Source organism: Stenotrophomonas sp. RG-453 (assembly GCF_033843685.1).
Classification (GTDB): domain Bacteria; phylum Pseudomonadota; class Gammaproteobacteria; order Xanthomonadales; family Xanthomonadaceae; genus Stenotrophomonas; species Stenotrophomonas bentonitica_A.
In genome coordinates this window covers 1-56,927 of sequence record NZ_JAMYED010000003.1, presented here as the reverse complement: position 1 = coordinate 56,927, position 56,927 = coordinate 1, and the positions used below count along the sequence as shown (strand labels likewise).

Sequence of the window (56,927 nt, the reverse complement as noted above, 5' to 3'; positions counted from 1 at the left end):
TCCATGTGCAGCGCCAGCGGCTCACCGGTGCGCTCGCCGTGGCCAGGCAGTACGTTGAACACGCCATCGGGCACACCGGCCTCGGCCACCAGTGCGGCCAGGCGGATCGCGCTCAACGGCGAGCGTTCGGAGGGTTTGAGGACCACGGAATTGCCTGCCGCCAGCGCCGGGGCAATCTTCCACGACGCCATCAGCAGCGGGAAATTCCACGGCACGATCACCGCGACAACGCCGACCGGCTCGCGGGTGATCAGGCCCAACGTGTCGAGCGCTGTAGGGGCGACTTCGCCGTATACCTTGTCCACCGCCTCGGCGGTCCAGCGCAGGCACCGCACGACGCCGGCCAGATCGCCTTCGCGTGCGTCGCCGACCGGCTTGCCCATGTCCAGGGTTTCCAGCAACGCGAGCGCATCGGCGTGCTGCTCGACCAGATCGGCCAGCCGCAGCAGCACCTGCTTGCGGTGCGAGGGTGCCGCCCGCGACCAGTCGCCCGCATCGAAACTGCGACGCGCCGCGGCGACCGCACGGTCAACGTCTGTCGTATCGGCGTCGGCTACCTGCACCAGCACGCGGCCATCGATCGGGCTGATGCAGTCATAGCGCGCGCCACTGGCGGCGTCCACGTAGCGCCCATCGATGAAGGCCTGGCCCTGGAAGGTCAGTGCATCGGCCTGGCGCTGCCAGTCCTCACGGGTGCGTGCGGCGGTCATCGGCGTCGTCCTCGTTCAGTGAGTCGGGTAACGCGCTTATACCCGCGGCCATCACGGAGTGACGTGATGCGGGTGCGATAAAGTCGTGACCGTCGCGACCCTGCGGAGTGCCCCATGCCTCGTCCCGAGTTGTCGTTGTCCACCCTGGCCGGACAAGCGCCAGCAGAGCTGGACGCCTACTGGATGCCATTCACCGCCAACCGCCAGTTCAAGGCTGCGCCGCGCCTGCTGGTACGCGCTGAGGGCATGTACTACCACGACGTCGACGACCGCCCGATCCTGGATGGCGCGGCCGGCCTGTGGTGCTGCAACGCGGGGCATGCGCGGCCGCGGATCGTCCAGGCGATCCAGCAGCAGGCCGCCACGCTGGATTTCGCGCCACCGTTCCAGATGGGCTCGCCGTTGCCGTTCGTGCTGGCGCAGCGGCTGGCCGCACTGGCACCGGCCAGCTTGAACCATGTGTTCTTCACCAACTCCGGCTCCGAGGCGGTGGATACCGCGATGAAGATCGCGCTGGCCTACCATCGCCTGCGCGGCGAGGGTCACCGCACCCGCTTCATCGGGCGGGAGAAGGCGTATCACGGCGTCGGCTTCGGCGGCCTGTCTATCGGTGGCCTGCCCAACAACCGCAAGACGTTCGGGCCGTTGTTGCCCGGTAGCGATTTCCTGCGCCATACGCTCGATCTGGAGCGCAATGCCTTCAGCCCTGGCCTGCCCCGCCACGGGGCCGAACTGGCCGAGGATCTGGAGCGCCTGATCGCGCTGCACGATGCCTCCACCATCGCCGCGGTGTTCGTCGAGCCGATCGCCGGTTCGGCCGGGGTGATCCTGCCCGCGCCGGGCTATCTGCAGCGCCTGCGCGAGATCTGCGACCAGCACGGCATTCTGCTGGTGTTCGACGAGGTGATCACCGGTTTCGGCCGGGTCGGCCACGCCTTCGCCGCCCAGCGCTTCGGGGTCACCCCGGACCTGCTCACCCTGGCCAAGGGCCTGACCAACGGCGCGGTGCCGATGGGCGCGGTGCTGGCCAGCGATGCGATCCACGGCGCCTTCATGCAGGGCCCGACGGCCGCCATCGAATTTTTCCACGGCTATACCTATTCCGGTCACCAGCTGGCGTGTGCGGCTGCGCTGGCCGCATTGGATACCTACGCCGAGGAGCATCTGTTCGAGCGCGCCCTGGAACTGGGTGATTACTGGCAGGAGCGACTGCACAGCCTGCGCGGACTGCCGCATGTGGTGGACATCCGCAACTTCGGGCTGATCGGCGCAGTCGAGCTGATGCCGCGCAAGGACGCCCCCGGCGCGCGCGGCTATGAGGTATTCGAGCGCTCCTTCCGCGATGGTCAGTTGCTGGTGCGCTGCACCGGCGATGTGATCGCGCTGTCGCCCCCGCTGATCCTGGAGCGCAGCCACATCGACCGCATCGTGGATGTGCTGGGCGAGATGATCCGCGCCACCGGCTGAGCCTGAATCCGTCGGCGACGACGCCGGCCGCCGCGATCCTTACAATGGTCGGTCACGTTTCGCTCGCGTACCGGATTGCATGGACATTGTCGTCAAAGAAGAACTCAAGGCCTATATCGACCCGCTGACCCCGGACGAGCACGACGCCCTGGAGCGCAGCATCCTCGCCGAAGGCTGCCGCGACGCGCTGGTGCTGTGGGGCGAGGTGCTGGTGGATGGCCACAACCGCTACGGCATCTGCCAGAAGCACGGCCTGCCGTTCCAGACGATCCAGAACACGCGATTCCAGTCGATGGACGACGTCCATCTGTGGATGATCGAGCAGCACCTGGGCCGCCGCAGCGTCTCCGATTTCCAGCGTGGCGTGCTGGCGCTGCGCAAGCGCGACATCCTGGCCGAGCGCCATCGCGCCGATCAGGCCCAGCTGCAGAAGGAAAGCGATGGCGAGATCAGCGGGCCGACCGAGGCCGCTGACGAAGACAGCCCGCCGTGGGCCGCCGCACCGAAGGTCAGCCGCGCGGACATGGCCCGCGAAGCGCGCCTGAGCAGCAGCCAGGTGACGATGATCGAGCGCATCCACAAGCAGGCCGCGCCGGAACTGGTGGAAGCGGTCAAGACCGGGGTGATCTCGATCAGCGCCGCGGCCGCCGTGGCCGACCTGCCGGAAGACGAACAGCGTGCCGCAGCCGCTGCCGGCAAGGACGAGCTCAAGCAGGCCGCCAAGCGTGTGCGCGAGTCCAAGCGCAAGCCGCGCAAGCCGGCCCAGGAGGTGCTGCACAGCGCCGATGGCGACGCCGAAGCCGACCCCAGCCGCGCCGCCGAGATCGCCGATGCGCTCAACGCACTGGGCGAAGGCCCGGCCGAGCTGCGCCAGCGCATCATCGCGCTGACCCTGGAGAACGACACCCTGCGCCTGCAGCTGGCCGCGCTGCGCAAGCAGGTGGCGGACCTCTGAGGGTAGTGCCGGCCGCTGGCCGGCAACGCGATTGACCTTCGGGTGGGGAGCCTGGTTGCCGGCCAGCGGCCGGCACTACCGGTTGCTCATGCCGGGGTCGTTAGACTGCCGGGATGACGCCCCTCTCCCCTCCCGACCCCCGCCGTGCCCAGCTGCGACGGCTCAAACTGATCGCCCTGGCCATGCTGGTGGTGATGCTGGCCGGCTTCGCGGTCAGCCATTGGCACGGCGAACGCGGCATCTGGGCCTGGGTCTCGGCCTTCTGCGAAGCGGCTGCCGTCGGCGCGCTGGCCGACTGGTTCGCGGTGGTCGCGCTGTTCCGGCGTCCGCTGGGCCTGCCGATCCCGCATACCGCGATCATCCCGCGCAGCAAGGACCGCATCGCCGACAGCCTGGCGCTGTTCGTCCGCGACCAGTTCCTGGAACCCCAGGCGCTGCTGGCGAGGCTGCAGGTGTTCGATCCGGCCAGCCGCCTGGGCAGCTGGCTGGCCGAGCCGGCGCGGGCGCGCATGCTGGCCGACATGGCCCGCGGCTGGGCCCTGCAGGCGCTGGATTTCCTTGATGAAGCGGCGGTCCGGCGCAGCATCCAGGGCTTTGTGATCCAGCAGCTGCGGCAATGGAACGCAGCCGCCACGGCGGGTGAACTGCTAAGCCTGCTCACGGCCGACAACCGCCACCAGCGCGTGCTGGATGAAGGCCTGACCCGCATCAGCGAATGGCTGGGCAACGAGAAGGTCAAGGACCGCGCCTCCACCCTGATCGAGGGCTACATCCAGCGCGAGTGGCCCAAGCTGGCCAGTACGGTCAACTGGGTCAAGCCGATCGACGAGATCGGTGACACCCTCGCCGAGCGCCTGGCGCACGCGGTGCTGGAAGAACTGCAGCAGATCCTGGCCCAGCCCGAACATCCGCTGCGGCGCGATTACGAAACCTGGCTGAGCGACTACATCCAGCGGCTGCGCGAGGACCCGGCCCTGGCCGAGAAGGTCGAGCAGCTCAAACAGCAGGTGATCGACCACCCGGCCGTGCAGGAGTACGTGCAGGGCCTGTGGGCGCGGATCCACGCCAGCCTGCGTGCCGACCTGGCCAGCGAGGACTCCGCGCTGGCCGGCCATCTGCGCCGCAGCCTGGCCTCGGTGGGTGAGGCGCTGCAGGCCGACCCGTCGCTGCGCGAAGCACTCAACCAGCACCTGATGGACGGTGCCGAACGCCTGACCACGCGCCTGCGCAGCGGCGTGACCGAGCACATCGCGCAGACCGTCAAAGGGTGGGACGAACGCCACCTGGTCGAGCAGCTGGAATTGAGCGTGGGCCGCGACCTGCAGTTCATCCGTTTCAATGGCACCCTGGTGGGCGGCCTGATCGGCGTGATCCTGCACGCGCTGACCGTCTGGTTCCACTGGTAACACCGGAAGCATGCGCGCCCGGCGACGCTGGCAGGATCGCTGCCAGCGTCGTGGGATGGCTCAGCCAGCGACCGCCCGTACCGCCGCCACCAACGCGTCCATCTGCGCCGGCGTGCTGAAGATGCCCGGCGTCACCCGCAGGCAGGCGCCGGAGGCGAGCCCTTCGCGTGGCACCACGAACACCCCCGACTGCTTCACCATCCGCTGCGAGGTGGCGGTGTTTTCGCGCATCGTGGTCTGCCCGCGCAACCGGAACGAGGTGATCGCACTGGACAGGCGCGGGTCGTCCGACCCCAGCAACTGGATGCGCGCATCGCCGCGCAATGCGTCCATCCACTGAGCGCGCAGGCGCAGCAGGCGCGCACGCTTGTTGGCGACACCGATGCGCTCGTGCAGGTCCAGTGCGACCGGCAGCGCCATGTACGCCGCGAAATTGACCGTGCCGGTGTGCACGCGGGTGCGGATGTCGTCGTGATCCTGCTCGCCCATGTACGGATCCAGATCGCGGACACGCCCGCGGCGGACATACACCGCCCCGACGCCGACCGGCGCACCGATCCACTTGTGCAGGTTGATGCCGATGAAATCCACCCCCAGCGCGCGCAGCGGCGTATCCACCTGGCCGATGCCATGCGCCGCGTCGAGCACCACCTCCACGCCGGCCGCCCTGGCCAGCGCGGCGATCTCGGCCACTGGCAGCAGCATGCCGTTGCGGTGGTTGACGTGGGTCAGCAACAGCAGGCGCACGCGCGGGTTGGCGGCCAGCGCGCGGCGGTAGGTCTCCACGATGCTGTCGTGGTCGAACGGCTCGGGCAGCGTGATCGCCACCGGCTGCACGCCGCGCCGCGCCTGCAGCCATTGCATCGCGCTGATCATGCTGTCGTAGTCGGTATCGGCATACATCACCGCATCGCCTGGCGACAGCCCGCGGTAGCTGCCGATCAGTACCTGCATCGCCTCGGTGGCGCCACGGGTGAGCACGATCTCGTCGGTCTCCACGCCCAGCACCTGTGCCAGGCGTACGCGGGCCTGTTCGAACAGCGGTGGAAACGCCAGCCGCCCGAACCAGGCGTTGCCGGCATTCACCGTGGCGGTAGCCTGCTGGTACGCCTGCAGTACCGGGCGCGCCATTGCGCCCCAGTAGCCGTTGTCCAGCATCACGACCTCGTCGGTGAGGTCATACAGTGCGCGGACCTGGTCCCACCAGCCTTCATCACCGGCCAGCTCGGCCGGCGTGCGTGTGCCCACCGCCGGCAGCGCCATCGGCTCAGTGCCCATGGCGGTCGCACCGTTCAGCGCCGTGGCGAGTGGCAGGGCCAGCGCGCCACGCAGCAGATGTCGTCGTTGCCGGTCCATCAGTAGCGGATCCGGTATTCGGCGTAGAGGTTGCGGCCGTCAGTGTCATACGGCGCGTTCCGCGAGTAGATCAGGCCACGGCTGGCCTGGAAGCTGGCCTCGTCCGGGTAGCGGTTGAAGAGGTTGTCCGCGCCGATCCGCAGCGTCTGCTGCTCGGTGACGTTCCAGCTCACCGCCAGATCGACGAAGCTCATCGCCCCGAAGCGCTGGAAGATGTCGCCGGTGGCATTGCCCGAAGAGTCTGTCCATGCCCCGTAGTATCGCAGCTTGCCGAGCACGCTGAAGCGGCCCCACGCATAGGTACTGCTGAGCGTGGCCTTCTGCCGCGGCAGGCGCTCTTCGAAGATGCGGCGCTGGCTTTCGTTGGTGGCCACGCCGGTGGCACCACTGTCCACCTGGGTCTGGTTGTAGTTGTAGCCCAGCGTGGTGCTCAGGCGGCCCGCGCCGAGTGCGGTGGTGTGGCTGGCCACCACGTCGACACCGCGCGTGGTGGTATCGAAATCGTTGGTGTAGAAGCTCACCGAGGTGTACGCCAGCGGGTTGGGTACCCCGGCCGGCACCGCGAACGAGGCCGACTGGCTGAAGCGATCGGTGACCTTGATGTCGTACAGGTCCACCGAGCCGGAGAAGCCCAGCTCATTCTTCCAGGTCAGACCGAGCGAGGCGGTACGTGATTGCTCCGGCTTGAGCGGTTTGGCCCCCAGCTGGATCGCCAGCGGATCGCTGGGCGACAGGCGGCCGGTGGTGAACACCTGCAAGGTCACGGTGTCCAGGCCCTGCTGGGTGCTCTCGGTGTAGAGCTGGCCAGGGGTGGGCGCACGGAAGCCGGTGGAGACCGAGCCGCGCAGCGCCAGGTCCGGGGTGAACTCGAAGCGGCTGGAGAGCTTGCCGTCCACGCTCTCACCGAACGCGGAGAAGTGTTCGTAGCGGGTCGCCGCGCCCACGGTCCAGCGGGCGGTCAACGGCGCTTCGACATCGATGTAGGCCGCGCGGCTGCGCTGGCTCCAGCGCCCGGCATTGGCCGCGCTGAACCCCGGCGCACCGTTGGCGCCCCCGGCCAGGCCGGTCACCGCGCCCGGGCCGATCGCATACGACGCCGGATCACCGGCATCCACGCCGTAGGTTTCCTCGCGCGTCTCCGCACCGAAGGCGATGTTGATCGGCGCCGCCAGCGCGCTGACCGGCAGCGAGTAGACGATATCCGCGTTGAGGTTCTTCTCTTCCTGCGAGAGCCGGCCGAGGTAGAACGCGGTGGGGCTGTCCGGGCCGAGCGAGGCATTGATCGAGTTGCCCAGCGTGTAGTCGATGCGGTTGCGCCCGTAGGAGCCGCTCACATCCCAGCGCCAGCGCTCGCCCCAGTAACCGCGCAGACCGAGCACGCCCTGCAGATCGTCCTGCTCGTTGCCGTACTTCGGGCTGAAGCCGGTCGGATACAGGCTGCGTGCGTCCCAGCCAGGGAATACGCGGCTGCGGTTGTAGACCGAGGCGGTGCCGTCGGGATTGCGCCAGTTGAAGTCGCTGACACCTTCGCCATGGCCGTACAAACCGAAGCCGTACAGGTCGACGCTGTCGTTCAAGGCCAGGTTGAGGTTGAAGCCGAAGTGGCGGTTTTCCAGGTCCGGCTGTCCCCAGCGCTGCACCGGGTCGGGCACCACCAGATCGGGGTGGGCGTTCTGGAAGGCGATCGCATCGGCGCGTTGGCGGCTGCGCGAGGTGGCATCGGATTTGTCCCAGTCGGCGAACAGCGACAGGCTGCCCTTGTCGCCCAGCGCGAAGCCGTGGCGGCCCCCGATCTTGCGGCCCAGGCCATCGCCCTCGCTGTACTCGGAGAGCCCCAGCGACAGTTCGCCGCCGACCCGGTCATCCAGGATGATGTTGATGACACCGGCGATCGCGTCCGAGCCGTACTGCGCGGACGCGCCGTCGCGCAGCACTTCAATGCGCTGGATCGCATGCACCGGAATCTGGGCCAGGTCCGGACCCTGCGCGCCACGTGCGCCCAGCAGCGCCGAGCGGTGGAAGCGGCGACCATTGACCAGCACCAGGGTCTGGTCCGGCGAGAGGCCGCGCAGCGTGGCCGGCCGCACGAACACCAGGCCATCATTCATCGGCATGCGCTGGACCACGAACGACGGCACCAGCTGGGCCAGCACATCGTTGAGGTCGGAGGATTCGATCGCCTGGATTTCTTCCTGCGAGAACACGTCCACCGGGGCCAGCGTGTCGAACTGCGTGCGGTTGCTGCCGCGCGTGCCGGTGACGATCATCGTGTCCAGGGTGGCGGGGGCCGCGGCATTCCCTGCCGGGGCGGCCTCGGCACGCGCATCGGCGGCCAGGGCGAAGGTAAGGACGGACGACACCGCTACAGCAAGCACACAACGATTCACTGACGACTCCGCGTACGAACAGGTGGGGGGTTCGCCGTGACGGCTTGTCACGACATCCTCACAGTGTGTTGACGCGATATTGCCCGGCAGTGACACGCAGACGACCGTCGTTGCCGCCCCCGCACATACGCCCGCGCACGGCGTTTTCCTGGTTTCGACACCGCCATGACGCTTGTCTAACGAAATGATAATGACTATCATTCACTGATCGGCTGTACGCCTAGCCAACCGGCGCCCGGATGCCTCACGCCTTCCCTGCGCAACGCCCCGTGTACACCTCCTGATCCGCTGCCTCGCCTGCCCTGCTGCCCCCGGCAGCGTCACTGCGCGTGCGGCCGTTTTCCCACATTGGAAGTGTTGCCATGACCCGTTCGTCCGCGTCACCGTTGTCCCGGCCATCGTTGTTGACCCTCGCGCTTGTTGCTGCCCTCGCCGGGCCGGCGCTGCCCGCCTTTGCCGAGGCCGGGCCGAATGAGGCAACCACGCTGGACACGGTCAAGGTGACCGCCGATGGCGAGATCCCGAATTCCTACACGGTCAAGCAGGCCAGCACCGCCACCAAGTTGAACCTGTCGCTGCGCCACACCCCCCAGTCGGTCACCGTGCTGACCCGCCAGCGTCTGGACGACATGGGCCTGTACGCCCTGTCCGATGTGATGGGCCAGGTCACCGGCGTGCATGTGTCGGTCACCGATTCGGAGCGCATCAACTACATCTCGCGTGGCTACAGCATCACCAATTTCCAGATCGACGGGATGCTCAACACGTTTGGTGGCTCGCTCAAGACCAACACCGACAGCGCGATCTACGAGCGCATCGAAGTGGTCCGCGGTGCCACCGGCCTGACCACCGGCGCCGGTGATCCGTCGGGCACGATCAACATGGTCCGCAAGCGACCGACCCAGGAGATGGCGATGAGCGCCAGGCTGACCCTGGGCCGCTGGGGCAACCAGCGTCTGGAAGCGGACATCGGCGGCCCGATCGCGCTGGATGGCCGCGTGCGTGCGCGCTTCGTCGCCGCCAAGCAGCAGAGCGATTCCTTCCGCGATGTGTACCGTCTGGACAAGGACGTGTTCTACGGCATCGTGCAGGCCGACCTGACCGACAGCACCCTGTTCGAAGTCGGCTATGACTACCAGTCGCCGGAAACCAAGGGCGTGACCTGGGGCGTGGTGCCGTACTGGGGCCCGGACGGCAAGCCGGCCAACCTGCCCCGCTCGACCAACCTCTCGGCACGCTGGAGCAGCTGGCCGATCGTGGAGAAGACCACCTTCGTGCGCCTGGAGCAGCAGCTCGGCAACGGCTGGTCGCTGAAGGCCAGCGCGACCCGCGCCAAGCGCAACACCGATGGCGACGTCTGGTATGGCGCCCAGGGGTATCCGGCACCGGACGGCACCGGGGTGCGCGCCTATCTCTCGCATTTCGCCGAGCGCAGCGAAATGAACGTGTTCGACCTCAACGCCAGCGGCCCGTTCCAGCTGTTCGGCCGTGAGCACGAGCTGGTGGCTGGCGTCGGCCAATCCGTGCGCAAGGGCGAATCGCCTGCCTCGGCGTTCACGCAGCCGCCGGGCTATGACGTCGTGCCGGACTGGCGCCACTGGACCGGGGATGTCGCCCCGTTGCCGCTCACCCGGCATGACTGGCTGGCCTCGGAGAACGAGCTGACGCAGAAGGCCGCCTACGTGGCCGCCCGCCTGCAGCTGGCCGATCCGTTGCTGGCCGTGCTCGGCGCCCGCTACGGCAGCTGGGAAACCCGCAGTTGGCGCTACACCCACGATGCTGCCGGCAACCGTACCGGCACCACCCGCGGCGGCTACAAGCCGGACGATTCGCTGACCCCGTACTTCGGCCTGGTCTACGATTTCAGCAGGCAGTTCAGCGCCTACGCCAGCTACACCGACATCTTCCAGCCGCAGGACTACCGCGACAAGAACAACGACTACCTGGAGCCGGTGGTCGGCGACATGTGGGAGGCTGGCCTGAAGGGTGAATTCTTCGGTGGACGCCTGAACACCTCCGCCGCGGTGTTCAAGGGCGAGAAGGACAATGTCGCCGAGCTCGATGACTCGGTGCCGGCCGCCTCGCTGCCCGATGGCAGCAGCGCCTACCGTTCCACCGGCAAGGGCAACAAGGTCAAGGGCTGGGAACTGGAAGCCCAGGGCAGCCTGACCGCGAACTGGAACCTCTCGGCCGGTTTCGCGCACACCACCATCCGCAACCAGGCCGGCGTGGCGCAGAACACCACCAACCCGGTGGACACCTTCCGCCTCAACACCAGCTGGCGCCCGAGCGGTGAGTGGAACCGCCTGTCGCTGGGCGGTGGCGTGACCTGGCAGAGCCGGATCTACCGGACCAGCACCAAGCCGCGCGCGGATTACGCGACCAGCGGCCGTACCGAATCGGCGTTGATCACCCAGGACGCGTTCTACCTGGTGAATGTGTTCGCCGGCTACCGCTTCAACGACAACTTCTCCGCGCAGCTCAACGTCAACAACCTGCTCGACAAGAAGTACTTCAGCAACGTCGGTTTCTACAACGGCGTGTACTGGGGCGAACCGCGCAACGTGATGTTGAACCTGCGCTGGAAGCTCTGACACCAGCTCCAAGGGACCACTGCGACGCGCAGTGAACACGGCCACGGATGGCCACTATCCTTCATCACCGGCTGCGGCCGGTGATGCCCGTTTCCCCGATCGATCAGCAGGTTTCCGTGGACAGCACGCCGCACGCCAGCGCCAGGTTCAACCGTCTTGGTTCCTTCTTCACCCGCCCCTGGCTGGGTGTGTTGTCACGTTCGCTCGCCGCGATCTTCGGCGGCTACGCGCTGGCCGCGACCTGCTCGATGTTCTTCGCGGTCGCCCTGCCGATCGCGCGCGGGCAGGCCGTGCTGACCGGCATGATGGTGGCGATCGTGCTGTGCGCCTGCGCGGCGCTGTGGGCGTTCGCTACCCGCACCGCCCTGCGCGCCTGGGTCGGCATCCTGATGCCCACCGTGCTGTTCTGGGTGGGCACCCGCCTGCTGCAGGGGGCCGCATGAAGAACGGATTCCGCCAGTCGATGGCGTGGCTGCACACCTGGACCGGCCTGCTGGTCGGCTGGCTGCTGCTGCTGATTTTCATGGCCGGCACGGCCAGCTACTACCGTGAGGAAATCAGCCGCTGGATGCGCCCGGAGCTGCCGCGCAGCAGCGTCACCGCCGATGTGGCCGCCGAGCGTGCGCTGACCTTCCTGCAGCACAAGGCGCCACAGGCCGAGAGCTGGAACGTCACCCTGCCCGACCCGCGCAACCCGGCGATGCGCATGTTCTGGCGCAACCCCGAATCAATGGTCAAGCCGCCGGTGGAAGGCGAGCGTCGCCGGCGCGGCGGTGGCCGTTTCGGCGATGCCACCGTGGATCCGAACACCGGCGAGGAAATAGCCGCACGCGAAACCCGCGGTGGCGACTTCTTCTACCGCCTGCATTTCGACCTGCACTACATCCCGGTGTACTGGGCGCGTTACCTGGTCGGTTTCTGCGCGATGTTCATGCTGGTGGCGATCATCACCGGCGTGATCACGCATAAGAAGATCTTCAAGGACTTCTTCACCTTCCGACCGGAGAAGGGCCTGCGTTCGTGGCTGGATTTCCATAACGTCAGCGCAGTGATGGCGCTGCCGTACCACGCGATGATCACCTACACCGGCATCGTCACCCTGATGTTCATGTACCTGCCGTGGGGCGTGAGCGTGGCCTACCCCAAGGATGAGGAGGCGTTCTTCAGCGAGGCTTTCGCGCGCCTGGCCGAGATCGAGACCCCCGCCGAAGGACGCGCCACGCCGCTGCCGATCCAGCAGCTGCTGGACAGCGCCCGCGCCGAATGGAAGGGGGCCGATGTCGCCGGCTTCACCCTGTACCACCCGGGCGCAGCGAATGCGATCGTGGATATCACCCAGCGCGATGGAAAGCGCCTGTCGGTGGATACCCCGTCGCTGCGCTTCAACGCCATCACCGGGCAACTGCTCGAGGCCAGCCCGGCCTCCGGTGGTGCGACCCAGACCCGCGGCGTGATGTACGGGCTGCACCTGGCGCGCTTCGCCGATTGGGGCCTGCGTGCCCTGTTCTTCCTCTCGGGCCTGATCGGCTGCCTGATGGTCGCCAGCGGCGTGGTGCTGTGGGCGGTCAAGGAACGTCCCAAGCACGCCAAGTCCGGCAAGACCGGCTTCGGCCTGCGCCTGGTCGACGCGCTGAACATCGGCGCAGTGGCCGGCCTGCCGATTGCCTTCGCCACCTACTTCCTGGCCAACCGCCTGCTGCCGGTGCAGATGGCCGAGCGCTCCGCGGCCGAGGTCAATGCGTTCTTCTACGCCTGGGCCGCCGCATTGCTGGCCGGTTTCATCTGGCCCAAGCGGATGATGTGGACCTGGCAGCTGTATCTGGGCGGCGCGCTGTTCGCCCTGATCCCGGTGGTCAACGCATTGACCACGCACGCGCATCTGGGCGTGACCCTGCGTACCGGTGACTGGGTGCTGGCCGGCTTCGATCTGACCATGCTCGCCTTCGGCGCGATGCTGGCCTACTGCGGCCATCGCATGCAGCGTTGGCAGCCACCGTTGAGCGCCGCCGAGAAGAAGCGTCGCCAGCAGGCCGCTGCTGCGGGGGCCACGGCATGATGCTGCTCGCGATCACGCTGAGCTTTTCGGCGTTCACGGCGCTGTCGCTGGCCATGGACAAACACCAGCTGGATCTGCACGGCAAAGCCGGCGCCAGCGCATCGCGCATGCGGGTGTGGCGCTGGGTGGGCTGGACGTTGCTGACCGTCGCCTTCGCATTGTGCGTGCTGGATCACGGCTGGGCGATCGGCCCGGTGCTGTGGCTGGGCGCGCTGACGATCAGCGGGTTGCTGATCGCGTTCGGGCTGTACCCGTATCGCACGCGCTGGATCGCGCCATTGGCATGGGCGTTGCCGGTGGTGGGGCTGGCGGTGGCGCTGGTCGGGCGTTGAGGGAGCAGCCACGCATGGCGTGGCTCCACCTTCAGATCGATCCTTGCGGCGCACCCGCCGCACCCTCGCGGGCGTCGCCGCATCGCGATCGCCGGTCAGGGCACCAGTGAAAACATGTGCGCGTCGGCGGGACGGCCGTCGATGACCAGCCGGTTGCGTGCCACGCCCTCGCGAAGCGCGCCGGCCTTCTCCGCCACCCGTTCGCTGGCGAGGTTGCCCACCGCCACCACGATCTCCACCCGTTGCAGGCCCAGCGGCCCGAACGCCTGGGCAGCCAGTGCCCGGACAACGCGGGGCGCCACGCCCTGGCCACGGCACGACTGCCGTACCCAGTAGCCCAGGTTGCAGAACCGGGGATCGTGCTGGATCTTGTTCAGTCCCGCGCCGCCGACAAACGCCGCCGTGTCCTGCTCGAATATCCCGTACTCGCAGGCCGAGCCTGCCGCCCAGCCGTCGCGGCAGGCCTGGAACCACTGCAGCGCCTGCGCGACGCTGTAGTCGGCCGAGCTCCACGGCATCCAGCGCTGCATGCCCTCGGCCGATTCACGCACCGCCGCCACAAACGGGGCGGCGTCGGCATCCTGGAACGGACGCAGCAGCAGTCCGTCGGCGGTGAGCGGGCTGTCGTCCATGCCAGCCGCCATCGCTCAGGCGCCGTAGCGGCGCAGTTCCCACGCGCGGTGGATGCGCGGGTTGCGTTCGAAGTCCGCCCCGATGGTCTCGGGCGAAATCTCTTTGCACTCCGCGAATTCCTTGATCGCTTCGTCGTCCAGCTTGAAGCGGCGGAAGTTGTTGGAGAAGTACAGCACGCCTTCCGGGCTCAGGCGGGCCACGGCCGCGCGCAGCAGGCGCACGTGTTCGCGCTGGATGTCGAAGTCATCGGCGCGGGCCGAGTTGGAGAAAGTCGGCGGATCGCAGAAGATCACGTCGAAGCGGTGGCGCTCGGCCTCCAGCCACGCCAGTGCATCGGCCTGGATCAGCTGGTGCTGGCTGCCGCCCTTGCCGTTCAAGGCCAGGTTGTCGGCACACCACTGCAGGTAGGTGCCGGACAGATCCACGCTGGTGGTCGATGCCGCACCCGCCACCGCCGCCTGCACGCTGGCGACACCGGTGTAGCAGAACAGGTTGAGGAAGCGCTTGCCCTGGGCTTCCTGCGCCATGTGCCAGCGCAGCGGGCGGTGGTCCAGGAACAGGCCGGTGTCCAGGTAATCGAACAGGTTCACGCGCAGCAGCGCGTCGTTCTCGCGTACCAGCACGAATTCGCCGCGCTGCTCGAAGCGGCCGTACTTGCTGCCGCCCTTGCCCCGCTCGCGCGACTTCAGTGCGACCTGCTCGGCCGGCACCTGGAACACCTCGCGGGCAGCCGACAGCAGCTCGTTGCGGCGGCGACGCACATCGACATCGGGAATGGTCGCCGGGGCCGCGTATTCCTGCACATGCAGGAAGGTACGGCGGGCACCACCGTCTTCTTCGTAGACATCGATGGCGGCGGCGTATTCGGGCAAATCGGCATCGTAGACGCGGTAGCAGGTGATGCTCTCGCGCGCCCGCCACGTCTTGAATTTCTTGATGTTCTTGCGCAGGCGGTTGGCCACCATCTGCGCACCTTCGCTGAGCTCGCGCGGTTGGCCGGTGTTCTCGCGTTGCGGCACGGCGATCGGGTCGCAGACGATCAGCGCGCACTCGATGGCGCCGTTGAACAGCTGGTACTTCTTGTTGGCGCGCAGGCCGGTGGCAAATGCCAGGTCCGCACTGCCGCACAGCAGGCTGGCACGCCACTGCGGCACCGCGCGCTTGAGCGCGTCGCCGAGGCGGCGATACAGCAGCGCATCGGCGGCCAGGCGCTCGTCATAGGGCGGGTTGCAGACCACGCAGCCGGTTTCCTGCGGCGGCACCTGCACATCGGCCACGTCGCGAACGCCGAACCAGATCGCGTGCGAGACACCGGCGGTCTCGGCATTTTCCTTGGCCGCGCGGATCGCATGCGGGTCGATATCGCTGCCGTGGATGACCTGCTTGAGCGCACCGCGGCCCGCTTCCTCGCGCGCACGCGCTTCGGCCATCAGGGTGTTCCAGCTCTCACGGTCGAAGCCCAGCCAGCGGCTCGGCGGGATGCTGCCGTGTCGCTGCAGGCCCGGGGCGACGTCGGCGGCCATCAGCGCGCCTTCGATCAGCAGCGTGCCGCTGCCGCACATCGGGTCGAGCAGGCCACCGCCTTCGCTGTGGATCTTCGGCCAGTTGGCGCGCAGCAGCACGGCGGCGGCCAGGTTTTCCTTCAGCGGCGCCTCGTTCTGCGCCATGCGCCAACCGCGCCGATGCATCGGGCCACCGCCCAGATCGATCGAGATCGTGGCGCGGCCCTTGCGCAGCGAGAGGTTGATGCGCACATCCGGGAATTCGACGTTCACCGACGGACGTTCCAGACCCTGCGCGCGCAGGCTGTCGACCACGCCATCCTTGACCCGCTGCGCGGCGAAGCGCGCGTGGGTGATCTCGGTGCCGGACACATGGGCATCCACCGACAGGGTCAGCTCGGGGCTGATGTGCTGCTCCCACGCCATCGCCGACACGCCTTGGTAGAGCGAGCCCTCGTCCGGGCACTCGAACTCGGCCAGCGGCCACAGCACCCGGCTGGCCAGGCGCGACCACAGCACCACGCGCTGTGCCTGCGCCAGCTCGCCCTCGGCGTTGACGCCGGAAATGGTGGCGGTGGCCTTGTCCAGGCCGAGCGCCAACAGTTCGTCGGCGAGCAGATACTCCAGGCCCTTGGCGCAGGAAACAAAGAATTTCACGGAATCGGTATCGCAGGTCAGCGGAGAGGGGGTGCCCACGGGCACGGCAAGCAGCCGGGCACGGGGTCCCGGGGGGCCATTGTACGTGAGGCGGGCTGGATCGCCCGGCTTACAGCGAGGCCAGCAATTCCTCGAAGGCCCGGGTCGACGCCTCCACGTGGTTGGCCAGGCGGTGCCCGTCGTCCACCATCAGCAGGCGCGCGGAGCGGGCCTGGGCCCAGGCGATGACCTCGGCGGGCGGGATCAGTTCGTCGTGCCAGGCATGCACCACGCTGGTCGGCACCCGCGCCGCATCCAGCGCCGGCATCGGCCCCATGCGGGTCGGCGGCACCATCAGGAACAGCCCGCGGACCGGCACCTGCAGCGAGGCGATGGCCGAGATGTATGAGCCCAGGCTGGAACCGGCCAGCACCACCGGGCCCTGCGCGGCACGGGCGGTGGCCAGGGTGACCAGACGCTGCAGGCGGGCACGCACATCGCCGAGGCTGCTGACCTCGCGCTGGGCGTCCAGGTCGGTGTAGTCCGGGCGCTCGTGGGTCCAGCCCAGGCGGTCGGCCACCTCGGCCAGGGCGGTCACCTTGATGGCGTCCGGGCCGCTTTCAAAGCCATGGGAGAGAATGCTGTGGCCGCGGCTCATGCACACACCGGGCGGGAATCGATAGGAGCGTTCATGCCCGAATGCTAGCATCGCCGCATGCCCGACCGCGCCCCGCCCGCCATCGATGCACAGCCCCTGTCCTACCAGGACAGGCTGCTGCCCCGCACCCACGACGACATCGATCTGGTCGTCATCCACTGCACCGAACTGCCGGACCTGGCGATGGCGCGCGAGTACGGCGAGCGCGTGCTGTATGAGAGCGGCACGGGCAACAGCGGGCACTACTACATCGACCGCGACGGGCGCATTGTCCAGTACGTGTCATTGGACCGCATCGCGCATCAGGTCACGGGTTTCAATCCGCGCTCGATCGGCATCGAACTGGTCAACACCGGGCGTTACCCGCACTGGTGGGATTCCCGCCACCAGGCGATGGACGAGCCCTACCCGGATGCGCAGATCGCGGCGCTGATCGATCTGCTGCAGCACCTGTGCGGCACGCTGCCGGCGCTGGCGCATATCGCCGGCCACGAGTGGCTCGATACACGTGAAGAAGTGGCCAGCGACGATCCGGAGCGGCGCGTGCCGCGCAAGCGCGACCCGGGCCCGCTGTTCCCGTGGCCGCGCGTGCTCGCGGCGGTGCCGTTGCAGGAACTGCGTGGGTGAGCGGGTGTGCCGATGATCAGCCGGTGGCCACCGGGCGCGACGGATCGCTGACCCAGCCGCTCCACGAATCGGCATAGATCCGCGCGCCTTCCAGGCCGGCCGCTTCCATTGCCAGCAGCAGATGGCAGGCGGTCACGCCGGAGCCGCACATCAGGACCACCTCCTCCGGTGCATGCGTGCCGAGCAGCGGCTGCAGCGCCGCGCGCAGATCGTCCGCAGGGCGCAACCGCCCGTCATGCACATTCAACGCGAACGGACGATTCACCGCGCCTGGCACATGGCCGGCGACCGGGTCCAACGGCTCCACTTCGCCCCGGAAACGCTCGCCGGCCCGCGCATCGATCAGCCAGCCCGGAGCATGCTTGAGACGCGCCTGCACCTGCTCGACCGAGGCGATCTGGCTGCGGTCGAAGTGACCGGGGTAAGGCGGCAGCGCGGTCACTTGCGGCAGCTCGCTAGTAACCGGCAGACCGGCCGCCTGCCAGGCCGCGAAGCCGCCATCGAGGACGCGAACGTGCGCATGCCCGATCAACCGCAACAGCCACCACAGGCGCGCGGCGGCCATGCTGCCATCGCCGGCGTCATAGACCACCACCCGGGTATCGGGCCCGATGCCCCACTCGCCCAGGCGTGCGGCGAACGCCTCGCTGTCCGGCAGTGGGTGACGGCCATGGCCGGTGCGGCCCAGATCGGACAGATCCCGGTTGAGATCGGCGTACAGGGCGCCGGGCAGATGGCCCTGTGCGTACAGCTGCGCACCGGACTGCGGGTCGGCCAACGAGAAACGGGCATCCACCACGCGCAGCGGCGCTGCGGCACTGGCCGTCGCGCGTGCATCCATCAGGCGCGTGGCGCCCTCCTCCAGGGCCGGTGCGAGGGCGGTGACATCGATCAGCGGCGTGGTCATGCGGTCTGCTCCAGGCGGCGACGCAGGTTGTAGAGAATGGCGGCGGTCGCGCCCCAGATCCGTTGCCCCGGCCAGCCATACTCGAGCACGTGGCGGATGCGCCCGCGGTGATCGATCTCGACGTGGTGCAGGTTGGCCGGATCCATCAGGTACGCGAGCGGAACTTCGAAGACTTCGGCGACCTCGCCCGGTTCGGGCACGGCCACGAATGCGGGATCGATCACGGCCACGACCGGCATGACCCGATAACCGGTAATCGTCACGAACGGATCCAGGTATCCCAGTACCTGCACCTGATCCTGCTTGAGGGCGATTTCCTCATCGCTCTCGCGGATCGCGGCGGCCACCGCATCGCGGTCGTCCGGTTCCATGCGCCCCCCCGGGAAACCGACCTGGCCACCGTGATGACGCAACGTATCGGTACGCCGGGTCAGCAGCACCTGGGCACCGCCTTCGCGCGGAATGATGCCGGCCAGCACGGCCGCTTCAACCGGCGGGCCGGGTGGAAGAAGATCGACCAGCTCGCTGCGGTTCCAGCCATCGCCGGGCGGCGGCCGGTCCAGCGGATGCAGCGCGCGCATCAGGCGTTCGTGTTCGGCCAGCGAACCTTGCAGCGATTGCCGCAGTTGTTCGCGCAGGGGCAGCGTGTGCTGCATGACGTGTTGCTGTTCGGGTCGGCTCATGGTTCGCCAGCGGGTGATTTCATCCACGGTGCGCAGGCAGCCCGTGCAGACACCGGCGCGATCCAGCGCGCAGATTCCGATGCAGGGAGTGGGCACGGCATGCGGGGAGTGTTCCATCGATTGCACCGGTCAACAGTAGCGCGAATGCACGGAAACGAAAAACGCGCCGGTGTTGCCACCGGCGCGTTCTTGATGTTGCAGAAATTACTTGACGCTGACGAGCTTGATTTCGAACTGCACCGCAACGTTCGGCGGGAACGGCGTGCGCGGATCGGCACCATAGGCCTGTTCCGGCGGCAGCGTCACTTCCCACTTCGACCCGGCCGGCATCTGCAGCAGGGCTTCACGCATGGCCTTCATTTCGACTTCGCTGACCTTGATGCCCGGGATCTGCTGGGCCGGACGCGCTTCGGCCGGACGGGTGCCGAACGGGTACGGACCGGCCACTTCCAGCTGCACGGTGCTGGCCTGGGTCGGCTTGGCGCCCTTGCCGGCTTCGATCACGCGGTACTGCACGCCGCTCGGAAGCGACTGCACGCCGGCCTTGGCCTTGTTGGTGGCCAGGAACTGGGTGCTCTTGGTCTTGTTCTCGGCGGCAGCCTTGTCGTACTCGGCCTTGGCGGCCTGCGCACGACCCTGCTCACGCTTCTGGAAGGCTTCGACGGCGGGCTTCAACTGCTCGGCCGTGATCGACGGCTGCTTCTTGGCGTAGGCATCCTGCAGGCCCTTCACCACCGAGTTGATGTCCAGCTGCTCGCCGCGTGCGGTGAGTTCAGCCAGGTTGTTGCCGTAGTCGTAACCGAAGTAATAGCTCAGCTTGCCCTTTTCGGACGAGGTGTCCTGGGCGAAGGCATTGCCCGTCAGGGCCAGGGCCGCGACGGCGACCGCGATAGAACGCAACTTCATCAAACTTTTCTCCAGGGGTGGTAACTCAGGACGCGTTGGGCCGCCCTGAGGCGACGGGTTAGGATAGCCGCCGCAACGTTGAACCGCCACTAACGACGCAGGCTCTGACCTGACTTCGTTTCAAGAGTTCAACATCACTTTTTTTTAACGTTTTCAGGAGTCCTGCCGTGGCCGACGCCCTTATCGCGATTATGGACGATGGTGCCGTACGCACTGTGACGGTCAACCGCCCGGACAAACTCAACGCCCTCAACCGGGCGACGCTGGAAGCCCTGGATACGGCCTTCGCCGAGGCCGCTGCCGACCCTGCGGTGCGGGTGGTGGTGCTGACCGGCGCCGGTCCCAAAGCGTTCGTCGCCGGTGCCGACATCGCCGAAATGAACGGCCTGAGCGCGGTTCAGGGTCGTGATTTCTCCCTGCTCGGCCAAGGGCTGATGCGCCGCATCGAGCGCATGCCCAAGCCGGTGATCGGCAAGATCAACGGATTTGCGCTGGGCGGCGGCCTGGAACTGGCCATGGCCTGCCACCTGCGGGTGGCGGCGGAGACCGCCAAGGTCGGCCAGCCGGAGGTCAACCTGGGCCTGATTCCCGGTTTCGGCGGCAGCCAGCGGCTGCTGCGCCTGTGCGGCCGCGCTGCCGCGCTGGAGCTGTGCCTGCTGGGCACCCCGATCACTGCGGCCCGTGCCGCGCAACTGGGCATCGTCAACGAGGTCGTCCCCGCCGCGGAGCTCGATGCGCGGGTCCAGACCATCGCGTCGCAGTTGGCCTCGGCCGCGCCGCTGGCACTGCGCGGCATCCTGGATGCGATCCACATCGGCGGTGAGTGCCCGCTGGGCGAGGGCCTGGAGTACGAGAGCGCGCAATTCGGCCTGATGTTCGCCACCGAGGACATGCGCGAAGGGACCAACGCATTCCTGGCGCGCCGCCCACCGGTATTCCAGAACCGCTGAGCCATGTCGCCTCCCCCTACCGTTTCGCCGGCGCAGTTGCTGGCGCTCGTGCTCGATGATCACTGGGACGCCGCGCTGGACGCCGGGCTGATGGACTACGTTCCGCACCCGGGCGACGCACAGCTGCTGCCCGGTCATCCCGACCTGCCGCAGCGCCTGCAGCAGGCGCAGCAGCAGCTGCAACGGGCCTGGGCCGCACGCGAACGCTACCGTCAGCGCCAGCAGCGGCTCGCGCGCCGTGCCGCCGAACGCGATGCGCGCCGTGCACCGCCCCCCACACCCGAGATCCAGAAGCCCGCCCTGCCCTCTGCCGCCGCCGCGATCCTCGCGCGCGCCAAGGCCAAGGCCGCTGGCCGCACGTCCTGATGGCAACGATGAAGAAAACCGCCGCACGCACCGCACGCATGCCCAAGGCCGACGTGATCGAAATGTTCACGCGCCTGCGCGAACTCAACCCGCACCCAAAGACCGAACTGGAGTACAGCACCCCGTTCGAACTGCTGGTGGCGGTGACGCTGTCCGCGCAGGCCACCGACGTGGGCGTCAACAAAGCCACGCGCAAGCTGTTTCCGGTCGCCAACACGCCGCAGGCGATCCTGGCGCTCGGTGAGGACGGTCTGAAGAAGTACATCGCCACGATCGGCCTGTACAACGCGAAAGCCAAGAACGTGATCGCCGCCTGCGCGATGCTGGTCAGCCAGCACGGCGGCGAGGTGCCGCGTGATCGTGCCGCACTCGAAGCGCTGCCCGGTGTCGGTCGCAAGACCGCCAACGTGGTGCTCAACACCGCGTTCGGTCAGCCGGTGATGGCGGTGGACACCCACATCTTCCGCGTGTCCAACCGCACCGGCCTGGCGCCGGGCAAGGATGTGCGCGCGGTGGAGGATCTGCTGGTCAAGGTGATCCCCGCCGAGTTCCTGCTCGATGCGCACCACTGGCTGATCCTGCACGGCCGCTATGTGTGCAAGGCACGCAAGCCGGACTGCCCGCAATGCGTGATCCGCGACCTGTGCCGATTCAAGGAGAAAACCGCCGCCTGAACGGGGCACGCGACTGCCATATGGGCGCAACCCGGCGGTCATCTGCGCCGGGCATCAATAGCAGCCCCTGACGCCGCTTGGGATGCGGGCGATGACGGTTTGTCTGAAACTGTCACATTTACGCAATCTTCACTAATTAGCCTGCGCAGCATCTTCCCACCTGCCTGCAAGGCTCCTTCCATGAAACTGCATCGCCAACTTCTTACTGCGGCCGTGGCGGCTGCGCTGTTCGTTCCGGCCGCTCACGCTGAAGTGGCCATCGATGTGATCGGCGGTTCGGAAATCACGTTCGAGGGCCTGGTCCAGGCCGACGGCAACTGGTTCGACAACGATGTGACCGACCTCAACGGCGGTGATGCCGGCAACGGCAAGAACAGCGAATTCGAGCTGCGCCGCGCCGAGCTGGTGCTCAAGGGCAAGGGCCCGGGCAACGTGGAATGGGTGGTGGGCTACGACGCCAAGGCCGACAAGTTCCTGGACACCAACCTGAAGTACAAGCTGGCCGGCAACGCCAACCACTTCGTGCAGTTCGGCCAGTTCAAGCAGCCCAACAGCCTGGAAGAACTCTCCAGCACCAAGAACAACGACTTCATCTCCAAGGCCGCGGTCACCAACACCTACGCCGTGGCCCGCCGCCTCGGTGGCGCCTACAGCATCGGTGACAACAACTGGTCCGTCACCGCCAGCGCCTTCGGCCGCGAGCTGACCCGCAACCTGGCACACGGCAGCGGCTACGGCGCGCGTGGTACCTGGGCCCCGATCAATGACAAGGGCCAGGTCCTGCACTTCGGCCTGAGCTATGTGGACTACGACACCGACGCCGACACCCTGCGCGTGCGCGCCCGTCCGAACGCCGACCTGGCCACCGCGCGCCTGGTCGACAGCGGCAACCTGGTCGATACCGACCGCGTCAGCACGATCGGTGCCGAAGCGATGTACATCGGTGGCCCGTTCAAGGCCCAGGCCGAGTACTACACCAGCAAGGCCAAGCGTTACTCGCACGACAACTACAGCAGCGACGGCTACTACGTCAGCGGCCTGTGGAACATCAGCGGCGAGACCTGGGGCTACAAGGGCGGTACCCCGACCACCGGCCTGCCGGACGAACCGGGCCGCGGCATGTGGCAGCTGGGTGCGCGTTACGACCACATGGATCTCAACGACGGTAACCTGAACGCGAATCCGGTGGCCGGTCGCCCGCCGATCGTCGATGGCGTGCTGGGCGGCAAGATGGACATCTGGACCGTGGGCGTGAACTACTACTGGCGCTCCAACACCAAATTCGCGCTGAACTACGTGATGGTGGACAGCAAGAAGTACAGCTCGACCGCGCGCACGTTCGTCAACGACGACCCGAACATCCTCGAAGCGCGCCTGCAGTTCTTCTGGTAAGCCCTGCAACACGCGTGACACACAAAGGCGCAGCTTCGGCTGCGCCTTTTTCGTGCCCGCGCGCCGGTATGCGCGCGTATGCTGTGCGCCCTTTGCCCCATGGATGGAACCCGATGCGTATCGCCCTCCCGCTGTTGCTGGCCGCCGCGTGCAGTGCCGCCGCCCTGCCCGCCCAGGCGCAGGACTGCCATGACGCCCAGGCGGCCGCTGAGGAGGCCTACGTGGTGCGGGCGGACAATGCGCTGCCCGATCGCCTCGGCTATACCCGCGACACCGCCGCCAGCGTCTGCCGCCGATGGCCGGCACGCCCCGAGCTGACCTTGGTGGCCACGCCGGTCTGGCGCGACGGTGGCGACAACGACGCCCGCGATGGCGACGTGGAGGTGTTGGTAATCGATTCCGACACCCTCGCCACGCGCGCTTGGACGGTGCTGTCCGGCGCACTCGACAGCGATGCGATCTTCTACGACGGCATGCACCTGGATACTGCGCGCTACCAGCTTGCGCCGGACACCCTCGCCTTCGGCCTGCGCGTGCAGCGCCGCAATGGCTCCGGGCCCAATCCGTTCAGCGAAGAACAATTGCATCTGCTGGCGGTGCAGGCAGACACGCTGCGCACGCTCGGCCCACCGATGGTGTTGGGTCGTTTCCAGGCCGAGTGGGACACCCGCTGCGCCGGCGACTCCACCGACGTAACGCGCACCGTGGCCGTTGGGCCCAAAGGCAAACACGGCTTGGCCGATCTCATCCTGCGCGAGCGGCGGGTCACCACGCACAGCTGGATGGACGGGGACACCTGCCGCGACCAGGACACGCCAGTGGAGGGCGAGCGCCGCGTGCTGCGCTTCGACGGCCGCCGCTACGCGGTCCCGGAGGCGCTGCAGCCGCTGTGACACCCCGCCCGGAAGGCGTGTCACGAGGTGGTCATATGACAGTCGCTGCGCTGTCATCGAACCGTTATGGAATGAGCACCGGGCGGGACACCCCGCACCTTCATCCATCCCAGGAGCCACCCCGTGATCCACGCCTTCAAGTCGCGCGCCGCTGTTGCCGTCCTCGCCGCGTCATCCGTGTTTGCCGCCAACGCCGCCGATGTGACCGGCGCGGGCGCCTCGTTCATCTACCCGGTCATGTCCAAGTGGTCGGCCGACTACAGCACTGCCACCGGCAAGAAGGTCAACTACCAGTCCATCGGTTCCGGTGGTGGTATCGCCCAGATCAAGGCCGCGACCGTTGATTTCGGCTCCTCCGATGCCCCGCTGAAGCCGGAAGAACTGGCTGCCGCCGGCCTGGCCCAGTTCCCGTCGGTCATCGGCGGCGTGGTCCCGGTGATCAACGTGGCCGGCATCGCCCCGGGCGCGCTGAAGCTCGATGGCCCGACCCTGGGCAACATCTTCCTGGGCAAGATCAAGACCTGGAACGACCCGGCGATCGCCGCGCTGAACCCGGGCGTGAAGCTGCCCGACGGCAAGATCACCGTCGTGCACCGCTCGGACGGTTCGGGCACCACCTTCAACTTCGTCAACTACCTTTCCAAGGTCAACCCGGAGTGGAAGACCAAGGTCGGTGAAGGCACCTCCGTCCAGTGGCCGGTCGGCATCGGTGGCAAGGGCAACGAAGGCGTTGCCGCCTACGTGAAGCAGATCAAGGGCGGCATCGGCTACGTCGAACTGTCCTACGCGCTGCAGAACAAGATGTCCTACGCTGCGATGAAGAACGCCTCGGGCAAGATCGTGCTGCCGAGCGACACCTCCTTCGCCGCCGCTGCTGCCAGCGCCGACTGGGCCAGCGCGAAGGACTTCTACCTGGTCATGACCAACGCCCCGGGCGCCGATGCGTGGCCGATCACCGCCACCAACTTCATCCTGGTCCGCAAGCAGCCCAAGAACGTCGCCAACGCCAAGGCCACCCAGGAATTCTTCCGCTGGATCTACAAGAGCGGCGATGCGCAGGCCAAGCAGCTCGACTACGTCCCGCTGCCGGACACCCTGGTCAAGCAGATCGAGACCTACTGGTCGCAGAACCTGAAGTATTGAGGAAGTCACCACCCACGGTGGTGACCTACCGGTAGGTGCCGACCGTTGGTCGGTACGCGTCGCCCCCGACGCAACCCACCGGACAGAGCAATGGCGCCGGAGGGACCTCTCTCCCCCTTCCGGCGCCATCGGGCGCGGACCGCAAGGTTCCGCGCCTTTTTGTTGCCTGCCGCAAAATGCCCGACCCTTGTGCCGCAAGGCTTTGCGTGCGCTCGGTCACGGCGTCATCAAGCTGTAACAAAAACATCATTTCATAGTCGCGTCGCCGGAAAGACCGGCCCTTATCCCGCTATGGAGTGACGCATGAAACTGCACACGGCCAGCATCGCCGCCCTTTCCCTGGCCATCGCGCTGGGTCTTTCCGCCTGCAAGCCGGGCGCTGAAGGCCAAGCCGCCGCGCCGGCCACCGATGCGCCCGCTGCCGCTCCGGCCGCTGGCGATCGCCTGACCGCCGAGATTTCCGGCGCCGGTGCCTCCTTCATTTTCCCGCTGGTGTCCAAGTGGTCGGCCGACTACAACACCGCCACCGGCGCCAAGATCAACTACCAGTCGATCGGTTCCGGTGGCGGCATCGCCCAGATCAAGGCCGGCACCGTTGATTTTGGTTCCTCCGACAAGCCGCTGAGCAGCGAAGAGCTGGCCCAGGCCGGCCTCGGCCAGTTCCCGTCGGCGATCGGTGGCGTGGTGCCGGTGGTCAACATCGACGGCCTGGAAGCCGGCAAGCTGCGCCTGAGCGGCGCCCTGCTGGCCGATATCTTCCTGGGCAAGGTCAAGACCTGGAACGACCCGGCCATCGTCGCCGCCAACCCGGGCGTCAAACTGCCCGACGGCAAGATCACCCTGGTCCACCGTTCGGACGGCTCGGGCACCACCTTCAACTTCTCCAACTACCTCTCCAAGGTCAGCCCGGACTGGAAGAGCAAGGTCGGCGAAGGCACCTCGGTGCAGTGGCCGGACGGCGTGGGTGGCAAGGGCAACGAAGGCGTGGCGTCGTACGTGAAGCAGATCAAGGGCTCGATCGGCTACGTCGAACTGGCCTACGCGCTGCAGAACGGCATGCCGTACGCCTCGATGCAGAACGCCGCCGGCAACTGGGTGCAGCCGAGCGCGGAAACCTTCGCCGCGGCAGCCGCCAGCGCCGACTGGGCCAGTGCCAAGGACTTCAACCTGGTCATCACCAATGCCCCGGGCGACCAGGCATGGCCGATCACCGCCACCAACTTCATGCTGATGCACAAGCAGCCCAAGGAGGCCCAGCGCAGCAAGGACACCCTGGCGTTCTTCAAGTGGGCCTTCGAGAAGGGCCAGACCCAGGCCAACGAACTGCACTACGTGCCGCTGCCGGCCGAGCTGGTCACCCAGATCGAAGCCTACTGGACCAGCGAGTTCAAGTAAGCCAGACAGCGGGCCTGTGCACAGCGCAGGCCCGCTTTCCTCGCCGCACCACCCTGCCGAACCACCACTCGGGCCCCCGCCTCAGCCATGAATGCCATCGCCCAGCCTGTTCCCGCACCGTCCCTCCGCGACCTGCGTGATGCCCGCAACGACACACTGTTCCGCTGGGTACTGATCGCCACCGTCATCCTGGTGCTGGTCGCCCTGGCCTGCGCCGCGCTCTCCATGCTATGGGGCGGCCGCCATGCCCTGCAGGAGCAGGGCCTGAGCTTCTTCTACTCGTCCGAATGGAATCCGGTCGAGAACAAATTCGGTGCGCTCGCACCGATCTACGGCACCCTCGTCACCGCCCTGATCGCGATGGTCATCGCCGTCCCGGTGAGCTTTGGTATCGCCTTCTTCCTGACCGAGGTCGCCCCGCGCTGGCTGCGTGGCCCGGTTGGTACCGCCATCGAACTGCTGGCCGGTATCCCCTCGATCATCTACGGCATGTGGGGCCTGTTCGTGCTGGTGCCGGTGATGACCGAGTACGTCACCCCGTTCCTCAACGACCACCTGGGCACGATGCCGATCATCGGCCCGCTGTTCCAGGGCCCACCGCTGGGCATCGGCGTGCTCACCGCCGGCTTCGTGCTGGCGATCATGGTGATCCCCTTCATCTCCTCGGTGATGCGCGAAGTGTTCCTCACCGTGCCGACCCGCCTGAAGGAATCGGCCTACGCGCTGGGCTCCACCAAGTGGGAAGTGAGCTGGGACATCGTGCTGCCCTACACCCGCTCGGCGGTGATCGGCGGCATCTTCCTGGGCCTGGGCCGCGCGCTCGGTGAAACCATGGCGGTGGCCTTCGTGATCGGCAACAGCGTGCGCCTGTCGCCGTCGCTGCTGGAACCGGGCACCACGATTGCCGCGCTGATCGCCAACGATTTCGGCGAAGCCACTGAAACCTACCGCTCGGCGCTGCTGCTGCTCGGCTTCGTGCTGTTCATCGTGACCTTCGTGGTGCTGGCGATCGCCCGCCTGATGCTGATGCGCCTGGCCCGCAAGGAGGGCAACTGATGTCCACCGCCAACGCCCAACCGCTGTACCTGCGCCGCCGCATCGTCAACGTGGTCGCGCTGCTGATGTCCTGCCTGACCGCGCTGTTCGGCCTGTTCTTCCTCGGCTGGATCCTGTGGACGCTGGCCTCCAAGGGCCTGGCCGGGATCAACCTGGACCTGTTCACCAAGATGACACCGCCGCCGATGCAGGAAGGCGGCCTGGCCAATGCATTCTTCGGCAGTGCCGTGATGTGCGGCCTGGCGATCGCGATCGGCACCCCGCTGGGCGTGCTCGCCGGCACCTGGCTGGCCGAGTACGGCAACTTCCGCAAGGCCGGCACGGTGGTCCGTTTCGTCAACGACATCCTGCTCTCGGCGCCGTCGATCGTTCTGGGCCTGTTCGTCTATACCCTGTATGTGATGCAGACCGGTGGCCAGTTCTCGGCCTTCGCCGGTGCGCTCTCGCTGGCCTTCATCGTGCTGCCGGTGGTGGTGCGTACCACTGATGAAATGCTGCGCCTGGTGCCCTCGCAGATGCGCGAAGCAGCGCTGTCGCTGGGTATCCCGCAGTGGAAGGTGACCGTGCAGGTGCTGTACCGCAGCGCCGCCGCCGGCATCGTGACCGGCATCCTGCTGGCGCTGGCCCGCATCTCCGGTGAAACCGCGCCGCTGCTGTTCACCGCCTTCGGCAACCAGTACTGGAACAGCAACGTGTTCCAGCCGATGGCCTCGGTGCCGGTGGTGATGAACCAGTTCGCCGGCAGCCCGTATGAATCCTGGCAGGTGCTGGCCTGGGCCGGCGCGCTGGTGCTGACCGTGTTCGTGCTGCTGGTCAGCCTTTCCGCGCGCGGCATCCTGCTGCGCAACCGTATCTCCCATGACTGACCTTTCCACGGACATCGCCATGAACGATCTCTCCAATGCCGTGCCGATGCAGCGCATCGTGGTCCCGGCCTCGCATGAAAACCTGCAGACCCCGGCGCCGATCAAGCTGGCCGCGCGCGGTCTGGATTTCTACTACGACAAGTTCCATGCGCTGAAGGGCATCGACCTGGAGATTCCGGAAAAGCGCGTCACCGCGCTGATCGGTCCCTCCGGTTGCGGCAAGTCCACCCTGCTGCGCATCTTCAACCGCATCTACGCGCTGTACCCCAAGCTGGAAGCGCGTGGTGAAGTGCTGCTGGATGGCGAGAACATCCTCTCGCCGAAGTACCCGATGAACCGCCTGCGCAGCAAGGTCGGCATGGTGTTCCAGAAGCCGGTGCCGTTCCCGATGACCATCTTCGAGAACGTGGCCTACGGCATCCGCCACCACGAGAAGCTCTCCAAATCCGAGATGACCGACCGCGTCGAGCAGGCCCTGCGCCAGGGCGCGCTGTGGGACGAGGTGAAGGACAAGCTCAACCAGAGCGCGCTGGGCCTGTCCGGTGGCCAGCAGCAGCGCCTGTGCATCGCCCGCGCCGTGGCCCTGCGCCCGGACGTGCTGCTGCTCGACGAGCCGACCTCGGCGCTGGACCCGATTTCCACCAGCCGCATCGAGCAGCTGGTGGAAGAGCTCAAGCACGACTACACGATCGTCATCGTGACCCACAACATGCAGCAGGCCGCGCGCGTATCCGACTACACCGCCTTCATGTACCTGGGCGACCTGATCGAACACGACCGCACCGAAGTGATCTTCTCGCAGCCCAACAAGCAGCAGACCGAGGATTACATCACCGGTCGTTTCGGTTGATCGGCGCTGTCCCCTCACCAACTGTCCCAGCCAGGCATGGCCTGGCGCTACCCGGATTGCAGACCATGAATCTTCCCAACGACCACATCGTCAAGAGCTACGACGAAGAACAGCAGCGCCTGGTGGCCGAGATCGTGCGCATGGGCGAGATGGCCGTCGCCCAGCTGGAGGCGTCCATGGACGTCATCGAGAAGCGCGACGAGAACGCGGCCCAGCGCATCATCGCCAACGATGAAGCCATCGATGCGCTCGAGCAGCACATCAGCCACGACGTCATGCGCCTGGCGCTGCGCGGGCCGATGGCACGCGACCTGCGCGAGATCCTGGCCGGCCTGCGCATTCCGGCCGACATCGAACGCATCGGTGATTACGCCGCCAACGTGGCCAAGCGCTCGATCGCCCTGAGCAAGGTGCCGCCGCTGCCGCAGATCCAGGGCCTGCGTGCGCTGGGCCGGCTGGCCGCCCAGCAGGTGCGCCGCGCGATCGAAGCCTACCGTGACAACGACGCCGATGCCGCGCTGGCGCTGCGCGACGACGATGCCCGCCTGGACGCGCAGTACACCGCGCTGTTCCGCGAGCTGCTGACGTACATGATGGAGGACCCGCGCAACATCACCCCGTGCACCCACCTGCTGTTCATGGCCAAGAACCTGGAGCGCGTGGGCGACCACGCGACCAACATCGCCGAGAACGTGTGGTTCCTGGTGCATGGCGAGCAGGCCCTGCCGCCGCGTGAGAAGCGCGACGAGACCAGCAGTACCGATCACGTCTGAGCACCTGCTTCGGAAGCAGAACGCAACAGCCGCTGCCTTCGGGTGGCGGTTTTTTTTTGGCCGGAGCGTCCGGGCACTTCGGGAATGACGCGCTGCACTTCACGAAACGTTGAATCCTGTGTGAGGATTCGATGAGCCGGGCCGGTCCACCATGGCCGCACCTGCTGCCCCCACGCAGCCATCCCGGGCCCCGGCCCATTCCAAGGAGATCCACCCGATGAGCACACCCACCCGTTCGCTATCCCTGTTGGCAGCCACTGCGCTGGCCGCCGGCCTGGGCGTCAGCGCCTCGGCGTCCGCGTTGAGCATGACCGACCTGGCCCAGGGCTACCTGGTGGCCGGCCAAGCGGCGACCAAGGCGGCCGAAGGCAAGTGTGGCGAAGGAAAATGTGGTGCGCACGGCGGCAAGGCCGGCAGCAAGGCGGGCGACAAGGCCGCGACCGCCGGTGCCAAGACCGCCGAAGGCAAGTGTGGGGAAGGCAAGTGCGGTGCCGACAAGGGCAAGGCCGCCGGCGACAAGGCAACGGCCGGTGGCGACAAGAAGACGGCGGAAGGCAAGTGCGGCGAAGGCAAGTGCGGTGCCAGGCACTGACCTCCCCACCAAGGGCCTGGCCCGGTTGCCGCTGCCTGCGGCGGCGACCGGACTTGGCTTGCGCCGCGCCCTGCTGCAGGACCTGCGCGAGGCGCCCGCGGGTGATCTGGACTTCCTCGAATGCGCGCCGGAAAACTGGATGGGCGTCGGTGGGCCGGCCGGCGATGCACTGGCCGAACTGGCCACGCGCCACCCGCTCACCTGCCACGGGCTGTCGCTTTCGCTGGGCAGCACCGCGCCTCTGGATACCACCCTGCTCGACCAGGTGGGACGCTTCCTGGAGCGGCACAAGGTGCCGCTGTACAGCGAACACCTGAGCTACTGCAGCGATGACGGCCACCTCTACGACCTGCTGCCGATTCCCTTCACCGAGGAAGCGGTGCGTCATACCGCAGCGCGTATCGCCCGGGTGCAGGATCTGCTGGGCCGGCGCATCGCGGTGGAGAACGTGTCCTATTACCTCGCCCCGGAGCCGGCCATGGACGAACTGGCCTTCACCACGGCGGTGCTCGCCGAAGCCGATTGCGACCTGCTGCTGGACGTCAACAACGTCTACGTCAACGCCTACAACCATGGCTACGACGCTGACGCCTTCATTGCCGGGCTGCCGGCTGGGCGCATCGTCTGCCTGCATGTGGCCGGTCACCTCGATGAAGCCCCTGACCTGAAGATCGATACCCACGGCAGCGCGGTGATCGATCCGGTCTGGGCGCTGCTCGCCCGCACCTATGCCCGCATCGGCGCGCGCCCCACTCTGCTGGAACGGGATTTCAATTTCCCCCCGTATGCCGAACTGCGTGGCGAGCTGCACACCATCCGCCAGCTGATGGCCGCTCATGCCGGAGGCCGGCATGACTGACGCCCCCGCGCGTCTGCACGCGCAGCAGCGAGCCCTCACCGCGCACCTGCGCGATCCGGCCCAGGTTGCCGCGCCCGAAGGGTTGGATGCACGCCGGCTGGGCATCTACCAGCGGTTGGTGTTCAACAACGTGCTCGGGCTGCTTGGCAACGGCTTCCCGGTCTGCGTGCGCCTGCTTGGCGAGGCAGCGTGGTCTGCGCTCATCCGGCGTTTCTTTGCGGCGCACCCGGCGCAGACCCCGTTGTTCACCGAACTGGCCGCCGAGTTCGTGCAGTGGCTGCAGCACCAGGCCACGCTGCCCCATCCGGCACTGGCCGAACTGGCCCATTACGAGTGGGTGGAAACGGCCCTCTACCAGTGGGATGCGTCCCCCCTGCCGCCCTCGCCCGGCCTGGACCCGATGCACGCGGCGCTGCAGCGCTCCCCCCTGGCCTGGCCCCTGCTCTATCGCTGGCCGGTGCACCGGCTCGGCACCGATGACGCGCCCGCGCAGCCCGGCCCCGAGCCGACCGGGTTGCTGGTCCGGCGCGACCCGGACGGGCAGGTCCGCTTCGCCGCCGTCAGCCCGATGGCCGCGCAGCTGCTGGAGCTGATCGGTCAGCATCCCGGCAGTACCGGCACCACTTGCCTGCAGCAGCTTGCGCAGGCGCACGGCATGGCGGCCGATGCGCTGCTTTCGCCCGGCGCCGCCCTGCTGCGCCAGTTCCACGACAGCGGCGTGATCGGGCCTGCCGCGCCTGTTTCCTGACCCCTCCACCAAGGAAGTACCTCCATGAAGTCACTGCATCTGGTCGCCCTGCGCGACCGGCTGGATCGTCTCGGCCCGTGGTTCGCGCCGCTCGGCCTGCGCTTGCTGATGGGCTGGGAATATTTCGAGTCCGGCCGCGAAAAACTTCGCGGCCAGAACTGGTTCGAGGACCTGCAGCACGCCTTCCCATTCCCGTTCGACCAGCTGCCGGCCGCACTCAACTGGCAGTTGGCCACCTGGTTCGAACTGATCGGCGCGGTGTGCCTGCTGCTCGGGCTGGGCACGCGCCTGGCCGCGAGCTGCCTGCTGGTGCTGACCGTGGTCGCCACGGCCGCCGTGCACTGGCCGATGCACTGGGATGGGTTGGCCGAGCTGGCAATGGGCTATGTCATCACCGACCAGGGCTTTGGCAACTTCAAACTGCCGCTGCTGTTCATGGCCATGCTGCTGCCGCTGGCCCTGCAGGGTGCCGGCCCGTTGAGCCTGGATCACCTGCTGCACCGCGGCCGCGGGCGCACGCCGGCACTGGCCTGGGCGCGGGGGGCATACAGGTCGCTCTGCTAAACTGGGGCGATGACTGACGACCTCCCCCGCTCCGACGCGCCGGCTGCTGCCGACGCACTGCCCGCTGCCGCCCAGCGCTTGATGGCGACCCGCTTCCGCGGCTTCCTGCCGGTGGCGGTGGACGTGGAGACCGGCGGATTCGACTCGGATCGCCACGCCCTGCTGGAGATCGCCGCGGTGCCGATCGAGATGGACGAGACCGGCCTGCTCTATCCCGGCCAGACCGCCAGCGCCCATGTGGTACCCGCCGAAGGCCTGGAGATCGATCCCAAGTCGCTGGAGATCACCGGCATCATCCTGGACCACCCCTTCCGGCTGGCCAAGGTCGAGCGCGACGCGCTGGACCACATCTTCGCACCGATCCGGGTGGCGATGAAGAAGTACGGCTGCCAGCGCGCGATCCTGGTCGGGCACAACGCCCACTTCGACCTGGGTTTCGTCAATGCGGCGGTCAACCGGACCGGCCACAAGCGCAACCCGTTCCACCCCTTCAGCGTGTTCGACACCGTCACCCTCGGCGGCATCGCCTATGGCCAGACCGTGCTGGCACGCGCGGCCACCGCAGCCGGGCTGGGCTGGGATGCCGATGAGGCGCACAGCGCGGTGTATGACACCGAGCAGACCGCCAAGCTGTTCTGCAAGGTCGCCAACAGCTGGCCGCGCCCCTGAGCGGCATCAACCGATAGCGGTTCTGTCGCGCCCTTCGCTCTTGGCCCGGTACAGCGCGCGGTCGGCGCGCTGGTAGAGCAGCATCGGCGTGCGGTCGGCGGCATCCAGTTCGACCAGGCCGGCGCTGAAGGTCACCGTCAGCCCCGGGATGCCTGCCCAGTCGGGGTGGTCATGGAACAACCCGCGCAGGCGCGCGCAGACCTGGGCGGCTTCGTCCAGGCGGGTGTCATTGAGCAGCAGCGCGAATTCTTCGCCGCCGGTACGCGCCGGCATGTCCGAATCACGGCAGGCCGAGGCCAGCAGCCGCGCCACTTCCACCAGCACCACATCGCCCACCCAATGGCTGTGCCGGTCGTTCACTTCCTTGAAGTGGTCGATGTCCAGCACCACCAGGCACAGAGGGTGGTGGCTGCGCTGCGAGCGCGCGAAATCACGCGCCAGCGCTTCATCGAACGCGCGCCGGTTGGGCAGCCCGGTCAGGGCGTCTTCGCGGGCCTGCCGCTCGAAGGCCTCGGCCTGCACTGCCAGCCGGTCAGCCAATTCTGTCTTCTCCAGATTCAGCGCCTGCAGGTTCACCGTCTGCGTCTGCAGATCCAGCGTCGCTTCCTTCACCATCCGTGCCAGCCGTACATTGCTGGCCTTGTAACGGTTGATCAGATACCGGTACAACGCGATCAGCCCGGCCAGCAACATCAGCGCGGCGACCAGCTGCACACTGCGGCGTTGCCACAGGAACGGTTCCACCGTGAATTCCCACACCGCTTCACTGTCGCTCCAGGCACCGCCCGGATGCGCAGCGGACACGTGCAGCGTGTAGTCGCCCGGCGGCAGGCCGATGAACTCCACGCTGCGTTGCTGGCCGCGCTCGATCCAGCCTTTGTCCAGGCCATCCAGGCGGGTGCGGTAGCGGATACGCTCGGAAAGCAGATAGCTCAGCCCGACGTAACTCACGCTCAAGCGGCGCCCGCCGGGAATCGAATTATGGTCGCTGCCCTGCCAATGCAGCGGCGCCCCATCGACCTGCACGCTCTCGATCACCGCCGGCGGCGCCAGGCGCTCGCGGAAGCGCTGCAGCCGCAGCGGGTCGACCATGCTCAGGCCACCAGCGGTCACCACCCAGAACGTGCCGTCCTGACGCAGGATCGCCGATGGCCCGGAGCTGCCGTTGGCCTGTGAATTGGCCATGCCGTCGATCTCGTTGTAATGCTCGACCTCCACCCGCGCGGCGCGCCCGTCAGCGACGGCATTGAGCATCGCCATGTCGGTGCGCAGCACGCCGCGGTTGCTGCTGATCCAGACATTGCCGACCCGGTCGGGCACCAGCTGGAACACGGTGTCCACCGGCATGCCCTGCTCCAGGCCGACCCGCGCCAGCGTGCCTTGCTGGTAGCGGTACAGGCCGCGGTCGGTGCTGATCCACATCGCATCGCCGATCTGCTGGAAGCCGAACACGCTGCGCCCGCCGCCCAGGCGCTGCAGGTCGATGGCCTGCACCCGGTCGCCGCGCAGCACCCGGATGCCCTCGATGGTGCCGATCCACAGCCCGCCCTCAGCATCATGCGCCAGCGCGGTGATCAGCCCGGTCGGCATGCCGGGAATCGCCGGCTGCCCGACCTGGCCGGCCTCGATGCGGATCACGCCTTTCTGGGTCCCGGCCCAGACGACCCCGTCGCGGTCGATGCTGATCGCGCGGATGTTGCCGCCCGGCAGCCCTTCGGCGTTGCCGTAGACGTGCAGGCGCTGGCCCTGTTCGTTGATCTGGAAGATGCCGTCGCCGAACGTGCCGACCCACAACCTGCCCTCACGATCCTGGGCCAGGCTCAGCACCGATGGGCTCTTGCCAACGTTGTTGCGCAGCGGCACCGGGCTGAAGCGCCCCTGCGCGTCGCGCCGGTCCAGGCCGCTGGCGCTGCCGATCCAGAGCTGGCGCAGGCGATCCTCGAACACCGTGCGCACGTAGTCGCCGCTGAGCCCGTCGCGCTCGGTGAAGCTGCTGAACAAAGTTTCGCGCAAGCGGTACAGGCCGCCATTGGCGCCCACCCAGATGCTGCCCTCGGCGTCTTCGCGCAGGCTGACCACGCGCCCCCCGGGCAGCGACAGCCCGGTCGGCAACCGCTCCAGCCCGTGCCGCGACAAGCGCAGCAGGCCCTGGTTCTCGGTGCCCAGCCACAGGTCGCCGTGGCGGTCCTGCAGCATCGCAGTGATGTGGGTCACCCCCGGCAGGCGGTGCTGCAGCAGCGGCGCCCCATCCTGCATGCGGTAGATGCGCTCACCGGCCACCACCCACATCACCCCATCGGGCGCGCGGTACGGCCATACCAGGCCGCGCCCCAGTCCCCAGCTGTCCGGCGCGCGGCGCTGCACGCCATCGGTGTCGCGCACGACCAGGCCGTCCAGCGTGCCAACCCAGACCCGGTCCTGCGCATCCACCACCAGCTTGGTGAAACTCATCGCCATCGGCACGTCGGCCGGCGGCGTCTGATAGTCGAACGTGCCGTCCGGGCCCAGGCTGCCGATACCCTTGCCTTCGTACAGCAGCCACAGCCGCCCGTGGCTGTCCATCTGCATCGCCTGGATCAGCACCTGCGGGGTATCGGGGCGATGCTCCCAGACCTGCCAGCGGCCGTCCGCGCCGCGCCGGGTCACATTGCCGCGCGAATCACTGATCCACAGCCCGCCACTGCGGTCCACCAGCAGCGCGCCGACGCCGTTGTCGCGCAGGCCCGGCGTGGTGCTGCGGTCGAATACCGTGAAATCCAGCCCGTTGTAGCGGACCAGGCCTTCCCAGGTGGCGAACCACAGATGCCCTTCCGGGGTCTGGGCGATGTCGCGCAGCGAGTTGTGCGGCAGCCCGTTGCGCGAGGTCCAGACATCGATCGCATAGTCACGCAGCGGCGGCGGGCCATCTTGGGCCGAGAGCGACCACGGGACCACGCACAGCAGCATCAGCTACAGCGCAGCCGCCTGCAGGGTCGGCATGCCCGGGAACTTCAGTTGTGCCGGCCGCCACCGGTTCCTGCCCCCCCGATCGCTCATCCGTATGGATCAGCCTTGGGCAGGCGCTGTGCGCATGGGGGGAACGGCCGTGCACCAGCGCGGGGGCTGGCAGAGTCGTACGCTCTCATGGGGGAGACGCTGGAAAGAGATGCCCATAGTAGGCAAATCCTTGCGTTTTGGGGGAGCCGGCGTCAGCCGCCGCGGGATCCGGCCGGGGCCCGCGCCGGCGAGCTCCAGCGCACGATGGCCTCCAGCCCGCCCTGCGGATGGTTGCGCAGGTGCAGGCTTGCCCCATCCTTCTCGGCCAGTGCGCGGGCGATGGTCAGCCCCAGCCCGGCCCCGCCGGTCTGGCGCGAACGCGAGGTTTCCAACCGCACGAACGGGTCGAAGACCGCTTCCAGCTCATCCTCGGCCAGGCCGGGGCCGCTGTCGCGGATGCGGACCTCGACGTCCTGCCCGGATTGCTTCACGCGCACCCGTGCGGTCTGGCCATACATCACCGCGTTGTCGACCAGGTTGGAGAACAGGCGATGCATCGCCAGCGGCCGCAGCATCAGCACCGCCCCGCTCGGCTGCTCGAAGCGCACATCCCCACCGGCCTCGGCGGCATCTTCCACGATGCTTTCCAGCAGCGAATCCAGGTCCAGCGCGGCCCGCTGTTCGGCGCTCTCGGCGCTACGGGCCAGCTCCAGGCCTTCGCGGATCAGAGCCTGCATCGCGGCCAGGTCGCCGATCAGGCGCTCACGCAGGGTCTCGTCGGTGACGTTCTCCAGCCGCAGGCGCAGGCGGGTCACCGGGGTCTGCAGGTCGTGGGTGATCGCCGCCAGCATCTGGGTGCGTTCACCGAGGTGGCGCTGCAGGCGTTTCTGCATGGCGTTGAACGCCTCCGCGGCGCGGCGGACCTCGAACGGGCCGGTCACCGGCATCGGCGCGCCCTGCAGGTCATCGCCCAGCGCCGCGGCGGCATCAGCCAAGCGCTGCAGCGGTGCACTGGCCATCCGCGCCACGATGTAGGCAAGGATCGCGATCGCCACCACCAGCAGGGTCAGGAACAGCGGGTCCACGGCAAGCACGCCGTTATGCGCAACCGCCGGGGAATCCAGCGCCAGCCGCAGCGGGGTGCCATCGCTCAGCTGCAGGGTCACCACACGGCACTTGGGCGGAATGAAAGACGGGTCACGCTCACGCGGCGGATGCCGCATCTTTTCCTTGTCGCGCGGCGGCGGCGGCAGCAGTTCCGGCAGCCGCGGCAGGCAGGAGCGGAAGGAGGTGAAGGCGACCTGGCTGCTCGCCACCGGCCCGGGCCGGTCATCGAGGATCTCCATCAACGCCGCGTCGGGCCGGCCGATGCGGGCGCCCTCGGGCAACTGGCGCACGCTCGGCCCGCCACTGCCGAGAAGGCGCTCGCGCAGTTCCGGATTGCCGTCGAGCAGGTTCACGAAGCCCTGCAGGCGATCAGCGATGCGGTTGAGATTCTGCCGTTCGAATTCCTGCTGGCGCTTGGTGCTGGCCAGCATGGTCGCGCCGATCGCGGCCACGCTCATGCCCAGCAGCAGGATGACGAACAATCGTCCCACCATCGAGGAAAAGAAACGGCGCAGGCGTGTCATTCCAGGGTGACCGCCGCCGCAAGCACATAGCCTTCGTTGCGCACGGTCTTGATCAGGCCATCGCTGCCCCCGTCATCGGCCAGCTTGTTGCGCAGGCGGCTGACCTGCAGGTCGATCGCGCGGTCCTGCGACTCGTAGTTGCGGCCGCTGCTCAGCGAGACCAACTGCTCGCGGGACAGCACTTTGTTGGCATGCCCGACGAAGACGCGCAGCAGGCGGAACTCGGCGCCGGACAGCACCACCACTCGCCCGTCGGGATCGACCAGGTGGCGATGTTCCAGATCGAATATCCAGCTGGAGAAGCGCGCGCGGCGGATCGCCAGCGGCTCCAGGTTGGCCGGCAGCGCCTCGGTGCGACGCAGCACGTTGCGGATGCGGGCAAGCAGTTCGCGCGGCTCGAACGGCTTGGCCAGGTAATCGTCGGCACCCATCTCCAGGCCCAGCACGCGGTCGATCGGCTCGCTGCGCGCGGTCAACATGATTACCGGCGTGCTCGAACGCGCACGCAGATCGCGGCACAGGGTCAGGCCGTCTTCGCGCGGCAGGTTGAGGTCGAGCACGATCAGGTCCACGTGCTCGCGCTCCAGCAGCTGGCGCATGCCGTGGCCATCGCCGGCAGTGCTCACCAGGTAACCGGCGCGGCCGAGCTGCTCGGCGAGCAGCTGGCGGATATCGTTGTCGTCATCGACGATCAGCAGTCTATGCATGCTGTTGGCAGTCTCCATGCGGTGATCATCCCCTGTCGGGAGCTGAACCGCATCTCCTGGTTTGCGTACGTCTGTTTCAAAGGGTCATGCAGATACATAACGAAATGCGCTGGGCACCGCAGGGATACATCTTGGTACACGGCGAGCATTGAGCCGGCGGTGAACGATCTTCACAATGCTGACAACGCCGATGCACCGGCCTGCCGAGTTGACGATCATCGTGAAGCCCCGTTTGCCCAGAACCCGCCGTGCCCGTCTGCTGCTGTTGCTCGTGGTCGTCATCCTGATCGCCGCGATTGTGGCATGGATGCTGCGCAAGCCGGCCGCCCCCACCCTGGCCACGTCACCGGTCAGCCGCGGCGACATCGAACAGACCGTGGAAGCCACCGGCGTGATCGACGCCTACAAGCTGGTCAGTGTCGGCGCGCAGGCCTCCGGCCAGATCAAATCATTGAAGGTCCAGCTCGGCGATACGGTCAAGGAAGGCGACCTGATCGCCGAGATCGACGCGACCACCCAGCAGAACCAGGTGCTCAATGCCCAGGCCTCGCTGGACCAGGTCAAGGCGCAGCGCGCGGTGCAGCAGGCCAGCCTGCGCGAAGCCGAGCTGGAGTTCGCCCGCCAGCAGCAGATGCTCGCCGCCGAGGCCACTTCGCGCGCCGAGTTCGATGCGGCCGACGCCCAGCTCAGGACCGCGCGTGCCCAGATCCAGTCCTTCGATGCACAGATCAAGGGCCGCGAAACCGAACTGGGCACCGCCCGCGCCAACCTGGCCTACACCCGCATCACCGCGCCGATGGACGGCACCGTGGTCGCCGTGGTCGCCGAAGAAGGCCGCACCGTCAACGCCAACCAGACCGCGCCGACCATCGTGATGCTGGCCCGCCTGGACCTGGTCACGGTCAATGCCGAAGTTTCCGAAGCGGACGTGGTCAAGATCAAGGCCGGCATGCCGGTGTACTTCACCACGCTGGGTGAGCCGGACCGCAAGTTCCACGCCACGCTGCGCCAGATCAATCCGGCGCCGGCCTCGATCGCCAACGACAGCTCGAGCAGCTCCAGCTCGTCCAGTTCCAGTTCCAGCACGGCGGTGTACTACAACGCGCTGTTCGACGTGGAAAACCCCGACGGCACGCTGCGCATCGACATGACCGCGCAGGTCTCGGTGATGCTCAAGCAGGCCAAGGACGTGCTGATCATCCCGGCCGTTGCACTCGGCCCCAAGACCCGCGACGGGCAGTACATGGTGCGCGTGGCCGATGCCGATGGCATGCCGGCGCCGCGCAAGGTCAAGATCGGCATCAACAACGGCGCCAATGCCGAGGTGCTGTCCGGGCTGGCCGAGGGCGACAAGGTGATCGTCGGCGAAGGCGGCGGCCTGCAGGGCACCGGTGGCGGCAACCGCGGCGGCAGCACGGTGCGGATCGGCGGCCCCGGCATGGGCGGGCCGCGCCGATGAGCAGCGCCTCGACGGGCACGCCGCTGCTGCGGCTGCGCGACCTGCGCCGCGAATTTCCGGCGGGCGATGAGACCATCGCAGTGCTGCGCGATGTCAATCTGGACATCGCCGCCGGCGAGATGGTGGCCATCGTTGGCCAGTCCGGTTCGGGCAAGTCCACGCTGATGAACATCCTCGGCTGCCTGGATCGGCCGACCCGTGGCAGTTACCAGGTCGCCGGCCGCGAGACCGGCCGCATGGAGCCGGACGAGCTGGCCGAACTGCGCCGAGAGCATTTCGGTTTCATCTTCCAGCGCTACCACCTGCTCGGCGATCTGGATGCGCGCGGCAATGTCGCCGTGCCGGCCGTGTACGCCGGCAGCCCCGGCCCGGTGCGCACCGCACGCGCCGAACAGCTGCTGCAGCGGCTCGGCCTGGGCGACCGCATGAACCACAAGCCCGGCCAGTTGTCTGGTGGCCAGCAGCAGCGCGTGTCGATTGCTCGGGCGCTGATGAACGGTGGCGAGGTGATCCTGGCCGATGAGCCGACCGGCGCGCTGGACACCCGATCCGGCGAAGAAGTGATGGGCATCCTCGGCGAGCTGCATGCCGAAGGCCACACCATCATCATCGTGACCCACGACATGAGCGTGGCCGAACACGCCCAGCGCATCATCGAAATCCGCGACGGCGAGATCATTGCCGACCGCACCAATCCGAATGCACCGCACTACCGCGCGCAGCGCCAGCCCACCGTGGCCGCCGGCAAGGGCCACAGCTGGCGGGCCGCGCGCGACCGCTTCACCGAAGCGTTCCGCATGGCCCTGCTGGCGATGAACGCCCACCGCCTGCGCACCTTCCTGACCATGCTCGGCATCATCATCGGCATCGCTTCGGTGGTCTCGGTGGTGGCGATGGGCAACGGCTCGCAGCAGCAGATCCTGCAGAACATCAGCGCACTGGGCACCAATACGATCGATGTGTATCCCGGGCGCGGGTTCGGCGACATGCGCTCGGCCCGCGTACAGACCCTCAAGGCCAGCGACGCCGATGCACTGGGCCGGCAGAGCTATATCGACAGTGCCACGCCGAGCGTCTCCTCCTCGGTGACCGCGCGCTACCGCAACCAGTCGGCCACCGCGCAGGTCAACGGCGTGGGCGAGCAGTTCTTCCGGGTCAAGGGCGTGACCCTGGTCGCCGGCAGCTTCTTCGATACCGATGCGGTGCGCAGCCTGGCCCAGGTGGCGATCATCGACGAAAACACCCGCACCCAGTTCTTCCCCAATGGCGAGGACCCGGTGGGCCAGGTGATCCTGCTCGGCAACGTGCCGGTGCGCGTGGTCGGCGTGGCGCAGCGGCAGAGCTTCGGTTTCGGCGGCAGCACCAGCCTGAGCGTGTGGGTGCCGTACACCACGGTGATGTCGCGGATGCTGGGCCAGAGCCATGTGTCCAGCATCACCGTGCGCGTGGACGATGCCACCCCGATGGATGCCGCGCAGGCCGCGATTTCCAAGCTGCTGATCATGCGCCACGGCACCGAGGATTTCTTCCTCAGCAACAGCGCCGAGATCCGCCAGACCATCGAACAGACGACCCGCACGATGACCCTGCTGATCAGTGCCATTGCCGCCATCGCGCTGCTGGTCGGCGGCATCGGCGTGATGAACATCATGCTGGTCTCGGTGACCGAACGGACCCGCGAGATCGGCGTGCGCATGGCCGTCGGCGCGCGGCAGAGCGACATCCGCCAGCAGTTCCTGATCGAGGCGGTGCTGGTGTGCCTGCTCGGCGGTCTGCTCGGCGTCGGCCTGTCGCTGGTGGTCGGCTGGCTGTTCGGCAAGTTCGCGCCGGACTTCCAGATGCTGTTCTCGACCGCGTCCATCGTGGCCGCCTTTGCCTGCTCCAGCCTGATCGGCGTGGCGTTTGGTTTCCTGCCGGCCCGCAATGCCGCCCAACTTGATCCCGTGGAGGCGCTGGCGCGCGAATGAAGATTTCTCCTGCTCTGCTGCACCCCGCTTCGCTGCGTCCACTGGTCCTGGCCTGCGTGACCGCACTGGCCTTGTCGGCCTGTGTCAGCACCGGCCGCTACCCGATCGATGCACCGGCGGTCCCTGCGACCTATGGCCGTGGCGATGCCACGTTGAACACCCCCACCGAAGCGGTGACCGAACAACCGCATGCGGCGACGGCCGATGTCCGCAGCGATGCCTGGTGGACCCAGTTTGGTGACCCCGGCCTGGACCGCGTGATTGATCGCGCCCTGGCCGCCAATACGGACCTGGCCTCGGCCGGGCTGGCCGTGCAGCGCGCGCGCCTGCAGGCCGGTCTGGCCGACAACGCGCTGTGGCCGCAGCCCTCGGGCAGCGTCAGCAGCAGCGGCAACCGCCCCATCGACCAGAGCGCGGACTGGAACCGCGGCAGCTCGGCCGGCGTGTCCCTGCAATGGGAGATCGACCTGTGGGGGCGCCTGCGCACTCAACGCGACATCGCCCAGTGGGAAGCCAAGGCCAGCCAGGAAGACCTGCAGAACACCGCGCTGCTGGTGATCAGCGACGTGGCCACGCAGTACTGGACGCTGGCCTTCCTCAACCAGTCCATTGCCGCCGGCCAGGCCAACCTGGAGCGCCTGCAGCGCACCCGCGAGCTGGTCCAGGCCCGCTTCGATGCAGGTGCGGTCTCGCGGCTGGACGTGCGCCAGGCCGCCCAGAGCCTGGAGGCACAGCGTGCCGCGCAGAGTGCGCTGGTGCAGCAACGCGTTGCCGCGCGCAATGCGCTGACCGTACTGCTGGATGGGCAGCCGCTGGCCGTGGCCGACGAGCCGCAACAGCTGCAGCGCGTGGCCAGCCCGGTGATCGCCGAAGGCCTGCCGGCCGATCTGCTCGGCCGCCGGCCCGACCTGCGCGCGGCCGAGCTGCGGCTGCGCAACAGCCTGAAGACCATCAAGGTGACCGCGACCCAGTACTACCCGGCGCTGAGCCTTACCGGCAGCGTGGGTACGGGCGCCACCTCGCTGTCGGACGTGCTGAAGAATCCGGTCGCCACGCTCGGCGCCGGGCTGTCGCTGCCGTTCCTCAACGTGCGGCAGGCGCAGTTGAACACCCGGCTGGCCGGCACGGATTATCAGATCGCGGCCAACGGCTTCCGCCGCACGCTGTACACCGCGCTGTCGGAGGTGGACAACGCCTTGTCGGCGCGCACGCAGTTCGCCACCCAGGTGGCAGCCTCGCAGGCGTCCTACGACGAAGCGGTCGAGATCGAGCGGATGTATGAAGTGCGCTACCGGGTCGGCGCCACCGACCTGCGCACCTGGCTGGAAGCGCAGCAGACCCGGCGTGATGCGGAGCTGTCGCTGGCCTCGGTAAGGCAGCGACAGTTGATCAACGATGTGACGTTGTTCAAGGCATTGGGCGGCAGCGCAGGCTGACGCCGGGGGGTAGAGCCGACCGTTGGTCGGCTGCTCTACGCGGGCGGACGGCAGCCGACCAACGGTCGGCTCTACGTGGGTGGGTCGGCAGCCGACCAACGGTCGGCTCTACCCCCGCGCGCGGGGATTACAGGCCGCGCTGGCGGACGGCCTCGAACAGGCTCACGCCGGTGGCGACGGAGACGTTCAGGCTCTCGATATCGCCCGGCATCGGAATCTTGACCAGGCCGTCGCAGTTTTCACGGGTCAGGCGGCGCAGGCCGTCGGCTTCGCCGCCCAGCACCAGCGCCACGTTGCCCTTGAGGTCGATCGCGTACAGCGACTCGGTGGCTTCACCGGCCAGGCCGTAGATCCACACGCCCAGCTTCTGCAGGTCCTTCAGGCAGCGCGAGAGGTTGGTCACCTGCACGACCGGAATACGGTCGGCCGCGCCGGCCGAGGTCTTGCGCACGGTCGCGTTGACCGAGGCCGACTTGTCCTTGGGAATGATCACCGCCGTGGCACCGGCGGCCGCTGCGCTGCGCAGGCAGGCGCCGAGATTGTGCGGATCCTGCACTTCATCAAGGATCAGCAGCAGGGCCTTGCCCTCGGCCGCTTCGACCAGCCCTTCCAGTTCGTTCTCGCCCCAGGTCCGCGCGGCCTGGTAGCGCGCCGCCACGCCCTGGTGACGCACCGAACCGCCCACACCGTCCAGCGCCTGGGTGTTCACCTTGCGCACGTCGATGCCCTTGCGGCGTGCGTTTTCCTCGATCTCGGTCAGACGCGGATTCTTCGCACCGGCCTCGATGAGGACCTCGCGGACGTTCTCGGCATCATTCTCGATCGAAGAGGCGACGGCGTTGACGCCGACGATCCACTGGCTTTGCTTGCTCATTGCGGGGGGCGGGACCGGTAAAGGGGTTGGTAATGGTAGAGCATCAAGGCCCACCCTGCCCTGCCGGGCGTTCACGGGGGGCGTTCACGGCCTGCCTTCAGCGGGGTGGCCACTCGCTGGTGTCGTGGTCGGGGTGCTGGTGGGAAACGATATGCAGCAGGAAGTCGCCGGCCTCGGCATCCTCCTCGCTGCGCAACGCGCTCAGCGAGCCCAGGCGGTCCACGAAGGGCAGCTTGGCTTCGATCCCGTACTGGATCGTCGGCGGCAGGCGGGCCGGCTCGTCGAAAGCGCCCGCCGCGATCGCCACCCCATCCGGGGCTTCGTAGGTCAACGGGGTGCCACAGTCGGCGCAGAAGCCGCGCTGGACCATGTTGGAGGACTGGAAACGCCGGGGCTCGCCGCGGGTCCAGCGGAACTCGCTGCCACGCACCGACACCAGGGGGGCGTAGTACGCGCCGAACGCCTTCTGGCACATCCGGCAGTGGCAGATCGAGCTGTGGGTCAGCTCACCGACCACGTGGAAGCGGATCGCGCCGCACTGGCAGCCGCCGCTGTATTCGGGGAGGGACGGCATGGGATCGCTCCGACGGGGTCCGTGGGAAACACCATGCCACCCGCGGGGGGCGGGTGGATGGTCCGCGTACCGGCCGAGGGCCGGTACGCGTGGATCAATACTTCTGTTTCTGGCGCTTGGCCGGCTGGCCGCGCGGCGGCAGCTCGGGCAGCGAATCGTCCTTCTCTTCGACCAGGCGGAAGTCGATCTTGCGCTCTTCCATGCTGGCCTTGAGCACCAGGATCCGCACCCGGTCGCCGAGACGGTAGATCTTGCCGCGGCGCTCGCCGTTGAGCGTCTTGCGCACCGCGTCGAACTGGTAATAGTCGTGCGGCAGCTGGGTCACGTGGACCAGGCCGTTGACCTTGGATTCGTCCAGTTCCACGAACAGGCCGAAGCTGGTCACGCCACTGATCACGCCATCGAACTGGCCACCGACGTGCTTTTCCATCCACGCGGCGCGGTAACGCTCGTCCACTTCGCGCTCGGCTTCATCGGCACGACGCGCACGCTCGGAGCACTGCAGCGCCAATGCCGCCATCTCGCGCGGCGAGTAGGTGAACTTCTCCGGTGCGGCCCCGCTGAGCGCGTGCTTGATCGCACGGTGCACCAGCAGATCGGGGTAGCGGCGGATCGGCGAGGTGAAGTGCGCGTACGCATCCAGTGCCAGGCCGAAGTGGCCCAGGTTGTCCGGCGAATACACCGCCAGGCTCTGGCTGCGCAGCAGCACCGATTCCAGCAGTGCTGCGTCCGGTCGGTCGCGCACCTTCTTGAGCAGCTTGGTGAAATCGGCCGGCTGCACCTTCGACCACGGCGGCAGGCTCAGCTTGAATTCCTTCAGGAACTCGAGCAGGTCGGCGTACTTGGATTCCGGCGGGCGCTCATGGTCACGGAACGGCGCCGGCACGTGCTTGGCCAGCAGGTAGCGCGCAGCCTGCACGTTGGCCGCGATCATGCATTCTTCGATGAGCTTGTGCGCATCGTTGCGCACCATCATCCCGGCCTGGGTGACTTCGCCGGTGTTGTCCAGCACGAAGCGCACTTCGGAGGTTTCAAACTCGATCGCACCGCGGCGGGTACGGGCCTTGGCCAGCACGTGATACAGCTGGTACAGGCGATCCACCTGCGGCATCAGCGGACCGATCGCCTTGCGCGCGGCCGGGTCGTTCTCGCCCACCGCTTCCCAGACCTGGTTGTAGGTCAGGCGCGCGTGCGAATTCATCACGGCTTCGTAGAACCGCGAGTGGATGACCTCGCCCTCGCGGTTGACCTGCATGTCGCAGACGAAGCACATGCGGTCGACCTTGGGCATCAGCGAGCAGATGCCGTTGGACAGCGTCTCCGGCAGCATCGGCACCACGAAGCCCGGGAAGTAGACCGAGGTCGCGCGCTTCTGCGCTTCATCATCCAGCGGCGTACCAGGACGCACGTAGTTGGAAACATCGGCGATCGCCACGACCAGGCGGAAGCCTTCAGCATTCGGTTCGCAATAAACGGCGTCGTCGAAGTCCTTGGCATCCTCGCCATCGATGGTGACCAGCGGCGTGTTGCGCAGGTCTTCGCGATGGCCGATCTGTTCCGGGGTGACCACCATCGGCACTGCAGTGGCTTCAGCCAGCACTTCCGCCGGGAACTCGAACGGCAGTTCATGGCCGTGGATGGCGGTTTCCACCACCAGCGACGCGGTCAGCTTGTCGCCGAGCACCGCGATGATGCGGCCGATCGGCGGGCGGCGGGTATCCGGCGCCTGGGTCAGTTCACAGACCACCAGCTGGCCATCCCGGGCATCGCCGGTCTGGTCGGGTGGGATCTGCACGTTGCGCTGCACGCGCTTGTCGTCGGGCACCACGTAGTTGATGCCGAACTCGACGCTGAAGCGGCCGATCAGGCGGCTCATGCCGCGCTCCAGCACACGCGAAATGCTCGCCTCGCGGCGGCCACGGCGATCGATGCCGGTCACGTTGACCAGCACGCGGTCGCCATGCAGCACCTTGCGCATTTCAAACGGCGGCAGGAACAGATCGTCGCCACCTTCGACCGGGCGCAGGAAGCCAAACCCTTCCGGGTTGGCGATCACCACGCCGGTGATCAGGTTGACCGCCTGCAGCGGCGCGAATCCGCCACGGCGGTTCTGCACCAGCTGGCCGTCACGACACATCGCGCCCAGGCGCTTGCCCAGGGCATCGGCGCGGTCCGGCTCGGTCAGGCCGAGATGGATGGCGATCTCTTCGGCGGTCTGCGGGCCATCGCAGCGGTCGAGCAGCTGCAGGATCGCCTCGCGGCTGGCGATCGGCTGCGCATAGCGCTCGGCCTCGCGGGCGGCGAAGGGATCCAGCTGCACTTCACCGTCCAGCGGGGTGGGATGCGGGCGGCGACGGGTCGGGATGGGACCGGCGTGCGCGGGCTTGGGGCCCCGCTTGTTGCCACGCGGCGGCTCAGGGGTGTTCAGGGATTCGGGCATCCAGGGTGGCAGCTTGCCGGCCTTCTTGGCGGCAGCGCGGGGCTTGCCCGACGGACCGGCTGCCTTCTTGGGCGCCGGGGACTTGGGGGCTTTCGCGCCCTGGGTCGGTTTCTTTGGTTTCATTGACCTCAATAGTAACCGCTGCGGGTGTGCAGAACCGGTCAGCAGCACTGCCTGTGCAGGATTGTGAAGAAATTTCACAAAACCGTTGACAAGCCTCACGGACATGCCCAGAATTCGCCCCCTGAGTCGCCCAGGTGGCGGAATTGGTAGACGCACTAGCTTCAGGTGCTAGCGGGGGCAACTCCGTGGAGGTTCGAGTCCTCTCCTGGGCACCATGACTCGGAAAATGATCAAACCCGCGCAAGCGGGTTTTTTCGTTTCTGGCGTCCGCGCCACGCACGATTCGCGCGGGATGGACCGCGATGACGCTGCAATGCGTGGCAAATGAAATTTCCTGCGAAATCCTGTTGACACAATTCCGGATCTCCCGCAGAATTCTCCTCCTGAGTCGCCCAGGTGGCGGAATTGGTAGACGCACTAGCTTCAGGTGCTAGCGGGGGCAACTCCGTGGAGGTTCGAGTCCTCTCCTGGGCACCATGACTCAGAAAATGATCAAACCCGCGCAAGCGGGTTTTTTCGTTTCCGGGCGTCGGCGATGCGCGGCCCTGACCTGCGCCGACGCGCGACGCCCGATGGTCGCCGCATCGAACGTGCGATGACGCGACGAACGATCTGGCACGAAAAAATTTCCACCCGATCCTGTTGACACAATCACGCTTCTCCCGCAGAATTCTCCTCCTGAGTCGCCCAGGTGGCGGAATTGGTAGACGCACTAGCTTCAGGTGCTAGCGGGGGCAACTTCGTGGAGGTTCGAGTCCTCTCCTGGGCACCATGACTCGGAAAATGATCAAACCCGCGCAAGCGGGTTTTTTCGTTTCTGGCCGCCGCGCCCGGAAAGGCACGGAGCGCATTCCACGCTGGTCAGGAACCACAAAAAAACCCCGCCTTTCAGCGGGGTTTTTTCGTTTCAGCTTACCGCGAACACCTCAATGCCCACCGGCCGAGGCGGCACCCGCGCCTGCGCCGAACGGCGGCTTGGCCAGCCACAGGAAGGCGATGATGGCCAGGAAGATCCAGCCCAGCAGGAAGAAGATGTCGTTGAAGCCCATCTGCGACGCCTGGTGGTTGATCATGTTGTTGAGCGCGGCCGCGCCATGCTGCAGGTCGCCCTGCCCCATCGCGGTCACCTGGTCCTGCATGCCCGGGGTGTAGCTGGAGATGTGTTCGGTCAGATGCGCGTGGTGTTCCTGGGTACGGCGTGCCCACAACCACGTGGTCAGCGAAGCGGCGAAGCTGCCGCCCAGCGTGCGCAGGAAGGTGGCCAGGCCGGAGCCCGCGGCGATCTCGCGACCGTCCAGATCCGACAGCAGGATCTGCAGTACCGGCATGAAGAACAGCGCCACACCGATACCCATGATCAGCTGGATGCCGGCCACGTGGCCGAAGTCCACCTGCAGGTTGAACCCCGAGCGCAGGAAGCTGGTGAAGGACAGGAAGATGAAGGCGATCGTGGCCAGCATGCGCATGTCGAAGCGCGAGGCGTACTTGCCCACGAACGGCGTCATGATCACCGGCAGCACGCCGATCGGTGCGGTCGCCAGACCGGCCCAGATCGCGGTGTAGCCCATGTCACGCTGCAGCCACTGCGGAATCAGCAGCGCCACGCTGAAGAACGCCGCATACGCCACCACCATCGCCAGCGTACCGGCGCGGAAGTTGCGATGCCGGAACAGGCGCAGGTCGACGATCGGGTCCTTGTCGGTCAGTTCCCAGATCAGGAACACCGCCAACGCCACCACCGACACACAGGCCAGCACGATGATCTTGGTCGAACTGAACCAGTCTTCGTCGTTGCCCAGATCGAGCACCAGCTGCAGCGCGCCCACGCCGATCACCAGGGTGATCAGGCCGACGTAATCCATCTTCGGCTTTTCAACGTGCTCCGGGCGTCCCTTGAGCTGGTTGCCCACCACCAGCGCGGCGAAGATGCCCAGCGGCACGTTGATCAGGAAGATCCATTCCCAACTGTAGTTGTCGGTGATCCAGCCCCCGAGGATCGGGCCGGCGATCGGCGCGACCACGGTGATCATCGCCAGCAGCGCCAGCGCCTGCCCGCGTTTCTCACGCGGGTATAGCGAAACCAGAAGGCTCTGCGTGATCGGGTACATCGGGCCGGCGACGAAGCCCTGGATCGCACGCGACACCACCAGCATGCCCATGCTCTGGGCCAGGCCACACAGCAGCGAGGCCAGGGTGAAGGCCAGCGTGGCCCATACGAACAGCTTGGTCTCGCCGAAACGGCGGCTGAGGTAACCGGTCAGCGGCAGCGCGATCGCGGTGCTGACCGCGAACGAGGTGATGACCCAGGTGGCCTGCTGCGAACTGGCACCGAGATTACCGGCGATGGTCGGCAACGAGACGTTGGCGATGGTGGTGTCCAGGACCTGCATGAACGAGGCCATCGCCAGCCCTGCGGTACACAGGGCGACGTTGGCCGGCCGGAAGGCCATGCCTGGCGCCGCGGGGGCGCCCGGCGCGGCGGGAGCTTGTGCGGACATGGTGGCCTCAGCTCGCCTTGGCCTGCTGCGGCAGGTTGCTCTGGATGATCTGGTGGATCACGTCGTCGGCGCTGTGCAGCTGCTTGGCGTAGACGTCGGTATCGAACACTTGGCCCTTGGCGGTTTCGGTCGGCAGCACGGTGCCCTTCTGGTCACGCAGGCTCACTTCGGCCTTGATCGACAGGCCGATGCGCAGCGGATGCTCGGCCAGCTGCTTGGCGTCGATGGCGATACGCACCGGCACGCGCTGCACGATCTTGATCCAGTTGCCGCTGGCATTCTGCGCCGGCAGCAGCGAGAACGCCGAGCCGGTGCCCAAGCCCAGGCTGTCGATGCGGCCCTTGTAGGTCACGTCGCCGCCGTACAGGTCCGAACGCAGTTCCACTTCCTGGCCCAGGCGCATGTGGCGCAACTGGGTTTCCTTGAAGTTCGCTTCCACCCACATCTGCTCGGTCGGCACCACGGCCATCAGGGCAGTGCCCGGCTGCACGCGCTGGCCGACCTGCACCGAACGACGCGCCACGTAACCAGTGACCGGTGCGACGATACCGGCGCGGGCGTTGTTGAGGTACGCCTGGCGCAGCTGCGCGGCGGCGGCCTGTACGTCCGGCTGGGTGGCGATCACGGTGTCATCCACCAGCGCATTGCTGCGCTCGAAGGTTTCGCGCGAGCCGGCCACGGCTGCTTCGGCAGCGGCCAGTTCGGTGCGGGCATGCGCCAGTTCTTCGTTGGAGATCGCGCCGGTGCTGGCCAGATCCTTGCGGCGGTTGAAGTCCTCGCGCACGCGCTTGAGGGTGACCTGGCGCGCGTTCAATTCGGCCTGCGCACCTTCCACGCTGCGGTACAGACCGCGCACCTGGCGGACCGTCTTGGCGAGGTTGGCTTCAGCCTGCTGCAGGGCGACTTCGGTATCGGCCGGGTCCAGCTGGACCAGCAGCTGGCCGCGCTCGACACGCATGCCGTCATCGGCGTTGATCCCGACCACGGTGCCGCTGATCAGCGGGGTGATCTGGACCTGGTTGCCCTGCACGTAGGCATCGTCGGTTTCTTCGAACCAGCGGCCGAACATGAAGTACCACAGGGCCAACGCGGCCAACAGCAGCACCACGATGACCAGCAGGCCGCGCAGCAGCTTGCCGCGACGGGAGGGAGCTGCCTTCTCGGCAGCAGGAGCGGAGGTCTGACTCATGGGGATGACTCTCAGGAATGCGAGGATTCGGGGGTGGCGGCGACCGTGGCGGCATCGCTGGTCGGGGTGAAACCACCGCCCAACGCCTGGCTCAGGCGGACCGAAACAAGGATCTGGCGCGACTGCAGGTCGGCCAACCGCTGCTGGGAGACCAGCAGCTGCTCTTCGACACTGAGCACGTCCAGGTAGCTGCCGATGCCGGCGCGGTAGCGCTGCTCGGCCAGGTCATGGGCGGCGCGCGCGGTGCTGACGGCCTGGGCCTGGGCACTGGCCTGGTCGGCCAGCGAATGCACCGCGTTGACCTGATCGGCGACGTCGCGCAGCGCGTTGACCACCGACTGGTTGTAGTCGGCCACGGCCAGGTCGTACTGCGCGTCGCTCTTGCCCAGGTTGGCGCGCAGGCGGCCACCGTCGAAGATCGGCAGGCTCAGCGCCGGGCCGAGGAAGGCGAACGTCGAGCCGCTCTTGAGCAGCTGGTCCACTTCACTGGAGACCACACCGCCAAGGGCGGTCAGATTGAGGCTGGGATAGAACTCGGCCTTGGCCGCATGGATCTGGCGGTTGGCCGCTTCCACGCGCCAACGCGCGGCGACGATGTCCGGGCGGCGGCCCAGCAGTTCGCTGGGCAGCACGCCGGGCAGCTGCAGCGCCAGCGGGTTCAACACTTGCGGGCGCTGGATCTGCAGACCGCGGTCCGGGCCCTGCCCGACCAGTGCGGCGAGCGCGGTGCGCGCTTCGTCGATCTGCTGCTGCGCAGCCTGCTGCTGCTGCTGCGCGGCTGGAATGCGCGCTTCGGCCTGGCGGGTCTGCAGGTCGCTGTCGATGCCGGCAGCACGACGCTGGCGGGTCAGCTCCAGGGTCTTCTGCGAACGTGCCAGTTCTTCGCCGGCCACGTCATGCAGCTTCCACGCGTAGCCCAGCTGCGCGTACGCCTCGGCGATGGCGGCAGAGAGGTTCAGGCGCGCGGCCTGGGCGTCCACTTCGGCGGCATGGCCGCTGTCCACGGCCGCTTCCCAGGCGGCGCGCTTGCCGCCCCACAGGTCGATGCCGTAGCTGAAGCTCAAGTAGGCCTGGCCACTGCCGGCATAGCTGCCCCCCAGTTCGTCGCCAACCATCGATTCGGGCAGGCGCACACCGGTGTAGCCCCCGGAAGCAGAGAGGCTGGGCAGGCGTGCGGCACGCGCGGTGCCGATCTGGGCACGCGCCTGGCGCAGGCGCGCATCGGCCGCCTCCAGGCCAGGATTGCGCTGCAGGCCTTCGGCGATCAGCGCATCGAGCTGGGGGTCGCCCAGCGCGCGCCACCAGTCCGTGGCCGGCCAGCCGGGCTGGCTCAGGCCGTTGGCGGCCAGGGTGCGCTGGGTCTGCAGGCTGTCGGCGTCGAGCAGGCGGCCCTGCGGCTCCAGGCCGCGGCTGCTGGCACACGCGGCCAGCGCAAGCGCCAGCGCGGAGACCAGCACCGGCCGCAGCGGGCGCAGTGAATGAGAGCGTTCAAACATGGAAGTCATGGCGTTACCAGTGAGTCGCGTACACGGGTCATGAGGGAAAGCAGCTGTGCGCGTTCGTCCGAAGACAGATCACGCATGGCGTCGTCGATGGTCTGGTCGCCCCGCTGTTTGAGGCGGGCCCACAACTGGCGACCCGGCTCGGTCAGCACGATCTGCAGTGCCCGCCGGTCCTGGGCATGCGGTTCGCGCCGCACGCAGTCCAGGGCTTCCAGCTTGTCCAGCAGGCGGGTGACCGCGCTGGGTACCTGGTCCAGGGCCTGGGCCAACTCGTTGGCGGTACACGGGGCACGCGCCGCGAGCACCTTCAGGCCGAGATAGTGGGTGAAGCCAATGCCGAGGTTTTCCTCGGCCATCGACGTGTCTAGCTGACGGACCAGTCCATCGCGCACTTGGCGCAGCAGGAGTCCGAAGCTGGGGGGATGGGCATCAGGGCAGATCATGGGTGAGCATTCTCTTCCAAAAAATATATTTCTCAATAGAAATATTTAATCTGGAACCAAATGCTGTGTTGCAGCAATCAGAACAATGGGCAGGCGGCTACCTTAATGGCGGCCCGGACTGGCCGGGTATTACAATCTGGACAATGGATAACACTTTCAGGCCAGAGCGGGAGACGGCCGCCACCCAGATGATCCGCAACCAGGTGCTGGACTGGTTCGAGCGGGATGACGGGCTGGGAGTGCTCGGCTTCCGGATCGAAAGCGCCCGTGGGCTGGACCGGGAGATCGACTGGCACCAGCACCGGCGTGCCCAGCTGATCTGCGTGGAAGCCGGGCTGCTCACCGTCCGCACCCGGCATGGCACCTGGTCGCTGCCGCCCGGCTGCGCCGGCTGGATGCCGCCGGGCGAGCCGCACACGGTGGATATCTGCGGGCCCTTGCGCGGCTGGGGGGTGATCGTCAGCGCCGCGATGGCCCATGATCTGCCCGACGCGCCGTGCGTGGTGGCCATCTCCGATCTGCTGCAGGCGCTCGCGCTGCGCGTCACCGAATGGGTACCGGCGGCCGAGCCCAGCCTGCGCCAGCAGCACATGATCGAGGTGCTGCTGGACGAGATCCGCAATGCCCCGCGCCAGCGCATGCACCTGCCGATGCCGCAGGACCGCCGCCTGCTGCGCATCGCCTCGCAGCTGATCGCCAACCCGGCCGATGGCCGCAGCCTCGACCAATGGGCGCAGTGGGCCGGCCTCTCGCCGCGTACACTGACCCGGCACTTCCGCGATGAAACCACGCTCAGCTTCGCGCAGTGGCGTCAGCAGGCCAGGCTGGCCGAGGGCCTGCGGCGCCTGTCCGATGGCCAGAGCGTGTCCGATATCGCGCAAGAACTGGGGTTCAGCAGCCCCAGCGCCTTCGTCACGGTCTTCCGCCGCCACTTCGGCAGCCCGCCCGGGCGCTATCTGGCACGCAGTGGACACCTCCTGAACCCATCACGCGGCTTGGCATCCCCGGCCGCATCCGGATAATCGTCCGCCTGCGAGGGCGACAGCCGTCGCCGTCCCTTGCCACAGGTAACAATCCCGCATGACCGATCTTGCCCGCCCCGCGTTCCACGGCTTTGAACAGCTGCCCCTGCGCGAGTACGCCGAACGGGCGTACCTGGACTATTCGATGTACGTGGTGCTCGACCGCGCATTGCCGTTCCTCGGCGACGGTCTCAAGCCGGTGCAGCGCCGCATCATCTATGCGATGAGCGAGCTGGGCCTGAATGCCGCCTCCAAGCCGAAGAAGTCCGCGCGTACCGTCGGTGACGTGATCGGTAAATACCATCCGCACGGCGACAGCGCGTGCTACGAGGCGCTGGTGCTGATGGCCCAGCCGTTTTCGTACCGCTACCCGCTGATCGAAGGCCAGGGCAACTTTGGTTCGACCGACGATCCCAAGTCGTTCGCGGCGATGCGCTATACCGAGTCCAAGCTGACCCCGATCGCCGAAGTGCTGCTGGGCGAGATCAACCAGGGCACCACCGACTGGACCCCGAACTTCGACGGCACGCTGGAAGAGCCGACCTGGATGCCGGCGCGCCTGCCGCACCTGCTGCTCAACGGCACCACCGGCATCGCTGTGGGCATGGCCACCGACGTGCCGCCGCACAACCTCAACGAGATCGTCAGCGCGCTGCTGCACCTGCTCGACGACCCGGATGCGACGGTCGCCGAGCTGTGCGAGCACGTGAAGGGCCCGGATTACCCGAGCTTCGCCGAGATCATCACCCCGATCGCCGATCTGCGCACCATGTACGAAACCGGCTACGGCAGCGTGCGCGCGCGTTCCACTTTCCTGAAGGAGAACGGCAACATCGTGGTCAACGCGCTGCCGTTCCAGGTGTCGCCTTCGAAGGTGATCGAGCAGATCGCCGCGCAGATGCGCGCCAAGAAGCTGCCGTGGCTGGAGGACATCCGCGATGAGTCCGACCACGCCAACCCGGTGCGCGTGGTGCTGGTGCCGCGCTCCAACCGCGTGGATGCCGAACAGCTGATGGGCCACCTGTTCGCCACCACCGACCTGGAGCGCAGCTACCGGGTCAACCTCAACGTGATCGGCCTGGATGGCCGCCCGCAGGTCAAGAACCTCAAGACCCTGCTCAGCGAGTGGCTGCAGTTCCGCGGCACCACCGTGACCCGCCGCCTCAACCACCGCCTGCAGAAGGTCGAGCGTCGCCTCCACATGTTGGAAGGCCTGCTGGTGGCCTTCCTCAACCTGGATGAAGTGATCCACATCATCCGCACCGAGGATGAGCCCAAGCCGGCGCTGATCGCGCGCTTCGGGCTGAGCGAGGAGCAGACCGAGTACATCTTGGACACCAAGCTGAAGCAGCTGGCGCGCCTGGAAGAGATGAAGATCCGTGGCGAGCAGGAGGAGCTGGCCAAGGAACGCGACAAGATCCTGGCCATCCTGGACAGCAAGGCCAAACTGAAGAAGCTGATCCGCGATGAGCTGGTGGCGGACGCGAAGAAATTCGGCGATGACCGTCGCTCGCCGCTGATGCAACGTGGCGCAGCGCAGGCCATCGACGAAACCGAGCTGGTGCCAAGCGAGCCGATGACGGTGGTGCTGTCGGAGAAGGGCTGGATCCGTGCGGCCAAGGGCCACGACATGGACCCGTCGACCCTGTCCTATCGCGATGGCGATGCGCTGCTGGGCTCGGTGCGGGCCCGCAGCACGCAGCAGGTGGCGTTCCTGGACAGCGAGGGCCGCGCGTATTCGACCCTGATCCACACCCTGCCCTCGGCACGCGGCAATGGCGAGCCCCTGACCGGTCGCTTCTCGCCGGCCCCGGGCAGCGCCTTCATGACCCTGGCCAGTGGCGAGAACAACACCCGCTTCGTACTGGCCTCCACGCACGGCTACGGCTTCGTGACCCGCTTCGAGAACCTCACCGGCCGCAACAAGGCCGGCAAGGCGATGCTCAACCTGACCTCCGGCTCCAAGGTGCTGACCCCGGCCGTGGTCGCCAATCCGGAAACCGACCGCATCGTGGCGGTGACCAGCTCGGGCAACCTGCTGGCCATCGCCGCCAGCGACCTGCCGGAACTGGACAAGGGCAAGGGCAACAAGATCATCGACATCCCCAAGGCCAAGCTCGCCACCGAGCGCGTGGTCGCGGTGGTCTCGGTGGCGCCGGGCAACACGCTGCTGGTGCGCAGCGGCCAGCGCACGATGAACCTGTCGTTCAAGGATCTGGATACCTACCTGGGCACCCGCGCCACCCGTGGCCATCTGCTGCCCCGTGGCTGGCAGAAGGTGGAAGGGCTGGCGGTGGAGTAAGGTTCCAGCGTCGACGTGAATCGGAACGGCCGGGGAAACCCGGCCGTTTTTTTGGTTCTTCACCCAACTCCGGGGAAGGCCGCCCGGATCTTCAGGAAGAAATACGCGTCATCTCGGTATCCGTAGGCAACGCGCTTGATGACCTTGATCTTGTTGTTGATGCCTTCCACCAGGTTCGT

49 protein-coding genes and 3 tRNA genes (1 of these 52 running past the window's edge) are annotated in these 56,927 nt (G+C 67.3%); 32 read left to right on the top strand and 20 right to left on the bottom strand.

Annotation, left to right across the window (positions count from 1 at the left end):
• A protein-coding gene (locus NJD74_RS05785; RefSeq protein WP_102789216.1) for an aldehyde dehydrogenase crosses the window boundary here: on the bottom strand, positions 1-710 show its beginning. It extends 793 nt beyond the left edge of the window; 710 of the gene's 1,503 nt are visible here — the first part of the coding sequence; its start codon is at positions 708-710; its stop codon lies off the left edge, out of view.
• A 114-nt stretch (positions 711-824) separates the two neighbouring features.
• Between NJD74_RS05785 and NJD74_RS05780 the strand changes: the two genes are divergently transcribed.
• From NJD74_RS05780 to NJD74_RS05770, 3 genes are all read left to right on the top strand, one after another.
• Positions 825-2,177 carry an aspartate aminotransferase family protein gene (locus tag NJD74_RS05780; RefSeq protein ID WP_319623831.1) on the top strand — a complete coding sequence of 451 codons (1,353 nt, stop codon included), beginning with the start codon at positions 825-827 and terminating at the stop codon, positions 2,175-2,177.
• 79 nt (positions 2,178-2,256) lie between these two features.
• Entirely contained in the window at positions 2,257-3,132 is an 876-nt protein-coding gene (locus NJD74_RS05775) for a plasmid replication/partition related protein (protein ID WP_102789214.1), read from the top strand.
• A 113-nt stretch (positions 3,133-3,245) separates the two neighbouring features.
• Complete coding sequence (locus NJD74_RS05770) at positions 3,246-4,538, top strand: DUF445 family protein (RefSeq protein ID WP_319623830.1); 1,293 nt, start codon at positions 3,246-3,248, stop codon at positions 4,536-4,538.
• Between the two features lie 60 nt (positions 4,539-4,598).
• Here the strand turns inward: NJD74_RS05770 and NJD74_RS05765 are convergent, their stop codons facing one another.
• Together NJD74_RS05765 and NJD74_RS05760 are read right to left on the bottom strand one after the other, a co-directional pair.
• A complete protein-coding gene (locus tag NJD74_RS05765; protein ID WP_319623829.1) occupies positions 4,599-5,894 on the bottom strand; it encodes an aminotransferase class V-fold PLP-dependent enzyme in 1,296 nt (431 codons plus the stop codon).
• Positions 5,894-8,254, bottom strand: coding sequence for a TonB-dependent receptor (locus NJD74_RS05760; protein WP_319623828.1), 2,361 nt, complete (start codon positions 8,252-8,254; stop codon positions 5,894-5,896). The genes NJD74_RS05765 and NJD74_RS05760 overlap by 1 nt, the downstream gene beginning before the upstream one ends.
• A 389-nt stretch (positions 8,255-8,643) precedes the next feature.
• On the opposite strand from NJD74_RS05760, the gene NJD74_RS05755 reads away from it, so the two are divergent.
• From NJD74_RS05755 to NJD74_RS05740, 4 genes are all read left to right on the top strand, one after another.
• A complete protein-coding gene (locus tag NJD74_RS05755; protein WP_319623827.1) occupies positions 8,644-10,875 on the top strand; it encodes a TonB-dependent siderophore receptor in 2,232 nt (743 codons plus the stop codon).
• Between the two features lie 83 nt (positions 10,876-10,958).
• A complete protein-coding gene (locus NJD74_RS05750; protein ID WP_319623826.1) occupies positions 10,959-11,318 on the top strand; it encodes a DUF3649 domain-containing protein in 360 nt (119 codons plus the stop codon).
• Positions 11,315-12,931, top strand: a complete 1,617-nt coding sequence (locus tag NJD74_RS05745; RefSeq protein ID WP_319623825.1) for a PepSY-associated TM helix domain-containing protein — start codon at positions 11,315-11,317, stop codon at positions 12,929-12,931. The genes NJD74_RS05750 and NJD74_RS05745 overlap by 4 nt, the downstream gene beginning before the upstream one ends.
• Positions 12,928-13,263 (top strand): DUF3325 domain-containing protein, encoded by a 336-nt coding sequence (locus tag NJD74_RS05740; RefSeq protein WP_319623824.1) that lies wholly within the window; start codon positions 12,928-12,930, stop codon positions 13,261-13,263. Before NJD74_RS05745 ends, NJD74_RS05740 begins: the two co-directional genes overlap by 4 nt.
• Positions 13,264-13,358: 95 nt before the next feature.
• Here the strand turns inward: NJD74_RS05740 and NJD74_RS05735 are convergent, their stop codons facing one another.
• From NJD74_RS05735 to NJD74_RS05725, 3 genes are all read right to left on the bottom strand, one after another.
• Entirely contained in the window at positions 13,359-13,895 is a 537-nt protein-coding gene (locus tag NJD74_RS05735) for a GNAT family N-acetyltransferase (protein ID WP_284128128.1), read from the bottom strand.
• Positions 13,896-13,910: 15 nt separating this feature from the next.
• Positions 13,911-16,055, bottom strand: a complete 2,145-nt coding sequence (rlmKL, locus tag NJD74_RS05730; protein ID WP_319623823.1) for a bifunctional 23S rRNA (guanine(2069)-N(7))-methyltransferase RlmK/23S rRNA (guanine(2445)-N(2))-methyltransferase RlmL — start codon at positions 16,053-16,055, stop codon at positions 13,911-13,913.
• Between the two features lie 109 nt (positions 16,056-16,164).
• The gene (locus NJD74_RS05725; protein ID WP_319623822.1) at positions 16,165-16,692 is read right to left on the bottom strand and encodes a hypothetical protein; all 528 of its coding nucleotides are present in this window, start codon (positions 16,690-16,692) and stop codon (positions 16,165-16,167) included.
• 57 nt (positions 16,693-16,749) lie between these two features.
• Between NJD74_RS05725 and NJD74_RS05720 the strand changes: the two genes are divergently transcribed.
• Positions 16,750-17,319: an N-acetylmuramoyl-L-alanine amidase gene (locus tag NJD74_RS05720; RefSeq protein ID WP_319623821.1), complete on the top strand. Its 570-nt coding sequence runs from the start codon at positions 16,750-16,752 to the stop codon at positions 17,317-17,319.
• 16 nt (positions 17,320-17,335) lie between these two features.
• Here NJD74_RS05720 and NJD74_RS05715 read toward each other — a convergent pair whose 3' ends face one another.
• The 3 genes from NJD74_RS05715 to NJD74_RS05705 all read right to left on the bottom strand — a co-directional run bounded on the left by NJD74_RS05715 (position 17,336) and on the right by NJD74_RS05705 (position 19,815).
• Positions 17,336-18,226 (bottom strand): sulfurtransferase, encoded by an 891-nt coding sequence (locus tag NJD74_RS05715; protein ID WP_319623820.1) that lies wholly within the window; start codon positions 18,224-18,226, stop codon positions 17,336-17,338.
• A complete protein-coding gene (locus NJD74_RS05710; RefSeq protein WP_046272021.1) occupies positions 18,223-19,026 on the bottom strand; it encodes a CoA pyrophosphatase in 804 nt (267 codons plus the stop codon). Before NJD74_RS05710 ends, NJD74_RS05715 begins: the two co-directional genes overlap by 4 nt.
• An 87-nt stretch (positions 19,027-19,113) precedes the next feature.
• Positions 19,114-19,815: an FKBP-type peptidyl-prolyl cis-trans isomerase gene (locus NJD74_RS05705; protein ID WP_046272022.1), complete on the bottom strand. Its 702-nt coding sequence runs from the start codon at positions 19,813-19,815 to the stop codon at positions 19,114-19,116.
• A 167-nt stretch (positions 19,816-19,982) separates the two neighbouring features.
• Between NJD74_RS05705 and NJD74_RS05700 the strand changes: the two genes are divergently transcribed.
• From NJD74_RS05700 to rnt, 16 genes are all read left to right on the top strand, one after another.
• Positions 19,983-20,765, top strand: coding sequence for an enoyl-CoA hydratase-related protein (locus tag NJD74_RS05700; RefSeq protein WP_046272023.1), 783 nt, complete (start codon positions 19,983-19,985; stop codon positions 20,763-20,765).
• Positions 20,766-20,768: 3 nt separating this feature from the next.
• Positions 20,769-21,131: a hypothetical protein gene (locus NJD74_RS05695; protein ID WP_046272024.1), complete on the top strand. Its 363-nt coding sequence runs from the start codon at positions 20,769-20,771 to the stop codon at positions 21,129-21,131.
• Positions 21,131-21,805 carry an endonuclease III gene (nth, locus tag NJD74_RS05690; RefSeq protein WP_319623819.1) on the top strand — a complete coding sequence of 225 codons (675 nt, stop codon included), beginning with the start codon at positions 21,131-21,133 and terminating at the stop codon, positions 21,803-21,805. Before NJD74_RS05695 ends, nth begins: the two co-directional genes overlap by 1 nt.
• 180 nt (positions 21,806-21,985) lie before the next feature.
• Positions 21,986-23,197, top strand: a complete 1,212-nt coding sequence (locus tag NJD74_RS05685; protein WP_026070196.1) for an OprO/OprP family phosphate-selective porin — start codon at positions 21,986-21,988, stop codon at positions 23,195-23,197.
• Positions 23,198-23,310: 113 nt separating this feature from the next.
• Positions 23,311-24,090: a hypothetical protein gene (locus NJD74_RS05680; RefSeq protein ID WP_102789201.1), complete on the top strand. Its 780-nt coding sequence runs from the start codon at positions 23,311-23,313 to the stop codon at positions 24,088-24,090.
• Positions 24,091-24,213: 123 nt separating this feature from the next.
• Positions 24,214-25,233, top strand: a complete 1,020-nt coding sequence (pstS, locus tag NJD74_RS05675) for a phosphate ABC transporter substrate-binding protein PstS (protein WP_070471808.1) — start codon at positions 24,214-24,216, stop codon at positions 25,231-25,233.
• A gap of 303 nt (positions 25,234-25,536) precedes the next feature.
• Positions 25,537-26,628: a phosphate ABC transporter substrate-binding protein PstS gene (gene pstS, locus NJD74_RS05670; RefSeq protein WP_319623818.1), complete on the top strand. Its 1,092-nt coding sequence runs from the start codon at positions 25,537-25,539 to the stop codon at positions 26,626-26,628.
• Positions 26,629-26,715: 87 nt separating this feature from the next.
• Positions 26,716-27,684 (top strand): phosphate ABC transporter permease subunit PstC, encoded by a 969-nt coding sequence (gene pstC, locus NJD74_RS05665; RefSeq protein WP_019185892.1) that lies wholly within the window; start codon positions 26,716-26,718, stop codon positions 27,682-27,684.
• Entirely contained in the window at positions 27,684-28,550 is an 867-nt protein-coding gene (gene pstA / locus NJD74_RS05660) for a phosphate ABC transporter permease PstA (protein ID WP_019185893.1), read from the top strand. Before pstC ends, pstA begins: the two co-directional genes overlap by 1 nt.
• Before the next feature lie 19 nt (positions 28,551-28,569).
• Complete coding sequence (pstB, locus tag NJD74_RS05655) at positions 28,570-29,400, top strand: phosphate ABC transporter ATP-binding protein PstB (RefSeq protein WP_019185894.1); 831 nt, start codon at positions 28,570-28,572, stop codon at positions 29,398-29,400.
• 65 nt (positions 29,401-29,465) lie between these two features.
• A complete protein-coding gene (phoU, locus tag NJD74_RS05650; protein ID WP_319623817.1) occupies positions 29,466-30,173 on the top strand; it encodes a phosphate signaling complex protein PhoU in 708 nt (235 codons plus the stop codon).
• 217 nt (positions 30,174-30,390) lie between these two features.
• On the top strand, positions 30,391-30,765 hold the full coding sequence (locus NJD74_RS05645; RefSeq protein ID WP_319623816.1) for a hypothetical protein: 375 nt from the start codon (positions 30,391-30,393) through the stop codon (positions 30,763-30,765).
• 25 nt (positions 30,766-30,790) lie between these two features.
• Positions 30,791-31,624, top strand: a complete 834-nt coding sequence (locus NJD74_RS05640) for a DUF692 domain-containing protein (RefSeq protein ID WP_102789230.1) — start codon at positions 30,791-30,793, stop codon at positions 31,622-31,624.
• Entirely contained in the window at positions 31,617-32,372 is a 756-nt protein-coding gene (locus tag NJD74_RS05635) for a putative DNA-binding domain-containing protein (RefSeq protein WP_102789231.1), read from the top strand. The genes NJD74_RS05640 and NJD74_RS05635 overlap by 8 nt, the downstream gene beginning before the upstream one ends.
• Positions 32,373-32,396: 24 nt before the next feature.
• On the top strand, positions 32,397-32,936 hold the full coding sequence (locus NJD74_RS05630) for a DoxX family protein (RefSeq protein WP_070471817.1): 540 nt from the start codon (positions 32,397-32,399) through the stop codon (positions 32,934-32,936).
• Positions 32,937-33,017: 81 nt separating this feature from the next.
• Positions 33,018-33,605 carry a ribonuclease T gene (rnt, locus tag NJD74_RS05625; protein WP_046272216.1) on the top strand — a complete coding sequence of 196 codons (588 nt, stop codon included), beginning with the start codon at positions 33,018-33,020 and terminating at the stop codon, positions 33,603-33,605.
• Positions 33,606-33,611: 6 nt separating this feature from the next.
• On the opposite strand, the gene NJD74_RS05620 is transcribed toward rnt, so the two are convergent.
• The 3 genes from NJD74_RS05620 to NJD74_RS05610 all read right to left on the bottom strand — a co-directional run bounded on the left by NJD74_RS05620 (position 33,612) and on the right by NJD74_RS05610 (position 38,937).
• On the bottom strand, positions 33,612-36,551 hold the full coding sequence (locus NJD74_RS05620; RefSeq protein WP_102789198.1) for a ligand-binding sensor domain-containing diguanylate cyclase: 2,940 nt from the start codon (positions 36,549-36,551) through the stop codon (positions 33,612-33,614).
• Between the two features lie 242 nt (positions 36,552-36,793).
• Positions 36,794-38,212 carry an ATP-binding protein gene (locus tag NJD74_RS05615; RefSeq protein WP_319623815.1) on the bottom strand — a complete coding sequence of 473 codons (1,419 nt, stop codon included), beginning with the start codon at positions 38,210-38,212 and terminating at the stop codon, positions 36,794-36,796.
• On the bottom strand, positions 38,209-38,937 hold the full coding sequence (locus NJD74_RS05610; RefSeq protein ID WP_019185902.1) for a response regulator transcription factor: 729 nt from the start codon (positions 38,935-38,937) through the stop codon (positions 38,209-38,211). The genes NJD74_RS05615 and NJD74_RS05610 overlap by 4 nt, the downstream gene beginning before the upstream one ends.
• Positions 38,938-39,109: 172 nt before the next feature.
• Here NJD74_RS05610 and NJD74_RS05605 point away from each other — a divergent pair, with 172 nt between their 5' ends.
• Genes NJD74_RS05605 through NJD74_RS05595 form a run of 3 tightly spaced genes read left to right on the top strand, consistent with a single transcriptional unit; the run spans position 39,110 to position 43,781 of the window.
• Positions 39,110-40,378 carry an efflux RND transporter periplasmic adaptor subunit gene (locus tag NJD74_RS05605; RefSeq protein ID WP_070427566.1) on the top strand — a complete coding sequence of 423 codons (1,269 nt, stop codon included), beginning with the start codon at positions 39,110-39,112 and terminating at the stop codon, positions 40,376-40,378.
• Entirely contained in the window at positions 40,375-42,345 is a 1,971-nt protein-coding gene (locus NJD74_RS05600) for a MacB family efflux pump subunit (protein ID WP_102789196.1), read from the top strand. The genes NJD74_RS05605 and NJD74_RS05600 overlap by 4 nt, the downstream gene beginning before the upstream one ends.
• On the top strand, positions 42,342-43,781 hold the full coding sequence (locus NJD74_RS05595; RefSeq protein ID WP_102789195.1) for a TolC family protein: 1,440 nt from the start codon (positions 42,342-42,344) through the stop codon (positions 43,779-43,781). Before NJD74_RS05600 ends, NJD74_RS05595 begins: the two co-directional genes overlap by 4 nt.
• A gap of 127 nt (positions 43,782-43,908) precedes the next feature.
• Here the strand turns inward: NJD74_RS05595 and rlmB are convergent, their stop codons facing one another.
• The 3 genes from rlmB to rnr form a co-directional block, all read right to left on the bottom strand.
• On the bottom strand, positions 43,909-44,655 hold the full coding sequence (rlmB, locus tag NJD74_RS05590; RefSeq protein ID WP_019184367.1) for a 23S rRNA (guanosine(2251)-2'-O)-methyltransferase RlmB: 747 nt from the start codon (positions 44,653-44,655) through the stop codon (positions 43,909-43,911).
• Positions 44,656-44,752: 97 nt separating this feature from the next.
• A complete protein-coding gene (locus NJD74_RS05585) occupies positions 44,753-45,229 on the bottom strand; it encodes a GFA family protein (RefSeq protein ID WP_102789194.1) in 477 nt (158 codons plus the stop codon).
• Positions 45,230-45,323: 94 nt separating this feature from the next.
• A complete protein-coding gene (gene rnr / locus NJD74_RS05580; protein ID WP_070473714.1) occupies positions 45,324-47,792 on the bottom strand; it encodes a ribonuclease R in 2,469 nt (822 codons plus the stop codon).
• A gap of 128 nt (positions 47,793-47,920) precedes the next feature.
• On the opposite strand from rnr, the gene NJD74_RS05575 reads away from it, so the two are divergent.
• From NJD74_RS05575 to NJD74_RS05565, 3 genes are all read left to right on the top strand, one after another.
• Positions 47,921-48,007 (top strand) — tRNA-Leu (locus tag NJD74_RS05575).
• A 175-nt stretch (positions 48,008-48,182) separates the two neighbouring features.
• Positions 48,183-48,269 (top strand) — tRNA-Leu (locus tag NJD74_RS05570).
• 208 nt (positions 48,270-48,477) lie between these two features.
• Positions 48,478-48,564: transfer RNA gene (locus NJD74_RS05565), tRNA-Leu, on the top strand.
• Positions 48,565-48,718: 154 nt separating this feature from the next.
• On the opposite strand, the gene NJD74_RS05560 is transcribed toward NJD74_RS05565, so the two are convergent.
• From NJD74_RS05560 to NJD74_RS05545, 4 genes are read right to left on the bottom strand one after another with little or no spacing between them, the layout of a single operon-like run.
• Positions 48,719-50,290: a DHA2 family efflux MFS transporter permease subunit gene (locus NJD74_RS05560; protein WP_102789193.1), complete on the bottom strand. Its 1,572-nt coding sequence runs from the start codon at positions 50,288-50,290 to the stop codon at positions 48,719-48,721.
• Positions 50,291-50,297: 7 nt separating this feature from the next.
• Entirely contained in the window at positions 50,298-51,479 is a 1,182-nt protein-coding gene (emrA, locus tag NJD74_RS05555; RefSeq protein ID WP_046272032.1) for a multidrug efflux MFS transporter periplasmic adaptor subunit EmrA, read from the bottom strand.
• 11 nt (positions 51,480-51,490) lie between these two features.
• On the bottom strand, positions 51,491-52,975 hold the full coding sequence (locus NJD74_RS05550) for an efflux transporter outer membrane subunit (protein WP_102789192.1): 1,485 nt from the start codon (positions 52,973-52,975) through the stop codon (positions 51,491-51,493).
• A gap of 5 nt (positions 52,976-52,980) precedes the next feature.
• Positions 52,981-53,424, bottom strand: a complete 444-nt coding sequence (locus NJD74_RS05545; RefSeq protein ID WP_019184373.1) for a MarR family transcriptional regulator — start codon at positions 53,422-53,424, stop codon at positions 52,981-52,983.
• A 143-nt stretch (positions 53,425-53,567) separates the two neighbouring features.
• Between NJD74_RS05545 and NJD74_RS05540 the strand changes: the two genes are divergently transcribed.
• Positions 53,568-54,446 (top strand): helix-turn-helix transcriptional regulator, encoded by an 879-nt coding sequence (locus NJD74_RS05540; RefSeq protein ID WP_102789191.1) that lies wholly within the window; start codon positions 53,568-53,570, stop codon positions 54,444-54,446.
• Between the two features lie 58 nt (positions 54,447-54,504).
• Positions 54,505-56,748 (top strand): DNA topoisomerase IV subunit A, encoded by a 2,244-nt coding sequence (gene parC, locus NJD74_RS05535; protein ID WP_102789190.1) that lies wholly within the window; start codon positions 54,505-54,507, stop codon positions 56,746-56,748.
• Between the two features lie 59 nt (positions 56,749-56,807).
• Here the strand turns inward: parC and NJD74_RS05530 are convergent.
• Positions 56,808-56,927 (bottom strand): transposase (locus tag NJD74_RS05530; protein ID WP_148105806.1); only part of this gene is annotated, 120 nt, incomplete at its 5' end.

Bases quoted from the DNA above. Each gene is read 5' to 3' on its own strand.
- NJD74_RS05615 (WP_319623815.1), bottom strand. From the start codon at position 38,212: ATGACACGCCTGCGCCGTTTCTTTTCCTCGATGGTGGGACGATTGTTC.
- NJD74_RS05685 (WP_026070196.1), top strand. From the start codon at position 21,986: ATGAAACTGCATCGCCAACTTCTTACTGCGGCCGTGGCGGCTGCGCTG.
- NJD74_RS05680 (WP_102789201.1), top strand. From the start codon at position 23,311: ATGCGTATCGCCCTCCCGCTGTTGCTGGCCGCCGCGTGCAGTGCCGCC.
- NJD74_RS05610 (WP_019185902.1), bottom strand. From the start codon at position 38,937: ATGGAGACTGCCAACAGCATGCATAGACTGCTGATCGTCGATGACGAC.
- NJD74_RS05600 (WP_102789196.1), top strand. From the start codon at position 40,375: ATGAGCAGCGCCTCGACGGGCACGCCGCTGCTGCGGCTGCGCGACCTG.
- rnt (WP_046272216.1), top strand. From the start codon at position 33,018: ATGGCGACCCGCTTCCGCGGCTTCCTGCCGGTGGCGGTGGACGTGGAG.
- pstA (WP_019185893.1), top strand. From the start codon at position 27,684: ATGTCCACCGCCAACGCCCAACCGCTGTACCTGCGCCGCCGCATCGTC.
- emrA (WP_046272032.1), bottom strand. From the start codon at position 51,479: ATGAGTCAGACCTCCGCTCCTGCTGCCGAGAAGGCAGCTCCCTCCCGT.
- NJD74_RS05635 (WP_102789231.1), top strand. From the start codon at position 31,617: ATGACTGACGCCCCCGCGCGTCTGCACGCGCAGCAGCGAGCCCTCACC.
- nth (WP_319623819.1), top strand. From the start codon at position 21,131: ATGGCAACGATGAAGAAAACCGCCGCACGCACCGCACGCATGCCCAAG.
- NJD74_RS05695 (WP_046272024.1), top strand. From the start codon at position 20,769: ATGTCGCCTCCCCCTACCGTTTCGCCGGCGCAGTTGCTGGCGCTCGTG.
- NJD74_RS05715 (WP_319623820.1), bottom strand. From the start codon at position 18,226: ATGACCACGCCGCTGATCGATGTCACCGCCCTCGCACCGGCCCTGGAG.
- NJD74_RS05630 (WP_070471817.1), top strand. From the start codon at position 32,397: ATGAAGTCACTGCATCTGGTCGCCCTGCGCGACCGGCTGGATCGTCTC.
- NJD74_RS05750 (WP_319623826.1), top strand. From the start codon at position 10,959: ATGCCCGTTTCCCCGATCGATCAGCAGGTTTCCGTGGACAGCACGCCG.
- pstC (WP_019185892.1), top strand. From the start codon at position 26,716: ATGAATGCCATCGCCCAGCCTGTTCCCGCACCGTCCCTCCGCGACCTG.
- NJD74_RS05745 (WP_319623825.1), top strand. From the start codon at position 11,315: ATGAAGAACGGATTCCGCCAGTCGATGGCGTGGCTGCACACCTGGACC.
- NJD74_RS05540 (WP_102789191.1), top strand. From the start codon at position 53,568: ATGGATAACACTTTCAGGCCAGAGCGGGAGACGGCCGCCACCCAGATG.
- NJD74_RS05545 (WP_019184373.1), bottom strand. From the start codon at position 53,424: ATGATCTGCCCTGATGCCCATCCCCCCAGCTTCGGACTCCTGCTGCGC.
- NJD74_RS05740 (WP_319623824.1), top strand. From the start codon at position 12,928: ATGATGCTGCTCGCGATCACGCTGAGCTTTTCGGCGTTCACGGCGCTG.
- NJD74_RS05765 (WP_319623829.1), bottom strand. From the start codon at position 5,894: ATGGACCGGCAACGACGACATCTGCTGCGTGGCGCGCTGGCCCTGCCA.
- NJD74_RS05735 (WP_284128128.1), bottom strand. From the start codon at position 13,895: ATGGACGACAGCCCGCTCACCGCCGACGGACTGCTGCTGCGTCCGTTC.
- rlmB (WP_019184367.1), bottom strand. From the start codon at position 44,655: ATGAGCAAGCAAAGCCAGTGGATCGTCGGCGTCAACGCCGTCGCCTCT.
- phoU (WP_319623817.1), top strand. From the start codon at position 29,466: ATGAATCTTCCCAACGACCACATCGTCAAGAGCTACGACGAAGAACAG.
- pstB (WP_019185894.1), top strand. From the start codon at position 28,570: ATGAACGATCTCTCCAATGCCGTGCCGATGCAGCGCATCGTGGTCCCG.
- NJD74_RS05755 (WP_319623827.1), top strand. From the start codon at position 8,644: ATGACCCGTTCGTCCGCGTCACCGTTGTCCCGGCCATCGTTGTTGACC.
- NJD74_RS05720 (WP_319623821.1), top strand. From the start codon at position 16,750: ATGCCCGACCGCGCCCCGCCCGCCATCGATGCACAGCCCCTGTCCTAC.
- NJD74_RS05645 (WP_319623816.1), top strand. From the start codon at position 30,391: ATGAGCACACCCACCCGTTCGCTATCCCTGTTGGCAGCCACTGCGCTG.
- NJD74_RS05770 (WP_319623830.1), top strand. From the start codon at position 3,246: ATGACGCCCCTCTCCCCTCCCGACCCCCGCCGTGCCCAGCTGCGACGG.
- NJD74_RS05595 (WP_102789195.1), top strand. From the start codon at position 42,342: ATGAAGATTTCTCCTGCTCTGCTGCACCCCGCTTCGCTGCGTCCACTG.
- parC (WP_102789190.1), top strand. From the start codon at position 54,505: ATGACCGATCTTGCCCGCCCCGCGTTCCACGGCTTTGAACAGCTGCCC.
- NJD74_RS05560 (WP_102789193.1), bottom strand. From the start codon at position 50,290: ATGTCCGCACAAGCTCCCGCCGCGCCGGGCGCCCCCGCGGCGCCAGGC.
- NJD74_RS05780 (WP_319623831.1), top strand. From the start codon at position 825: ATGCCTCGTCCCGAGTTGTCGTTGTCCACCCTGGCCGGACAAGCGCCA.
- NJD74_RS05620 (WP_102789198.1), bottom strand. From the start codon at position 36,551: ATGCTGCTGTGCGTGGTCCCGTGGTCGCTCTCGGCCCAAGATGGCCCG.
- NJD74_RS05710 (WP_046272021.1), bottom strand. From the start codon at position 19,026: ATGGAACACTCCCCGCATGCCGTGCCCACTCCCTGCATCGGAATCTGC.
- pstS (WP_319623818.1), top strand. From the start codon at position 25,537: ATGAAACTGCACACGGCCAGCATCGCCGCCCTTTCCCTGGCCATCGCG.
- NJD74_RS05725 (WP_319623822.1), bottom strand. From the start codon at position 16,692: ATGAGCCGCGGCCACAGCATTCTCTCCCATGGCTTTGAAAGCGGCCCG.
- NJD74_RS05605 (WP_070427566.1), top strand. From the start codon at position 39,110: ATGCACCGGCCTGCCGAGTTGACGATCATCGTGAAGCCCCGTTTGCCC.
- NJD74_RS05705 (WP_046272022.1), bottom strand. From the start codon at position 19,815: ATGAAGTTGCGTTCTATCGCGGTCGCCGTCGCGGCCCTGGCCCTGACG.
- NJD74_RS05585 (WP_102789194.1), bottom strand. From the start codon at position 45,229: ATGCCGTCCCTCCCCGAATACAGCGGCGGCTGCCAGTGCGGCGCGATC.
- NJD74_RS05550 (WP_102789192.1), bottom strand. From the start codon at position 52,975: ATGTTTGAACGCTCTCATTCACTGCGCCCGCTGCGGCCGGTGCTGGTC.
- NJD74_RS05775 (WP_102789214.1), top strand. From the start codon at position 2,257: ATGGACATTGTCGTCAAAGAAGAACTCAAGGCCTATATCGACCCGCTG.
- rnr (WP_070473714.1), bottom strand. From the start codon at position 47,792: ATGAAACCAAAGAAACCGACCCAGGGCGCGAAAGCCCCCAAGTCCCCG.